General features: G+C 45.7%; 52 protein-coding genes, 2 tRNA genes, 5 pseudogenes and 1 riboswitch (1 of these 60 running past the window's edge). Of the genes and pseudogenes, 25 read left to right on the forward strand and 34 right to left on the reverse strand.

The genetic code is table 11. The annotated features are described in order from the left end of the window. Positions 1 to 146: 146 nt before the first annotated feature. The 4 genes from J2S00_RS12075 to J2S00_RS12090 form a co-directional block, all read right to left on the reverse strand. Positions 147 to 932, reverse strand: a complete 786-nt coding sequence (locus J2S00_RS12075; RefSeq protein WP_307340013.1) for an SdpI family protein — start codon at positions 930 to 932, stop codon at positions 147 to 149. Positions 933 to 1,145: 213 nt separating this feature from the next. Continuing rightward, positions 1,146 to 1,221, reverse strand: a tRNA-Arg gene (locus J2S00_RS12080). Between the two features lie 109 nt (positions 1,222 to 1,330). Then, positions 1,331 to 1,834: a hypothetical protein gene (locus tag J2S00_RS12085; RefSeq protein ID WP_307340016.1), complete on the reverse strand. Its 504-nt coding sequence runs from the start codon at positions 1,832 to 1,834 to the stop codon at positions 1,331 to 1,333. A 165-nt stretch (positions 1,835 to 1,999) separates the two neighbouring features. Next, complete coding sequence (locus tag J2S00_RS12090) at positions 2,000 to 2,716, reverse strand: alanyl-tRNA editing protein (protein WP_307340019.1); 717 nt, start codon at positions 2,714 to 2,716, stop codon at positions 2,000 to 2,002. A gap of 181 nt (positions 2,717 to 2,897) precedes the next feature. On the opposite strand from J2S00_RS12090, the gene J2S00_RS12095 reads away from it, so the two are divergent. The 4 genes from J2S00_RS12095 to pdxA all read left to right on the forward strand — a co-directional run bounded on the left by J2S00_RS12095 (position 2,898) and on the right by pdxA (position 8,188). Then, positions 2,898 to 4,694, forward strand: a complete 1,797-nt coding sequence (locus J2S00_RS12095; RefSeq protein ID WP_307340022.1) for a sigma-54-dependent Fis family transcriptional regulator — start codon at positions 2,898 to 2,900, stop codon at positions 4,692 to 4,694. A 167-nt stretch (positions 4,695 to 4,861) separates the two neighbouring features. Further along, positions 4,862 to 5,845: a 2-keto-3-deoxygluconate permease gene (locus J2S00_RS12100; RefSeq protein ID WP_307340025.1), complete on the forward strand. Its 984-nt coding sequence runs from the start codon at positions 4,862 to 4,864 to the stop codon at positions 5,843 to 5,845. Between the two features lie 58 nt (positions 5,846 to 5,903). After that, positions 5,904 to 7,196 (forward strand): four-carbon acid sugar kinase family protein, encoded by a 1,293-nt coding sequence (locus tag J2S00_RS12105; RefSeq protein WP_307340030.1) that lies wholly within the window; start codon positions 5,904 to 5,906, stop codon positions 7,194 to 7,196. Next, positions 7,193 to 8,188, forward strand: a complete 996-nt coding sequence (pdxA, locus tag J2S00_RS12110) for a 4-hydroxythreonine-4-phosphate dehydrogenase PdxA (protein ID WP_307340033.1) — start codon at positions 7,193 to 7,195, stop codon at positions 8,186 to 8,188. The genes J2S00_RS12105 and pdxA overlap by 4 nt, the downstream gene beginning before the upstream one ends. Positions 8,189 to 8,445: 257 nt before the next feature. Here the strand turns inward: pdxA and J2S00_RS12115 are convergent, their stop codons facing one another. From J2S00_RS12115 to J2S00_RS12165, 11 genes are all read right to left on the reverse strand, one after another. Beyond that, complete coding sequence (locus J2S00_RS12115) at positions 8,446 to 9,438, reverse strand: MBL fold metallo-hydrolase (RefSeq protein WP_307340036.1); 993 nt, start codon at positions 9,436 to 9,438, stop codon at positions 8,446 to 8,448. A 269-nt stretch (positions 9,439 to 9,707) separates the two neighbouring features. Then, positions 9,708 to 10,250 (reverse strand): MFS transporter, encoded by a 543-nt coding sequence (locus J2S00_RS12120; protein WP_307340039.1) that lies wholly within the window; start codon positions 10,248 to 10,250, stop codon positions 9,708 to 9,710. Beyond that, on the reverse strand, positions 10,251 to 11,696 hold the full coding sequence (locus J2S00_RS12125; protein ID WP_370875875.1) for an FAD-binding protein: 1,446 nt from the start codon (positions 11,694 to 11,696) through the stop codon (positions 10,251 to 10,253). A 134-nt stretch (positions 11,697 to 11,830) separates the two neighbouring features. After that, positions 11,831 to 12,814, reverse strand: coding sequence for a TAXI family TRAP transporter solute-binding subunit (locus J2S00_RS12130; RefSeq protein WP_307340041.1), 984 nt, complete (start codon positions 12,812 to 12,814; stop codon positions 11,831 to 11,833). A gap of 79 nt (positions 12,815 to 12,893) precedes the next feature. Further along, a complete protein-coding gene (locus J2S00_RS12135; protein WP_307340044.1) occupies positions 12,894 to 14,858 on the reverse strand; it encodes a TRAP transporter permease in 1,965 nt (654 codons plus the stop codon). A gap of 292 nt (positions 14,859 to 15,150) precedes the next feature. Further along, the gene (locus tag J2S00_RS12140) at positions 15,151 to 18,588 is read right to left on the reverse strand and encodes an AAA family ATPase (protein WP_307340047.1); all 3,438 of its coding nucleotides are present in this window, start codon (positions 18,586 to 18,588) and stop codon (positions 15,151 to 15,153) included. Then, positions 18,585 to 19,760: an exonuclease SbcCD subunit D gene (locus tag J2S00_RS12145; protein ID WP_307340050.1), complete on the reverse strand. Its 1,176-nt coding sequence runs from the start codon at positions 19,758 to 19,760 to the stop codon at positions 18,585 to 18,587. The genes J2S00_RS12140 and J2S00_RS12145 overlap by 4 nt, the downstream gene beginning before the upstream one ends. Positions 19,761 to 19,807: 47 nt before the next feature. Beyond that, the gene (addA, locus tag J2S00_RS12150; protein WP_307340052.1) at positions 19,808 to 23,575 is read right to left on the reverse strand and encodes a helicase-exonuclease AddAB subunit AddA; all 3,768 of its coding nucleotides are present in this window, start codon (positions 23,573 to 23,575) and stop codon (positions 19,808 to 19,810) included. Further along, entirely contained in the window at positions 23,559 to 27,059 is a 3,501-nt protein-coding gene (addB, locus tag J2S00_RS12155; RefSeq protein ID WP_307340054.1) for a helicase-exonuclease AddAB subunit AddB, read from the reverse strand. Before addB ends, addA begins: the two co-directional genes overlap by 17 nt. A gap of 229 nt (positions 27,060 to 27,288) precedes the next feature. After that, positions 27,289 to 28,101, reverse strand: a complete 813-nt coding sequence (locus J2S00_RS12160) for a YihY/virulence factor BrkB family protein (protein ID WP_307340055.1) — start codon at positions 28,099 to 28,101, stop codon at positions 27,289 to 27,291. A gap of 109 nt (positions 28,102 to 28,210) precedes the next feature. Then, positions 28,211 to 29,950 carry a putative bifunctional diguanylate cyclase/phosphodiesterase gene (locus J2S00_RS12165; RefSeq protein WP_307340058.1) on the reverse strand — a complete coding sequence of 580 codons (1,740 nt, stop codon included), beginning with the start codon at positions 29,948 to 29,950 and terminating at the stop codon, positions 28,211 to 28,213. Positions 29,951 to 30,462: 512 nt separating this feature from the next. On the opposite strand from J2S00_RS12165, the gene codB reads away from it, so the two are divergent. The 3 genes from codB to J2S00_RS12180 all read left to right on the forward strand — a co-directional run bounded on the left by codB (position 30,463) and on the right by J2S00_RS12180 (position 33,526). Continuing rightward, positions 30,463 to 31,731: a cytosine permease gene (gene codB / locus J2S00_RS12170; RefSeq protein WP_307340061.1), complete on the forward strand. Its 1,269-nt coding sequence runs from the start codon at positions 30,463 to 30,465 to the stop codon at positions 31,729 to 31,731. Next, the gene (locus J2S00_RS12175; RefSeq protein ID WP_307340064.1) at positions 31,732 to 32,991 is read left to right on the forward strand and encodes a cytosine deaminase; all 1,260 of its coding nucleotides are present in this window, start codon (positions 31,732 to 31,734) and stop codon (positions 32,989 to 32,991) included. An 85-nt stretch (positions 32,992 to 33,076) separates the two neighbouring features. Next, positions 33,077 to 33,526: a GNAT family N-acetyltransferase gene (locus J2S00_RS12180; RefSeq protein ID WP_307340067.1), complete on the forward strand. Its 450-nt coding sequence runs from the start codon at positions 33,077 to 33,079 to the stop codon at positions 33,524 to 33,526. A 74-nt stretch (positions 33,527 to 33,600) separates the two neighbouring features. Here the strand turns inward: J2S00_RS12180 and J2S00_RS12185 are convergent, their stop codons facing one another. Then, a complete protein-coding gene (locus J2S00_RS12185; protein ID WP_307340510.1) occupies positions 33,601 to 34,011 on the reverse strand; it encodes a VOC family protein in 411 nt (136 codons plus the stop codon). 617 nt (positions 34,012 to 34,628) lie between these two features. Here J2S00_RS12185 and erm point away from each other — a divergent pair. From erm to J2S00_RS12210, 5 genes are all read left to right on the forward strand, one after another. Next, on the forward strand, positions 34,629 to 35,474 hold the full coding sequence (gene erm, locus J2S00_RS12190) for a 23S ribosomal RNA methyltransferase Erm (protein WP_307340070.1): 846 nt from the start codon (positions 34,629 to 34,631) through the stop codon (positions 35,472 to 35,474). Between the two features lie 48 nt (positions 35,475 to 35,522). Beyond that, positions 35,523 to 36,002: a class I SAM-dependent methyltransferase gene (locus J2S00_RS12195; protein ID WP_307340073.1), complete on the forward strand. Its 480-nt coding sequence runs from the start codon at positions 35,523 to 35,525 to the stop codon at positions 36,000 to 36,002. A gap of 104 nt (positions 36,003 to 36,106) precedes the next feature. Then, positions 36,107 to 36,541 carry an SRPBCC family protein gene (locus J2S00_RS12200; protein ID WP_307340076.1) on the forward strand — a complete coding sequence of 145 codons (435 nt, stop codon included), beginning with the start codon at positions 36,107 to 36,109 and terminating at the stop codon, positions 36,539 to 36,541. After that, positions 36,542 to 36,868, forward strand: coding sequence for an ArsR/SmtB family transcription factor (locus tag J2S00_RS12205; RefSeq protein WP_307340077.1), 327 nt, complete (start codon positions 36,542 to 36,544; stop codon positions 36,866 to 36,868). It abuts the gene before it with no gap. A gap of 56 nt (positions 36,869 to 36,924) precedes the next feature. Further along, entirely contained in the window at positions 36,925 to 37,017 is a 93-nt protein-coding gene (locus J2S00_RS12210) for an ATP-binding cassette domain-containing protein (RefSeq protein ID WP_370875876.1), read from the forward strand. Positions 37,018 to 37,067: 50 nt separating this feature from the next. Here the strand turns inward: J2S00_RS12210 and J2S00_RS12215 are convergent. The 4 genes and pseudogenes from J2S00_RS12215 to J2S00_RS12230 all read right to left on the reverse strand — a co-directional run. Beyond that, positions 37,068 to 37,253 (reverse strand): annotated as a pseudogene (locus J2S00_RS12215) (hypothetical protein); the annotation flags it as partial. Positions 37,254 to 37,403: 150 nt separating this feature from the next. Beyond that, on the reverse strand, positions 37,404 to 37,637 hold the full coding sequence (locus J2S00_RS12220) for a hypothetical protein (RefSeq protein WP_307340080.1): 234 nt from the start codon (positions 37,635 to 37,637) through the stop codon (positions 37,404 to 37,406). A gap of 210 nt (positions 37,638 to 37,847) precedes the next feature. After that, positions 37,848 to 38,288 (reverse strand): AAA family ATPase, encoded by a 441-nt coding sequence (locus J2S00_RS12225; protein WP_307340082.1) that lies wholly within the window; start codon positions 38,286 to 38,288, stop codon positions 37,848 to 37,850. A gap of 74 nt (positions 38,289 to 38,362) precedes the next feature. Continuing rightward, positions 38,363 to 39,043 (reverse strand): zinc metallopeptidase, encoded by a 681-nt coding sequence (locus J2S00_RS12230; RefSeq protein WP_307340084.1) that lies wholly within the window; start codon positions 39,041 to 39,043, stop codon positions 38,363 to 38,365. Between the two features lie 169 nt (positions 39,044 to 39,212). Between J2S00_RS12230 and J2S00_RS12235 the strand changes: the two genes are divergently transcribed. After that, positions 39,213 to 39,288, forward strand: a tRNA-Val gene (locus J2S00_RS12235). A 105-nt stretch (positions 39,289 to 39,393) separates the two neighbouring features. Here the strand turns inward: J2S00_RS12235 and J2S00_RS12240 are convergent. After that, a complete protein-coding gene (locus J2S00_RS12240; protein WP_307340087.1) occupies positions 39,394 to 40,512 on the reverse strand; it encodes a tyrosine-type recombinase/integrase in 1,119 nt (372 codons plus the stop codon). Positions 40,513 to 40,626: 114 nt separating this feature from the next. Further along, a complete protein-coding gene (locus tag J2S00_RS12245; protein WP_307340090.1) occupies positions 40,627 to 41,667 on the reverse strand; it encodes a hypothetical protein in 1,041 nt (346 codons plus the stop codon). Positions 41,668 to 41,814: 147 nt separating this feature from the next. Here J2S00_RS12245 and J2S00_RS12250 point away from each other — a divergent pair, with 147 nt between their 5' ends. The 8 genes from J2S00_RS12250 (at position 41,815) to J2S00_RS12285 (ending at position 45,802) form a co-directional block, all read left to right on the forward strand. Next, complete coding sequence (locus J2S00_RS12250; protein ID WP_307340093.1) at positions 41,815 to 42,000, forward strand: hypothetical protein; 186 nt, start codon at positions 41,815 to 41,817, stop codon at positions 41,998 to 42,000. 1 nt (position 42,001) lies between these two features. Continuing rightward, positions 42,002 to 42,235, forward strand: coding sequence for a helix-turn-helix domain-containing protein (locus J2S00_RS12255; RefSeq protein ID WP_307340095.1), 234 nt, complete (start codon positions 42,002 to 42,004; stop codon positions 42,233 to 42,235). Next, entirely contained in the window at positions 42,232 to 42,858 is a 627-nt protein-coding gene (locus tag J2S00_RS12260) for a CHC2 zinc finger domain-containing protein (protein ID WP_307340098.1), read from the forward strand. The genes J2S00_RS12255 and J2S00_RS12260 overlap by 4 nt, the downstream gene beginning before the upstream one ends. Then, positions 42,824 to 44,185, forward strand: a complete 1,362-nt coding sequence (locus J2S00_RS12265; RefSeq protein WP_307340101.1) for a DUF3987 domain-containing protein — start codon at positions 42,824 to 42,826, stop codon at positions 44,183 to 44,185. Before J2S00_RS12260 ends, J2S00_RS12265 begins: the two co-directional genes overlap by 35 nt. A gap of 274 nt (positions 44,186 to 44,459) precedes the next feature. After that, a complete protein-coding gene (locus J2S00_RS12270; RefSeq protein WP_307340104.1) occupies positions 44,460 to 44,822 on the forward strand; it encodes a hypothetical protein in 363 nt (120 codons plus the stop codon). Between the two features lie 5 nt (positions 44,823 to 44,827). Then, complete coding sequence (locus tag J2S00_RS12275) at positions 44,828 to 44,998, forward strand: hypothetical protein (protein ID WP_307340107.1); 171 nt, start codon at positions 44,828 to 44,830, stop codon at positions 44,996 to 44,998. Between the two features lie 230 nt (positions 44,999 to 45,228). Next, positions 45,229 to 45,525, forward strand: a complete 297-nt coding sequence (locus tag J2S00_RS12280; RefSeq protein ID WP_307340110.1) for a hypothetical protein — start codon at positions 45,229 to 45,231, stop codon at positions 45,523 to 45,525. Positions 45,526 to 45,634: 109 nt separating this feature from the next. After that, positions 45,635 to 45,802: a hypothetical protein gene (locus J2S00_RS12285; protein ID WP_307340115.1), complete on the forward strand. Its 168-nt coding sequence runs from the start codon at positions 45,635 to 45,637 to the stop codon at positions 45,800 to 45,802. A 451-nt stretch (positions 45,803 to 46,253) separates the two neighbouring features. On the opposite strand, the gene J2S00_RS12290 is transcribed toward J2S00_RS12285, so the two are convergent. The 3 genes from J2S00_RS12290 to J2S00_RS12300 form a co-directional block, all read right to left on the reverse strand. Beyond that, a complete protein-coding gene (locus tag J2S00_RS12290; protein ID WP_307340117.1) occupies positions 46,254 to 46,415 on the reverse strand; it encodes a hypothetical protein in 162 nt (53 codons plus the stop codon). Between the two features lie 63 nt (positions 46,416 to 46,478). Beyond that, positions 46,479 to 46,790, reverse strand: coding sequence for a hypothetical protein (locus tag J2S00_RS12295; protein ID WP_307340119.1), 312 nt, complete (start codon positions 46,788 to 46,790; stop codon positions 46,479 to 46,481). 90 nt (positions 46,791 to 46,880) lie between these two features. Then, positions 46,881 to 47,042, reverse strand: coding sequence for a hypothetical protein (locus J2S00_RS12300; RefSeq protein ID WP_307340122.1), 162 nt, complete (start codon positions 47,040 to 47,042; stop codon positions 46,881 to 46,883). 68 nt (positions 47,043 to 47,110) lie between these two features. Between J2S00_RS12300 and J2S00_RS12305 the strand changes: the two genes are divergently transcribed. The 4 genes and pseudogenes from J2S00_RS12305 to J2S00_RS12320 all read left to right on the forward strand — a co-directional run bounded on the left by J2S00_RS12305 (position 47,111) and on the right by J2S00_RS12320 (position 48,937). Continuing rightward, a complete protein-coding gene (locus J2S00_RS12305) occupies positions 47,111 to 47,308 on the forward strand; it encodes a hypothetical protein (RefSeq protein WP_307340125.1) in 198 nt (65 codons plus the stop codon). A gap of 230 nt (positions 47,309 to 47,538) precedes the next feature. Continuing rightward, a pseudogene (locus tag J2S00_RS12310) lies at positions 47,539 to 47,616 on the forward strand (ABC transporter ATP-binding protein); the annotation flags it as partial. Positions 47,617 to 47,726: 110 nt separating this feature from the next. Further along, positions 47,727 to 48,293: a ferritin family protein gene (locus J2S00_RS12315; RefSeq protein WP_307340127.1), complete on the forward strand. Its 567-nt coding sequence runs from the start codon at positions 47,727 to 47,729 to the stop codon at positions 48,291 to 48,293. 101 nt (positions 48,294 to 48,394) lie between these two features. Further along, positions 48,395 to 48,937, forward strand: a complete 543-nt coding sequence (locus J2S00_RS12320; RefSeq protein ID WP_307340513.1) for a peroxiredoxin — start codon at positions 48,395 to 48,397, stop codon at positions 48,935 to 48,937. A 63-nt stretch (positions 48,938 to 49,000) separates the two neighbouring features. Here the strand turns inward: J2S00_RS12320 and J2S00_RS12325 are convergent. From J2S00_RS12325 to J2S00_RS12365, 9 genes and pseudogenes are all read right to left on the reverse strand, one after another. Continuing rightward, positions 49,001 to 49,252, reverse strand: a pseudogene (locus tag J2S00_RS12325) (amidase family protein); the annotation flags it as partial. 54 nt (positions 49,253 to 49,306) lie between these two features. Continuing rightward, the gene (locus tag J2S00_RS12330; protein WP_307340130.1) at positions 49,307 to 50,650 is read right to left on the reverse strand and encodes a TrkH family potassium uptake protein; all 1,344 of its coding nucleotides are present in this window, start codon (positions 50,648 to 50,650) and stop codon (positions 49,307 to 49,309) included. Between the two features lie 41 nt (positions 50,651 to 50,691). Continuing rightward, entirely contained in the window at positions 50,692 to 51,366 is a 675-nt protein-coding gene (locus J2S00_RS12335; protein ID WP_307340132.1) for a potassium channel family protein, read from the reverse strand. A 78-nt stretch (positions 51,367 to 51,444) separates the two neighbouring features. Beyond that, positions 51,445 to 51,576, reverse strand: a riboswitch (cyclic di-AMP (ydaO/yuaA leader). Positions 51,577 to 51,657: 81 nt separating this feature from the next. Further along, positions 51,658 to 51,966: pseudogene (locus J2S00_RS12340) on the reverse strand (nitroreductase family protein); the annotation flags it as partial. Between the two features lie 446 nt (positions 51,967 to 52,412). After that, positions 52,413 to 52,532, reverse strand: coding sequence for a YjcZ family sporulation protein (locus tag J2S00_RS12345; RefSeq protein ID WP_370875872.1), 120 nt, complete (start codon positions 52,530 to 52,532; stop codon positions 52,413 to 52,415). A gap of 212 nt (positions 52,533 to 52,744) precedes the next feature. Beyond that, a pseudogene (locus tag J2S00_RS12350) lies at positions 52,745 to 52,903 on the reverse strand (IS5/IS1182 family transposase); the annotation flags it as partial. Positions 52,904 to 53,618: 715 nt separating this feature from the next. Beyond that, complete coding sequence (locus tag J2S00_RS12355; protein WP_307340135.1) at positions 53,619 to 55,199, reverse strand: SagB family peptide dehydrogenase; 1,581 nt, start codon at positions 55,197 to 55,199, stop codon at positions 53,619 to 53,621. 22 nt (positions 55,200 to 55,221) lie between these two features. Continuing rightward, complete coding sequence (locus tag J2S00_RS12360) at positions 55,222 to 57,165, reverse strand: TOMM precursor leader peptide-binding protein (RefSeq protein WP_307340137.1); 1,944 nt, start codon at positions 57,163 to 57,165, stop codon at positions 55,222 to 55,224. Then, positions 57,162 to 57,671, reverse strand: partial view of a putative thiazole-containing bacteriocin maturation protein gene (locus J2S00_RS12365; protein WP_307340139.1) — the 3' portion only. The gene runs 1,458 nt beyond the window's last position; 510 of the gene's 1,968 nt are visible here — the last part of the coding sequence; its start codon lies off the right edge, out of view — the gene reads right to left on this strand; the stop codon is at positions 57,162 to 57,164. Before J2S00_RS12365 ends, J2S00_RS12360 begins: the two co-directional genes overlap by 4 nt.

Here is a 57,671-nt window from a genome sequence, read left to right on the forward strand (position 1 = left end):
TTTCATCCATTTTGTTAATTCCCTACCGCGCTTCCGCTTGGGGGCCTTTTCATCCAGTTAACGGCTTTGCCATTACCTGTATGAAAAGGGAAATAAATCTCCAACAAATATTTTACTCATACCAAAGGTGTCTAAGCGGGACTCGTTCACATATGCCCTTCCTTCAATTGTTTCCAAATCCTTTGGGCAGCGATAATTCCCCAAACGATACCGGCCAAAGGAATCACAAGGGTAACGATAAGCACTGAACCAATGTTTAACTCATCTAAGACAATACTTAACACGATCAGTAACAGACCCGCCAAGACCATAGCCAAGCTCATTCTTTTATTAAACACCTGGTTTACTTCCTGGGAACGATGACCCGGCCACCAGGGGATATTGACAGGCAAGTGGCTGCGGTAAAAAAGTAATCCTAACAATACAAAAAACAAACCTATTAATAGATCAACACCGATCCGGAGCCACCATGTGTGTGAATCAGTGCCAGGCATATTCCAATATATGACGTAAGCCTGTATGCTAATAAACATGACTGTTAAAAACACTTTAAGAAAGGCAAATAGGCGGGCCATTTCCTGTTTTTGTTTCCCGGTTAGTCCCCCGCTCTCTCCGCCATTCTGCTGAGCGTCTTCTTCAGAGTCAGTCTGAAAATAATACATCCAAGAAAGCGCCAGCCAGTGCATGAGATTATTAAACAGGACAAGCCCCATGCCCAATACTGGGATAAACCACAGGGTAAAGGATGAGGATTCATAACGAGTAGGCTCACCGGAAGGATTGAAATGAACGGCAATCTTCTCAGGTAACATAGGCCGAAAAAGAACTCCTGTCACCAGTGCAGCCAAAAGAAGCAGATATAACACCACATCCAATGCAGAGATGAGCGGCGGCCGCTCAGGAGCTTGCGTCCTATAATGATTTGTACCCATAACTTGCACTCCTTCTTTAAGGATAAAGGTATACTTTAAACATTTTCCTGACCAGACTTCCTAACCATTCTGCATATCCCTATTATCTGACCAAACTTTATCCGGTAAAATAAAAAAGCAACTGACGCTTGAGGATAAGCCGTTACTTTGATGACTTACTATGTTACTTTTCATGCGATCTTGATCAAGCAATAGAAATTATTTACATAATCCTGGTGAGCCCGGCAGGACTCGAACCTGCATCGACGGCTTAGGAGGCCGCTGCTCTATCCCGTTGAGCTACGGGCTCAATAATTGACCATTAAAATAGCTAACACGAGGTTATTATACCATGCTTAGAGCCTTTTGTCAGCTGGACTTATTGTTCACATTTAAATAAGATGCCAAGGCCTTACAGATTACTTATTCTTTAGATTAAAAATTTCATGCTCAAGCTGGGCAATTTTATAGTCATAAAACTTCAAATCTTCTTTTCTGACCATGTTTTCTTCTATTTGCTTCAGCCTCACTTCCATCCTTGCTGTACGTTCACCAATTTCGAGTACTGCCCGGCGAACATAAGGAAAGTCTTTGACTTTTTCCTCTATATTGGCTACTCTGTTTTCAATTTTGGCAATGTCATCCTTCGTTGCCATGTTGGCGATGTCATCCTTTGTCGCCATGTTGGCGATGTCATCCTTCGTTGCCATGTTGGCAATGTCATCCTTTGTCGCCATGTTGGCGATGTCATCCTTCGTTGCCATATTGGCAATGTCATCCTTCGTTGCCATGTTGGCGATGTCATCCTTTGTCGCCATGTTGGCGATGTCATCCTTCGTTGCCATATTGGCAATGTCATCCTTCGTTGCCATCGCCTTTTTTATGGATTCAATTTCTTGTAAAACCATATCCAATTTATCCATGAGACCAGTCTCCTCATTTCAAAAAGATTAGATTAAGAACAAATGTTCTACATATGTTTAATATAGCAAATAAATAAGAATAATTCAACGAAAATATTAAAAAAATTGCGGTCTACAACTTGTTACTAAACGGGGCTTGAATACACCTAAGGGTATTAAGTGACGTTAAGAAGTTAACACCTTCACTTCTATACGTTTATTGTTCTTGCCTTTGCTTTTCACTTTTGTGATTTGCAGAATGCCTATTTCACCTGTCTCCTTTACGTGTGTTCCTCCGCAGGCCTGCTCATCAATATCACCAATTTTTACTAAGCGAATATCCTGTACTGCTGGAGGCAAGAGACTGACCAGTGTTTTAATTACACCCGGCATTTGTTCAGCTTCTTCCCGGCTGACAACGCGGAATGACACTGGATGATTGGCCTTGATTTGCCGGTTGGTTTCAGCTTCGATCTCCTTGATTTCCTCCTCAGACAGGTCTGACAAGTTGTTGAAGTCAATACGTGCCCGGCGTTCATAAATTTGGTTACCTGTACACAACGATCCATATTTGTTGTACACTACAGCGCCCAGCACATGCAATAAAGTGTGGTGCCGCATCAGGTTGTAACGTCTTTCCCAGTCCAAAACGAGTTGCACTTGATCCTTGGCTAATCGGTTTGCATTTTTAGTATAGTGAACAATTTGCCCATTTTGCTTTTTCACCTTGTACACTTCAAACTCCTGTCCGTTCTGTACAAGAAAACCGGTATCATGCTCTTGACCCCCTCCCCCCGGGTAAAAGATAGTTTGGTCAAGGATCACTTCCTCTCCATTAATTTGAACTACTTGTGCATTACACGATTTCAGATAACTGTTTTCCAGAAACAACGCTATGGTCATGTCATTTCCCTCCTGGCCCAACAATGACTTTTTTAAAAAGATATCTTGTATAATCCAATGTTATCTTTATTTTAAACTTATCATTACCGTATATAAAGAGCGCTCCAATTGATAACTTAGCTTACAGCGAAAAGTAAGCTATAATAAGTGTAGCATAATGCAACAAAAGGTGGTGTAAAAGGTGAAGAAAATAAAAGCATTAGTGATCGCTCCCTATCCGGGATTAAAACAGCTGGCTAACACACTGGCCAAAGAACAAACATTATTTGATATAACAGTAAGGCAAGGAGATTTAGAAGAAGCAATCCCCATTGCCAAACAATTTGAAAAAGAAGGTTATGACCTGATTATCAGCCGCGGCGGAACAGCCCGGTTGTTAAGGGAACATACATCATTGCCGGTCATTGAGATACAGGTATCAGGGTATGATATTCTGCGTACGTTAACCTTGGTTAAGGATTATAATACTGGCTTTCATCTCATAGGATTCCCTAACATTTGCCAGGGATTTGTCTCAGTATCTAATTTGTTACAGATTAACATCCCCCATACCATTATCCATTCCCAGGAAGAGGTAAGACAAGCTGTTCAAACAGCCAAAGCTGGTGGGGCCCGGATCATTATAGGAGACACAATTACGTATAAAACGGCAGAGGAATACGGCCTGCAAGGAATACTGATTACGTCAGGCAAAGAGTCGCTATTAGAGGCATTTGAACAAGCAAGACAAACCTATGATATTATTGAAAACATGACTAAAAAGGTGCAAGCCTATGCACAATTACTGCAAAGGACAAAAGAACCCATTATCATTTATGATCAACAAGGAATCATTCAATTGGCCAACCCATCGTTTAAGAAAATGTTGCCTGCAATTGATGAAGAAGACATGAAAGGTTCTTCTGTTTATACCTATTTGCCGTTTTTAAAGCATATTGATACACATTCAAATCAAAAAACAGAAGCTCAAGAAACTTCACATATGATAACGATTAATGGGCAAATGATTGAAGTTAACAAAGGAAGCTTAGAGTTGGCCCAGGGTAGCAAACAGTACTATTTAAGATTTTCTACTCAGTTAAATCATTCAAATGGGAAGCATGCTATATCCATCATGACAACCACACCCGCCATTAGCTCTTTTTCCCAAATTCTCGGTACCAGCCAAGCCATAAAAAATGTGATTGAACAAGGGCAAAGCCTGGCACAACAAACCGGCCCAATTGCATTGTACGGTGAAAACGGAACAGGAAAGAAAACATTAGCTGGTATTATCCATAGTTCCGGCCTGCAACAAGAGGGAGACTTTTTACTGATCCGCATCAATCATGATTCTCAGGAGGCTATGGAACGTTTAATACAGCTATTAGGCAATATTGACTTGGGAACACTTGCAATACAAGGAATTGAGTGTTTGGCAATCAACAAGCAAGAGAAAATTACAGCGGCGATTGAGACGAAAAAGTGCCAGGTTATTTTTATATTCACCGAAAGTCCACTTGATTTACTTCAAAAGAAAAAATTGTCTCCTGAACTGGCTAAGCAAGTTAAGAAGAGGCAGATCAGATTGCCTTCGCTCAAAGAACACTTGGAAGATTTGAACGAATATATTAGGATGTTTATCGCCCAATATAATGTGAAATTTGGGAAGCAAATTGTAGGTATTCGTGATCAGGCATTAAACCTGCTTTATGAACATTCTTGGCCAGGAAATTTGAGTGAATTAAGCGATGTGATCGCCAAGGCGGTCCATTCAGCCACTGGAGAGTATATCGATCAAAATGACCTTGTCCCTCATCTACAAGCGATTGATCATTGTGGTGATTTAGAAAAAGTGCCCATTGATTTGAATAAGCCATTGGCAGAAATCGAAAAAGATATTATTACGAGAGTATTACAGGAAGAAAATATGAACCAAACCCGAGCCGCTCAGAGACTGGGGATCAATCGAAGCACTTTATGGCGAAAACTAAAATAACGTTGCATATTGCAACGTTATTTTAGTTCTTTTAATTTTTTCATAAAAAACTATTGTTTTATATAACAATTTTTATTAAAATCAAAGTGAAAGCGCTTAGAAAAATAGATATGAGCATAAAATGTTTTATTTTGCAACAAAGCAATTAGTTTAAAGGGGGTAGTCACATGAAGATCAAGGCAACACTTGATCGGATTCCTGGCGGGATGATGGTTGTACCGTTGTTGTTAGCGGCAACCATTAATACCTTTGCACCGGATCTGCTTAGAATTGGAGGCTTTACAGAAGCGCTATTTGTTAATGGTGCAAGCGCTTTAATCGCCCTGTTTTTGCTTTGTGCAGGGGCTCAAATTAACTTAAGAAATATAGGCGTCGCTATTGGAAAAGGCACCACCCTGCTGGTTGTTAAGTGGGTTGTCGGTGCTGCTGTAGGATTACTTGCTTATATCATGGCTGGACCAAATGGTTTGTTTTTGGGCTTGGCGCCTATTGCCATCATTGCCGCTATGACTAACAGCAACGGCGGTCTGTACATGGCCATTGTCGGACAGTACGGTAAAGAAGATGATAAGGCAGCTTACTCTATCTTAGCCCTAAACGACGGACCTTTCCTAACCATGGTGGCGCTGGCCATCTTTGGGGCGATGGGCTTTGTTGACGGCATGTTCCCTGTAACCGCGTTTATCTCTGTCTTACTCCCGGTTGTTGTTGGAATGATCTTAGGTAACTTCGACTCTGAAATGAGGGATTTCTTGGCAAAAGGAAGCGATATGCTGATTCCGTTCTTTGCCTTTGCTTTGGGAATGGGCATTAACTTTGAAGCCATCATCCAGGGTGGTTTGAGCGGTGTCATGTTAGGTGTAGCCACCGTGCTGCTAACTGGAACTGCAGGCTATCTGGTCTTTAAAGCTTTTGGGTGGAATCCTATCGTCGGAGCAGCAGAAGGTTCTACGGCAGGTAATGCAGTGGCCACTCCAGCTGCTATAGCTGCGGCCAATGCATCTTTTGCCAGTGTGGCTGATCTGGCTACGGTCCAGGTGGCAGCCAGCACCGTAACCACAGCCATTTTATTACCCATTTACATTGCCTTCCTGGTTAAACGCTTAGAAAAGAAAAACAAGCTGCAGCAATACTATCAATCAGCAAATTAGTCTGTAAGGCCCAGGTCCATGGCTTGGGCTTTACCCCATTTAATGAGGTGATCCATGCATGAAAATCGCAATCATTGCTGACGATTTAACAGGAGCCAATGATAGCGGGGTTCAACTGGCCCGCTATGGTTTAAAAACATCTGTATTGCTTGATCCCCAGCCGGGGCACTGGGTGAGCAGTGATGCCGTCGTAATAGATACAGACAGCCGTTCAGTTTGTGCAGAAGAAGCTTATCGACGAGTAAAAGCTGCAGCCCAGATGGTTAAAGCATATCATCCGATTATCTATAAAAAAATAGATTCTACGCTGAGAGGGAATATTGGAGCTGAGATAGACGCCGTCTATGATGCCATTCAACCCGCTTTTGTCGTGATCGCTCCCGGCTATCCCCAAAACGGGAGAACCGTGAGCAATGGATATCATTATTTACATGGCACATTATTGCATGAAACTGAGATTTCAAGAGATCCCAAGAGTCCTGTACGGGAATCTTATATCCCCGCCTTACTTGCCAGCCAGACCAAAAGGCCAGTGGGACTGATTACTCGTAAGACCTTGCAACTTGGGTTTGAGGAGTTTAAAAACAAGCTGGATGAATGGCGCTTAAAGGAAACACCTTATATTGTTTTTGACTCTGAAACAGAAGAAGATCTGCAAAATCTGGCACAATATGTGCATGATATAGATGAAGCAGTGGTATGGGTTGGTTCTGCGGGTTTGGCCAATCACTTGCCAGAAATCTATCACTGGCAGAGGCCAAAAAAAGAGATCATGATCCCGGAAAATCAAGATCCCGTGTTATTTGTCGTGGGAAGTGTCAGCCAAGTTTCAAGAAAACAGTTAGACCGCGCTTTAGCCTTGTCTGACGTCAAGGGAATACAACTTCATTCTTTACAACTGGTGAGAGGAAATAAATGCCGTTCGGAGGAAACCGAAAGAGCCCTGCAGCAAGCCAAGCAGTGGGCTGAACAGGGATATCATATCGCCCTCTATTCCTCTGCCTCTCCCCATGAGGTGAAACAAGCACAAGAAGAAGGTAAAACAAGAGGATTAACCCCTGCGGACGTCGGCAATCTGATCAGTGAAAGCCTGGGAATGGTTGCCTCTAAGCTGATCCAATTAGGTTACTTTAAGGGCATGTTGCTGACAGGTGGAGATACGGCCAGACAAGTATGTAACAATCTTGGCGTCAAGGGATTCGAATTGCTGGATGAACTGGAAACCGGAGTGCCAATAGGTACATTAATCAATGGTCTAAACCAGTATGTGATCACAAAAGCGGGGGCCTTTGGTTCTGAACATACTTTTATTCGTGCAATCAAACGATTACAAGGAGTAGATGCAAAATGAAACCTGTGATAGGCATTACCATGGGGGACGCTGCCGGCATAGGACCGGAAATTATTGTTAAAGCGCTGAAAGATGTATCAATCTATGAGCAATGTCAACCTGTTGTGATTGGGGATGCCAAAATTTTAGAAAGGGCCAATCAAATCACAAACTCGGGATTAACGATTAGACCGATCTCAAACCTCCAGGAAGCAGCCTGCCGTTATGGTACCATTGATTGCATTGATTTGGATTTACTTCCACCCGACTTACCTTTTGGCAAGGTATCTGCAGCAGCTGGCGACGCAGCTTTTCAATATGTCAGTCATGCCATCGAGCTGGCCAAAAAAGGTGAGATTCAGGCGATCTGCACCGCTCCCCTCAATAAAGAGGCACTGCATAAAGGAGGGCACATGTACCCGGGCCATACAGAAATATTGGCTGATTTAACAGGCACCGAAGATTATGCCATGATGCTCTCATCACCAAAGCTTAAAGTGATTCACATCACCACGCATGTGGGCTTAATTAAAGCCATTGAAATGATCAATCCAGAGCGGACATATAAGGTCATTAAATTGGCACATGAAACCCTGACAAAGGCAGGAAAAGAATATCCAAGCATTGCTGTCTGCGGAATCAATCCTCATGCCGGTGAAAATGGCTTGTTTGGTAATGGTGAGGAAGAAGAAAAACTACTGCCTGGTATCCGCAAGGCCCAATCAGAAGGAATCAATGTATCTGGCCCGCATCCGGCGGATACACTCTTCTTCCGTGCAGGACGTGGTGATTTTGATATTGTGGTTGCCTGTTATCACGATCAAGGACACGGGCCTATAAAAGTACTTGGTCTGGAAGCAGGTGTTAATATTACTGTTGGATTAAAAGGGGGCATTATCCGTACATCTGTTGATCATGGGACTGCTTTTGATATTGCAGGGAAAAATATAGCTGATGAACGCAGTATGATTGAAGCTATTCGGGTGGCTGTAGAATTAGCTCCGAAAAGTTAGTTCAAATATGAGACAGAATATGTACGTAACGCCTTAAGGAAATTGATCGTCCAGGATCTCATGGATATTGTTCTAGACCGATGCCATTTGGTCGGGCGGCATGCCGCAAAATTGGTATCTTGGCATCGGTCTTTGGAAAAGTTCGCATTCCCCATTTTCACAAGTTGAACTTTGTTCACTTACCAGAATGGCCAGGCGGTCAAACTCTCTGGCTAACCTACCAGTTCTTGGTACAATTGCTCTTATCCAACGTTAAATTAGCCCTCAAGGCAAGTCCGATAGGTTAGAATACCATTGTCTTCTTCCTCTAAAATGTCTCCCCGTTCGACTAGGAGATCTAAATGACCTGCCGTCTCAGAAACTGTTAACATGGGCTCCGATTGATATTTAGTCGGAAACAGGGCCTGCACAATTTCAAAACCGCTTTTCGGACCGTCTTGAATAATCTCCTTGATATCCTGGGCCCGTTTTTGTGCATGATTCAGCCGTTCACTGACCAATTGCGGTACATTTTCCACCGGCTCACCATGGCCGGACAGGACGATGTCAATCGGCATATGTGCACATTTTATCAGGTTTTCATGATATTGCATCAGGGGCTTCACTCGTGGTTGATCAGGATCAGCCGGAGGTTCAATCAGGGCGTTAGACGAGATGTGTTTGATGATATGGTCACCACCGATCAACACTTTATCGGAGGCCCGGTAGAAGGAAATGTGGCTTTGGGCATGACCTTTCGTTTCGATCACACGCCACCCCGGTAATCCGGGCACACGATCACCTTCAAGCAGCTCCCCATCCAGATCCGTATGGCAGGAATACTTATCCATCATTTTGAGAGCTAGATAGACCCCACCTCTCAATTCAGCTGGTACGCCGAAACGCTCTAAAAAGGTGGTGTAAAAGCGAAGGTACCAGTCCGCAAACTTCTTATCTTGACGCAGCCAGACACGGCAGTTGGGGTGGCCATAGACAGGCACCGGATTGTCCAGCAAAATGCGGTCTAATAAACCGACATGATCCACATGATGGTGGGTTAAGACAATTTGTTCAAGATCATGGATGCTGTACCCTCTTGTGGACAGCTCCTGCTTTAACAGATCAAAATTTTCGGCAGTATTGGGTCCGGTATCAATCAAAGTCAGCTTTTCGCCTTGAACCAGATATACATTGACCGGTCCAACAGGAAAAGGCGTTGGCAGCTCAATTCTCTCCACCCCATCCACTTTCTTTTTTGTTACAGGTTTCATGTTATAACCTCCTAGATATGAATGACTACTCACTCAGAATTAATTCGAAATATTTTTTAAAAAATCCTGCCCAAAAATATACATCATCACTCGTATACATTCACCGGCGGCTGACAACTTGCACTTGTTTCCTACTATTGTTCGTAATTTGAAAGCGGAGTTGAAAAACTGCCCGGGGTTTATCTCCAAAAGTTGGAATAACCGTCGTTCGAACATCAAACCTGCTTTGGCTCTCAATATGCCCCCGTCGTCTCCTTGCTTTATTTTTTCTACATACTCTTACATGCGAGAAGCAATCCACTGATAAAAAAGATGATTGAACTAATATAAAAAATAATATAAACGGTGAAATAATCTGATAAAAATCCACCGAGTATGATGGCAAAAGCAGAGAAGATAGATGTCCAAAAATGATAATGGCCTATTTTCATTCCTCTTTCCAGGCCGTCCGTCAATTCTGCTAAGAGTATTTTTTCTCCATGTTTTTGCAGCGCCCCAAACAATCCAAGAATAACTTGGATGAAGTATACTTGGAAGACACTATTGATATGTGGAAAAAATAATAGGACAGCTGCTATTCCCCAAGCATTGATGATTAACAAGTAATAATGATTGACTCTCCTGGACAAGCGGCCTATTACTGGATGAATCAGAGCCGCGCTTAAGCCAAATATGCCATAGGCTAACCCAAATTGAGCATAGCTTGTGCCAACATTTTTGATAAACAGGATGTAAAAGGGGAAAATGAGGCTGCTGGCAAAGAAAACACTGCTTTGAGTAATGATTAACCATTTGAGTTTAATTGTTTCCATCTATTTATACCCTTCGTAAAAAAAGTTAGTAAACAGCTCATCTGGATCATATCTGAGTTTCTTTTGAAAAAATTCATCTGTTCTAGGGTACGCTTTAAGCATTTGTTCCTTTGTAGGGTAAGGCATGTAAGGAAGATAATAGCTGCCATGATGATCAAGCGTGATATCTATCATTTTCTGTATTACCCTAGTGGCTTCCTCCTGTTCCTTACCCGATAAACCATGATTAATCAGCAGCACAAGGGCAAACATATCATCCTTAGCGTAGGACAACACAGCCTCTTCATTTTTTTGGACATAGCGTATGGTGATGTTAACTACATTTAAATCTTCTTCACTAAGAAGCTCCCTTAAAGCATCTATATAAGCTGGAAATTGATTAATGGGAATGAAATATTCTTGCAGGACATCGGTCTTGCTTTGATGTTCATATTCTAAAAACTTTGATTCTGAACGCATCACATTATTTCGAGTCACCAAAGAACCATTGGTACTCATAAAATAGCTTTTTTGCATATCCCAGAATATATTTTTTCCCCAATCAAACTTCCGGGATAAACCCAGCATCAATTTAGTGATCCAGGTATGTTGATCCTCTTTAAGCTGATTATATTCACCTAGCTTTTTTTGGATTTCTTCAGAGGCTAAAACATAATCCGTTACATACATCTCCGTTAAGAACGAATCAGGGGCTGTAGAAATTCTCGCCAGGTGCATGCGCACATCAGGATTATCTTTGACTTCTTCTTTAAAGTATTGGGCATACTCCTTATAATCCATGACTTTTGTTTGCATCTCATAAAGTTCATCATTGGTCAGTTCTATATCTACATCTAAAATCACCCCAAACAGCCCGTATCCGCCTATCACAAGAGGGAATAACTCTTTATTCTCTTCACGACTTACCTGAATAATTTCTCCTTCAGCATTGATCAGCCTAAAGGATGTAATGGTATCAATAAGAGAGCCATAACGAATGTCTCGTCCATGGGCATTAGCACTCATCGACCCGCCAATGGTAAATATATTTTGTGATTGCATGACTTTTACGGCTAAACCGTAGGGATTAATGACCTGTTGAATATCATCCCAGGTCGCACCGCTCTGAACTCTAATCGTCTTCTTCTCCTGATTAAAATCCAGTATTCTATTATACTCCGTCATATCTAGCACAACTGCATCCTTATAGTAGGTATGCCCACCCATACTATGTCGTTGTCCTGCTATTGATATTTTCAAACCTTTTTGTTTAGCTTCTTGAATGACTTGAAGTATAGCTTCTTCTTCCTTCTCCTTCACGATCTTCATCACTTTAACTGGCATTAATCTGCTTACATCTGTCATGATTAGCTCGTCCTGTTCTCTATGTCCATTAATGGAAAGTATAAAAAATAATATGTAGACACTCGTACATAATAAAAGGACCAGCTTCAATTTCTTGGATATCACTATTTTCGAACTCCTTATGACATCGACTGATGCACACACTTATCAGCCACAGTATCAATTACTTGTTCACCATGTACAGAGTGTGTGGTTTATATATTGGTCTTGAAAACATTATAATATACTTATTTATCTTATTCTGTTAACACCCCTGTTTCTTTATAGTATTTTTCAGCTCCTGGATGAAGCGGAATGCCAGCTAAGTCTGTTGTTGCTTGGTTAATATCAAACTGTTCTACAATTGGATGGGCTGATTCTAGTTTTTCTACGTTTTCCCACATCGTTTTCACTAAATTGTATATCACTTCCTCATCAACTGAGGCATCGGCAATCAGCATCATTTTAATGGCCAAGGTTTCTACATCTTCATCTTGGTTGTCATAGGTTCCAGCCGGAATCACGAAATCTGAGTACCAGGGGTATTTTTCCATTAATGAGGCCCGTATCTCAGGATCAATACCAATTAATTTTCCTCCGGCGGTGGACGTCATTTCGGTCACGGCTGCTGTAGGGAGACCAGCCTGAATTAATGCCCCATCAATCTGATTATTTCTCATCAGATCAATTGCTTCCGTAAAACCTACAAAATTGGCCTGGATGTCATCCGGGTAGTTTAATCCATATTCAGTGAGAATAATGCTGGATTCGACTTCAGGCGTGCTTCCGCTGGCACCTGGCGCAAAGCGTTTCCCTTTAATGTCAGCTATTGATCCGATCCCCGCCTCTGCACGGACAACAAATTGGTTCGGGTTATAATATAATCCAGCTATGATTCTCACGTCATCATATTGTCTTCCTTCAAATGAACGTTCACCATGGTAGGCTTCCCAAATAATCCCCACTGTGGCAAACGAGATATCTGCTTCCCCATCTTTCAGCAGGTTTAGATTATGTACCCCACCATTAGATGCTTGGGCACTCACTTGATAGCCCAATTCTTCATGCCATAAATTGGCCATGGCTGAACCTAGAGGGTAAATGGTACCCGTTGTGGAAGCTGTCGGAAATTGCAAACTCACTGATGAACCATCGCTTCCGGTTTCCGAATCTCCACATCCGGTTAGCATGATCATTAAAACGATCACACTTGCCATTAAGATTAATAACTTCTTGTTCATTTTGATCCCCCTCAATCTATATTATTTTTATTTTATTTCTCAAATAGGACCTGTTCCAAGCCCTATTTAAGTCACCACTTCATGGTACTTGGTCAAACTGTTCATCTTTCAACTGAAAATTATTTTTTTGATATATTTGCAGTGCTAAAACGACAACAAATAATACAACACCCGCTATATCAAATAGAAATGATGGTTCGATTAAGCAAAATGCTGCTAATAATAATACCAACCTTTGAGCATGAGTTGTTTGCTTTAATAGCCATCCTTGACTTGCCCCAGCAAGAGAAAGGACCCCGATTGTAGCAGTAATAATAGGGATCATACTTTCAGTTATATGCTCTGAACGAAGCAGTATTTCAGGATGATAGATAAACATAAAAGGCATAATAAAGCCCGTTAATCCCAGTCTTAGTGCAACGAGTGAGGTTTGAGTTTGATCAGCATTTGCTATTCCTGCAGCGATATACGATGAGAGGGCTACAGGCGGTGTAATGTTTGATAAACAGGCATAAATCAGCACAAACATATGAGCAGCTATGGCCGGAACCTCCAACTCAATTAAGACTGGTGCCGCAACAGCAGCGACAATAACATATGCTGCAACGCCAGGAACACCCATACCTAAGATGATGCTGAGGATCATCACAAACAGTGCGGCTAAAAATAACTGATCTCCGGCAAATTTTAGAATGCCGTAGCCAAAGCTTAATCCCAGTCCTGTTAAAGAAACGGTTCCCACGATCACGCCAATAATCACACAAGCGACTCCGACACTGACAGCACTTTTAGCTCCTTCTTCAAATGCTTGAATGATCTCTTTGAGCCCCATTCTGGTCTTTCTTCTTAACCAGCTGGCTAGCACAGTAGCTATGATAGAAAAAACAGCTGCATATAAAGGTGTGTAGCCTAAAAGTAATAAAACAATCAGCGTCACTAAGGGGATGCTAAGATGGCCCTCCTCTTTCAAAACCTGTTTGACTTTGGGTATATTTTCCTTCGAGATTCCTTTTAGGCCCGTCTTCCTGGCTTCAAAATGTACGGCCATAATGAGCGTCAGAAAATAGAGGAAAGCCGGTACTACAGCGGCCAGCATCACAGTTGTATACGGAACACCCAAAAACTCGGCCATGATAAATCCTGCTGCTCCCATGATCGGCGGTGCAAACTGGCCCCCGGTTGAAGCGGCTGCTTCAACAGCGGCTGCAAATTTACGCTTGTATCCATTTTTAATCATCATGGGAATTGTAATAGAACCTGTTGTGGCTACATTGGCTAGTGCACTTCCATTAACCATCCCCATCAGACTGCTGGCAATAACGGACACTTTAGCTGGTCCTCCAGGGCTACGTCCAGCTATGGTTAAAGCAAGATTATTAATGAACCGGCTAAACCCACTTATCTTTAAGAATGATCCGAATAGGATGAACATAAAAACGAAAGTAGCCGAAACACCTGCTCCTATTCCTAATAAACCTTGGCCGCCCCAAAATAAATGTTCAACAATCCGCTTCCAGCTAAATCCGACATGACCAAGGATACCTGGCAAGTAACTTCCGGCAAAATTATAGAGAAGAAAAACGGCCGCAAGGATAGCCAAACTCCTGACCGTTCTCCTGGCTGCTTCAAATACGATCAAAATACCCAATACGGCAAAGAGATAATCAAGTGGCAGCAGGTATCCTCCCCTAAGGGCTATTTCACTATAATTGAGAATAAGATAACCAAAAGATGCAGCACCCGCCAGCAGACAGATACAATCCCACCATGTGGGTCTATGTAAGGAATAGGCGGGTTTTTTTCCCGCAGGGAATAATAAAAAAACCATCACAAGTAAGAAAATAATATGCCAAGACCGAAGGATAATTGCATCTAAAACGCCAAAACTTGAAACATACAATTGAAATAGTCCCCATATCACAGATAGAGCTGTTATGATAACAGCCATTATTCCCATATATTGACGCATACGCGTATCTCCTTCATATTTATAAGGGAGTTCTTCCGAAATTTCACCTGAGTTAATCGTTTTTGGTGTGTTCATAGATGCCTTCCTTTCTGTTGCTTTATATACCCAGTACTCATACTGTTTTACTGTGATGTGATAAATTATTATTAAGTAGAAATGATATCCTTTTCCCTTTAGTATGTCAACAATATTTCGAAATATATATGGTGTTGTATATCTGAATTCCCTGGAGAAGGTAGCAAGGGTTGCTTCTAAAGTTTCAAGTGGAAACAAGATAATAACCCGGTCTTTTTTAAACTTTGATAGACCGGGCCACAACACACATCTCTATAAGTTATTTCCATGATGAAAAGAATATAAATTATACTTAAAACGTCTCCAAGCGCACGCGGCTGCCCCGGCCGCTGGGTTCGGCCGGCTCAACAATCAGTTTGCGGGGCAAACGGGCCCTTAGTTCAGGCACATGGCTGATCACTCCGACGGACATTTGGGCAGAATGCAGTTTTTCCAAGGCAGACACCACGGTATCCAACAGCTCCTGGTCCAGGGTGCCAAATCCTTCATCCAGGAAGAAAAACTGCAAGGGGTACTGTCCGCGCAATTGAATGGATGCTGACAGGGACAAAGCAAGGGCCAGAGAAGTAAGGAACGTCTCTCCCCCGGATAAACTGGACACAGGCCGCTTCACGCCTCCGTTGGCATCATCCCGAATAACGAATCCGCCTGCGGAATCGACTTCAATGGCATACCGTCCCCGCGTCAAGTTCTTCAGCCGTTCCGAGGCATCCCGGCTGACCTGTATCAGCTGTTCTTCGGCCAGGTATTCCACGAAGGCATTGCCCCGCAGCACCGACTGCAGCTTGTCGTATTGTTCACCAAGGACAGTCAGTTCTTGTTCTCTCTTCTGAAGCTCTTTATAGCGCGCATGTTTTTTCTGTAACTCGTTCAGCATCTCCAGGGCCGCTCCTCTGGCTTCACGGGCCTCATCGACCTTCTGTTTAGCCTCATTTAACCTGCGAATGGCAGCTTGCCATTCTTCTTCACTCAAGCTCCGTCCGTCCAGTTGCTGTTCCAGTTTTTGAATTGAAGCAACGAGCTGCTTTTTGGTATCATAATGGTCCTCAATCGTTTGCTTATAAGCACTTAGCTCTTGCTCTGGCAAAACCGCTTCCTGCACAGCAGCAAGATTTTCAAAGCAAGATTGGGCTTGTTTTTCCTGCCATACAGCTTCGGCCTTGTGCCACCTTTCTTGGGCCGTTTCCAAAGCCTGATTAGCAGTGGCCAGTTGCTTCTCAGCTTCCTGCCACGCTTGCTGGGCTTGTTCATATACCGATCGAGTCTGTTGTTCCTCGTGGACCAAGCGTAGTAGTTGCTGATCCACTTCGTCCATCAATGGCTGGACATCACGTCCGTTGGTGATCCACTTCAGCTGAGCTTGAAGATCTTGTATAGTTTCGCTTTTACTTGTCAGCTTTGACTGAAGCTCTGCCAGCTTGACATCCAGCCGGTTGAGATTTTGGGACAGCAAGTTAATATTTTGCTCTTTTTCTTCCAAGAACGGCACACTTTTCTCCAGACGTTGGCGCAAGTCCTCTGCCTCTTTCTCCAATTGGCTGACTCGCTGTTGTTCAGCTTCGATGGTCTCTAATGAAAATCCTGGATAACGCTCTTGCCAGCGGCGGGTTGCTTCTGTCAGACGATCCGTCATCTGTTTTAACTTCTGAGCAAGATGCTTGTGTTCCTCTTCTTTGGCTTGCAGGGACTGACGCTGTTTGTCACATGCCTGTTTGCTCTCCCTCCATGCTTTGACCACCTGTTTGACGAGCTGCTCATGTTGTTCCACTTGAACTCCTAAGGCAGAAACGTGTTCCTGCATTTGCCGGTAAACCTGCTCCAAATCATTCATTGAAGCAGCTGATGGAGTGGAAGCAGCCGCAATCTCGTTTTGCCCTTCCTGCCCTGCATGAAGCTGGTCGTGTGCCCTGCCTAATAACCTTTCGTTATCCGGCATGAGTTCCACTATCTGTTCGGCCATTTGCTCCAGTCTCCATTGCAGAGGGTGGAGCTGGCTTCGGGCTGCGCTGGCCTCGTGCTGCCATTCGGTCAGGCGTTTCAGCTCCCTGGCCAGATCTTCTTCTCCATCTTCCTGCTTCTCCAGAGGGGCTGGATGGTGGGTTGATCCACAAACAGGACAAGGTTTTCCTTCCTCCAGATCTTGAGCCAGCTGCCGGGCCAGATGGGCCACTTTTTCCCTTTCTAGCGCTTCTTGTTTGGTCTCTATGTTCCGCTCTAGGATACCAGACAGCTGCTCTATCCGTTTTTCTTGTTCACACACTTCATCGCATAACTGCTGCGTGGCCTGAAACAGTTGCCCCAGCCGCTTGGCCTCTTGCTGCACTTGTTGATCCAGATCGCTGGCCTGTTGACGTGCTTGGCTTAAGCTTTTCTCCTTTTCCTCCTGTTCACTGAGCAGTTCACGAGCGGCCTGCTGCAGATGGCTAATCTCCCGCATCCCTTGATAGGCCTGATACACTCTTTCTTTGAGCTCAGCCGAAACTTGGCATTTAGCCAGCTGTGCTCTCAGCTCTTGCTGCCGCTCTTCTCCCCGCTTCTTCAGTTCTTTTTCCTTTTCCAACTGAGCAGCGGTTTGCTTCCGCTCTTTATCAAGCTGGTTCAGCTCCTCTTTCAGCTGCTGCTCTTCCTTGTTCAAGGCAGACAAGCGCTGTTCCATTTCTTTGGCCTGCTTCAATTGCTCCAGACGCACCGTTAATTGTGGTTCTTCCGCTCTTCTTTTGTGCTGTGCTTGTTCATAAGCGTATTTAGACTGCCCGTAAGCCGCTTTGGCCTTGTTCAGTGCCTGTTCAGCTTGCTGGTGCTTCTGTTGCCATTCCTGTACCGCTTGCCTGCTTGTTTCATATTCTGCCACATAGGGGAGCAGGGCTTGGGCTTGTTCAGCCCGTTTCAGTTCTTCCTCCAGCCGCTGGATGGTGGCGTGTTGCTCATTCAGCTTGTACAGTTCTTGCTCCAGCTCCTTTTTTTGCTGCTGCCTCTCCCAAATTTTTTGCTTGGTCCCATGGTCTTGTTCCGCCCTAGCCCGTTCTTCTTCAGCCTGCTGCAACATCTGTTCACAGGACTTTACCTTTTGCCCAGCAGCTTGCAAAGCCTCCTGGGAGGCATCTCCCAGTCCCGCCTGCTCAGCCTGCACTTCGTTCAGTTCATGTTTGACCTCCTGCAAGCGCTGATTCAGAGTGTGCCGCAGCTGGTCCCCATATTTCTCCAGGTTAAACAAGCGTTGCAACATTTGCCGCCGCTCCGCCCCTTTGAGGGAGAGGAATTCGGCAAATTTCCCCTGGGGCAACACCACAGCCCGGGTAAAGTCTTCGCTGGACAACCCTAACAGTTCATCGATTCTGCGGTTGACCTCACTCGTTTTATCAGCCAGGACGACCGGTTCATGACTGACGTCGAGCAGCCGGCAAGTCACTGTCTTGACCGTAACCTCCCCGCTGCGCTTAAAACTGCGCTCCACCCTGTAGCGCTTGGACCCCTGGGCGTTGTTGAGCTCAAAGGTAAAGGAAACAGCCAGTTGATCTTCAGCATGGTTGATGATCCCCTGTGTATTGTTCGCTGCCCGCTCTACTTTGCCGTATAAAGCCAGCGTCATGGCATCCAACAGGGACGACTTGCCGCTCCCTGTCGGACCAAAAATGCCAAACACGCCGCCTTCACACAGCCGGGAGAAATCCACTTCCTGTGCTTCCCGAAAGCTGTGTAACCCCTGCACTGTTAAGGACACGGGTCTCATGTTTCTGTCTCCTCCTTCTGTTCATTGACCAGCTCCAGAAATAAACGCACCAAGGCCTCTTCCGGTTCGGCCCCGCCGGTTTGCCGCTTATAGAAACGTTTAAACTGTTCTTCAATAGGCAGCTGGGTTTCACGTTTATATCCACTGTCTTGCTCCTGTTCCGGAAAGACGGGGCGGATATGGATAAAACCGGGATGGAGCTTCCTTAAACGGTGAATCTCTTCCAGCGACAGGGCATGCTGCACATGAACTTCCAGGTCAATCCAGGCATGCTGGTCCCGCCCTTCATCAATCCAGCGGTACACCTCATCCAACCCGTCTTCCGCCTTCCAGCGCACCAGGGGTTTGCCGCTGGAAAGGTGTATTTCACTGATCCGTGCTTCTTCTCCCGGACGTACATCCACCACCGTCACGGATTTGGCGTACCCTGCTTCGGAAAAACTGAAGGCCAAGGGAGATCCGGAATAACGGGCCGGAGCCTCAGCTTTCTTCACATCTTGAGGCCGGTGCAAATGACCCAGGGCAATGTATTGCGCGCTAGCAGGTAAGCTGGTGGTCCTTACTGTATAGGCCCCACCCACTTCGATCGGCCGTTCCGATTCCGTGGAGCTGCCTCCAGCCACATACAAATGGCTCATGGCTATGTTCACTGTACCGGCTGTAAAGTGGCGGGCCATGGTTTCAAACACCCGGCGGATACGCAGGTCATACTCATCCCGCAACAGGGTTTCACCCAACTTATCAGCCAGCAATTCATTGAGGCGGGATTCAGAGGGATAAGCCAAAGCTGCCAGGCGCAGCACTTCTCCTGCCTGCGGGACGGAAATATGCAGTACGTCTTCCGTTGGATAGCCGACAATGGTTATCCCATGCTCCCTGGCTAAGGATACCGCCGCAGATAACCGGTCAGGGTGATCATGGTTGCCAGCGATCACCACCACAGGACGGCGCCCTTTATCTGCCAGGCGCGCTATACTTTCGTAAAACAATTGCTCTGCCGCAGCAGGCGGGTTAACGGTATCAAACACATCCCCGGCCATCAGGATCACATCAATTTTTTCATCAAGCACAATCTCATACAATTCGTCTAAAAACTGTGCCTGTTCCTCCAACCGGCTGCGCCCCTCCAATGTGCGTCCCAGATGCCAGTCGGCCGTATGCAAGATGCGCACCAACATCCCCCCTCTTGGTTGTTGCTTATCATCACTTGGTCAAGCGGTTACGGCACAGCCAGCCACTGGCCGCCATCAAAGAAATACAAATATTTTTCGGTCACGTGCTCCTGCCAGATCTCTTCCACAGCACGGGTATACAACTCAAGCTGGACTTGGTACCGCTCCAACAGCACCGGCTTGGCCTCCTCAAATCCTCCTGGGAAGCGTCCGCTAATCGCATCGGTTTTGTAATCCAAGAGAACCAGTCCCTGTTCATCACGGAACAAACAGTCAATCACCCCTTGGATGAGCACCACTTCTTCTTCATCCGTATCCCGGGGCCCCTCCCAGTCCCGGTAAGCCTGGTGGGCGGGCAAACCATAGCTGAAAGGGACTTCCCGGCGCACAAAGGGGGCGGACAACAGCCGCTGGCCGACTTCACTTTCAAAAAAGCGGACTATAGCGGGAATGTCAATCGCCTCTGCCTGTTCCTCGGTTAATAGCTCCTGTTCCACCATGCGTACCACTAAATCTTGCACACACTCCTCCGTCACAGGAGCTGACAGGGGCACATGTTGCATGACCAGATGCATGGCCGTTCCTTTCTCCGCTGCTGACAGTTTCTGTTCCTGCACAAAGCGGGGCCGCTCGGCGAGAGAGGAACGGAAGGTGCGGATATATTGGGTATCGGTGTAAGCATCAGGTGCCATCCACTCCCGCTTGATTTCCGTCACCGACTGTTTGGAGCGATGGGTCGAGGCCGCCTGGTGAGGGTACCGCCAGGTGAGCTGCTGCTTTACCTTCTCCTGGAAAGGACTGCTGCTTGGGACCGGCAGGCCCTGCTCCAAGGCCTGCCAATAGGCTTCTTCCCTGATCTCCCGCTCCTGATCTACCTCGTTAAAATGGGCACGTTCCACAAAGGTCACTTTCCATCTGGAGGGGTCCTGAGCCACCTCTGTTGATCTGGGAGGTTGTCCGGAGTGATGCCAATCCTTTGCTTCCCGGTGCCGGATGACGGCCGGTCCGATCCAGTCCAGGTAACATGTGGCCCGGGCCCGGTCATGATCTGGCAGCAGCCACTCCCTGTGCGCTAAGGCAGTCTGCCAGCGCTCCAGGGCCTTTTCACCGTCCCTTACAGTTCCGATCAAATACAGTTTCTCTTTCGCCCGTGTTAAGGCCACATAGAGGACACGCATTTCTTCGGCGATCGCTTCCAGATGCAACCGCTGTTTCAAGGCCAACTGGGGCAAGGTGGGATAAGTGATCCGCTGCTCGGGATCAATAAACCGGGAGCCGAAGCCTAATTCCTTGTGCAACAGGACGTTCCCCCGCAAGTCCTGCATATTGAATGCTTTGCCCAGACCGGCTACAAACACCACCGGAAATTCAAGTCCTTTACTTTTGTGGATGGTCATCAGGCGCACCACATCTTCCTGTTCACCCAAGGCGCGGGCCGTACCCAGATCGTCTCCCCGGTCCTGAATCCGTTCAATAAAACGCAGAAAACGGAACAACCCCCGAAACGAAGTGCTTTCATAGATTCGGGCCCGGTCATACAACGCCCTTAAATTGGCCTGCCGCTGTTTGCCGCCGGGCATGCCCCCTACAAAGTCGTAGTATCCTGTTTCTCTGTACAGCTGCCAGATTAACTCGGACAGGGCACCTTGCCTGGCCCGGATACGCCACTTTTGCAACTGGTCATAGAACTGCTTCACTTTCTTGCCCAATGGTTCAGCGGCAAGTGTCCGGCAGGCTGTTTTCAGTGCGGTAAAGTAACTGCCCTGTTTAACTTGTAAGCGGATCTTGGCCAGTTCATTTTCTGAAAGCCCGACAATGGGAGAACGGAGTACGGCTGCCAAGGGGATATCTTGGTCAGGGTTATCGATCACTTTGAGCAAGGAGAGCATGGTGGAGACTTCCACTGCTTCAAAATAACCGCTGGACAGCTCGGCATAGACCGGAATGCCTTGCTGTTTCAACTCTTCCATGATGGTGGGCGCCCAAGGCATGGAGCGCATCAGAATGACGATATCACGGTAGGTGATGTTGCGCAAAACGCCTGTCTCCTTATCCAACACCTGGTGGAGCTTCCCAATTAAATCCTTAATTTTGCGTGCTATGAGCCGGGCTTCCAGCTGGGCACTCTCCAGTTCCTCTTCCGCTTCTCTCTCCCGATTCCCTTCTTCCTCCTCATCCGCCCCTGTGGCAGGATGCACGTTAACAGGTTCTCCCCGGTTAATGACCAATAATTCAGCGGCCGTGTCCTCATAGTCCGGATAGGCGGCCCCCAGCTTCAGCTCTGCCTGATGGTCGTAGGCTATCTCACCGATGCTTTCATCCATGATTTGGCGGAAAATATAATTGGTCGCATCCAGTACCTCTCTCCGGCTGCGAAAATTGCGCGCCAGGTCAATGCACAGACCAGGCCCCTCCCCTGTGCGGGTAAAGCATTGATATTTGTGTAAAAACAAGCCAGGCTCCGCCAGCCGGAAACGGTAAATACTCTGCTTCACATCGCCCACCATAAACAAATTGTTTTCTCTACTCACCAGTTGCAAAATGGTTTCTTGTACCAGATTGGTATCCTGGTATTCATCCACCAGCACTTCAACAAACTGCTGCTGAAAATCCAGCGCTACCTCCGAGGGGGATACTTGACCGGATGGAAGCCCGCTGGGCTGGCCCCCTTTGTCGCTTAAAATGTGCAAAGCAAGATGCTCCAGGTCATTAAAATCGACCAGCCCACGGGCTTTTTTCACTTCCCAGTAACGCTCTCCGAAAGCGCGGACAAGACGCACCAGTGTGCGCACCAGGGGAGCCATCTCCCGCACATCATGCACCAGCGCTTGGGGTGGGCGGCTGAACAGCTCTTGCAGCTTCTCAACCTGCTTTTTCACCTCATCCCTTGCTGCTTTCACCTTGTCCTGGATACTTTTATCCACATCTTTCCCCCGCACCGGTTTCAGCTTGCCGAAGCTGAACTGTACAAAAGCGCTATACATCTCCTCCCAGGACTGTTTGTGCAGCAGCGCCTGAATTCTCATCAAATCATCAGCCAGTGTTTCTCCATAAGGGGCCGGGCCTCCCGGGGCGTTCGCCCAATCCAAGGCTTGTTCCAGCACAGACCGGCAGCCATTCAGCTGCAACTTCACGGCTTGCAGCAAAACACTGGTCCAAGGCAAGTCATCTATCGGTGTATCCGGATCTACCTCGTAGCTGGCAGCCATCTGTTCCAGCCAGTCGTCAGGATCAGGATGGGAACGTGAAAAATCATACACCTTGCTGATCAGAGCCGAGAGTTCTGTATCCCCCCGGTCGGACGTATAACGGTCTACCAAGGCGTAAAAGTCGGCGTTATCCTGCTTGCCGTATTCCTCTTCCAACAGTTCCTCCAACACTTCTTCCCGCAAAAGCTCCGCCTCCGTCTCATCGGCGATGCGAAACTGAGGATCGATTTCCAGCTTGTAATAATGTTTGCGCACCACATTGAGACAGAAGGAGTGCAAGGTGGAAATCATAGCCCTGTTCAACAGGGACAGCTGTCGGCGGAGATGCAGAGAGGCGGGCCGTTTGCTTAATTCTTTCTCTATTGCTTCGCCAATTCGTTTGCGCATCTCACTGGCTGCCGCATTGGTGAAGGTGACGATCAACAGCCGGTCCACATCAATGGGATCATCAGGATCGGTTATTTTTTGAATGATACGCTCCACAAGAACAGCTGTTTTACCGCTTCCCGCAGCAGCGGCCACCAGCATGTTGTTGCCGCCTCCGGCTATTGCCTGCCACTGTTCATCCGTCCACTGGCTGCCTTCTGGTTTAGCCTTTACTTTCATCCTGCTCACCACCTTCACTGCGCATTTTGTGCAGTATGTCGTCCCCTCTTTCCGCTGTCAATACCCGGTATGCATTGGTTTCCAAGGAGGGATCAAACTGGCACACTGGCCGGTACTCACACCAGGTGCAAGGGGTATTTTGCTTCAGTTTATAGGGGTGAATGGCAATCTCCCCTTCCGTTAAACGTTCACCGATCTCGGTCATCTTGCGCCGGACAAAGGTGCGTACATGCTCAAAATCTTCCTGGGAAATGACAGACGAGTTGCTGTAAAAGCCGCCATCCTTTTTCAAACCGACAGGGATCATCTGTGAATATCCGCTCTCAAGGGAGGTATCCATGAGCTGCACCGCTTCCGTATCAGCCAATAGCAAACCTTTCATCTTAAACTTCTTAAATAACTCCCTTTCAATTTCGTCCTGCGGCAGCATGCCCTTGGCTTGAATCAGAGGATTGTGCACGTGGAAATAGAGGACACCGGCCGGTAACGCCTCAGTGCCCAGCCATGTTTTGGCGTGAGTAAGGACGACGTCTAAGTAAGTGAGCATCTGCAAAGCAAGTCCGAAATAGACATCGGCCAGGTTGAGCCCTTTTTGACTAGATTTGTAGTCAATAATCCTCAATAGTACGCCCCCCGAGCCTTCAGCCCTGTCGACCCGGTCAATGCGGCCGATCACTTCCATGGTGATCCCGTTTTTCAAGGTAAAAGTGAGTGGAGGCAATGTTTCACGAGGTCCAAAGCCGATCTCCAGCCCCACAGGAGAAAAGCCGCTTCGTTTGGCATGCTCGCTTAAAATCACCGATGCCCGCCCAACCACTTTCTGCAACTTGTTTTTCATATATTGGTAACGGTTGGTACTGAACAGAATCTCCCGCTGGATCGTAGGTGCCAAGCGCTCCACCATCTCCCTGGCCAATTGTTCGCATTCTTCCCTGCTTAAGTCAGCCCAGTCCTTGCCTTGCTGCCGCAGCTCATCCGCCATCATTTTGAGGGCAGCATGAAACAGCTGGCCAATATCCGGTGCTTCCAGCCGGTATATTTGCCGCTCACCCAGTTTAAGACCATAGGCGACAAATTGACTAAACGGACAGGACTGAAATTTTTCCATGCGTGACACACTGAGCTTAAGACGCGTGCCATACAAGGAACGGCTGATCTCTTTGTCGAGCGCCTTGGCCTCATTACGGTAGAACAGACTGGCCAGTATCCGCCGGGCCTGCTCCCGCCATTCAGTATTTTCTATAAACCAGTTGTACACATCCCACCACAGAGGGTGTAGCGGATAGCCGCGTTTGGCCGCTTGCAGCTGATAGGCCAAATAGGAGAGCGCTTTGGACGGATTGGTAATAAACAAGCGCTGCTGCTCTACACCTTCCTCATTGGGTTCGCCTGTGATCAGCCGTTCTTCAATGTCTGGGAGCAAGTCTTGGATCCGCTTGATCAGCACAGATGGTAACAGCGCCTGGCCTTCTTCATCGGCCAACGGATAACTGAGATATAACCGCTCAGAGGGACTGGCTAAGGCCAGGTAAATCAAAAACTGCTCATCCAGCAATTGCTGACGGCTGCCAGGGGCCAACTCCATGCCCCGATCTAGAAGCCGGGCCCGCTCCTCTTCAGAAATGATGCCCCTTTCTTGAGGTTTAGCCGGAATGATGCCATCATTAACACCCAAGATGAAGGTGCATTTCACATCTGAATAACGGGAACGCTCCATGTTGGCCACCAGTACCTGATCCATGGCTGGAGGGACAAGGGAAAAGCGCATGCTTTCCAGACCGGTTTCCATCATTTTGCGGAACAGATCGAAAGATACCCTTTCCTCCCCGGTCATTTCCACAATTTGATCCAAGAGATCGACCACTGCCCCCCACACCTGTTCATGCTCCCGGGCCTTTTCCAGATCTCCCTGTTCCAGAACTTCATCCCGCAGGATTTCTATTTTGCGGGGGACGTCCAAATCCTCTAAAAATCGGTACAGTGCCGTACACCTCTCCCGTATTGTCACCGCCTGGTCCATCTCCTGCTGTAAACAGCGCAGGTGCTGCACAAGCTGAAGACGCAGGGCGTTCACTTCCTCTTCAATGCGTCGTTCCTCTTCCGTTGGAGGCTGCTGTCTTCCGTCCAGCGTGGCCTGCCTGCGATACCGCCACGGTTCAGCACGGTACCAGCGCTCCCCTTGAATTCCGTAGGCCAAGGCCACATTCTCCAGCCGGTCCACGGCCTCCCGCATGGTTTTACGGTCAGCATGCACTGGGAATAACAGTTCCGTCTTCAAACAGCGAAACACCGCTTCATAACGCCAGTTGCCGCAGATCACATCCAGGCTGGAGCGAATCAATTCGACCAGAGGGTGGTTAAGCATGGAGCGTTTCTGATCCAGGAAAACGGGAATCTCGTAATCTTCAAAGATAGTTTCAATCAGGGGCTGATAATCTTCTGAGTTACGAAGCAGGATGGCAAAATCCCGCCAGCGGTAGTGCTCATCCCTGACTAGACGCACGATTTCCCTGGCCACTCCTTCCACTTCAGCCCGGCGGTTGACGGCCGCCAGCAAGTGGACCTTGTCACTTCCGTGATAGGGGACAGCGGGGCGGCTGTCGTAATAGGCTTCCACATGAGCCAGTGCCGTATTGGCAAAACGGGAACCGGCTGAGAGCAACACCGGGGTTTCCACTTCGCACCCGACCTCTCTGGCTGCCTGCAGCAATTGATGGCAGGTGGTGCCTGTCAAATGGAATAAATCCAGTTCATGGGGGGGTTGTTCATACACTTGATCCAAGGTGAGGGCCACTGTCACCCGCCGGGAAGTGGACATCAGCGCCTGGAGTACCAACCGCTCCTGAGGTGTGAAGCTGTGAAAACCATCCACATAAATTTCCGTTTCCCGCAACTGGTGAGCATAGGGCACCTTTTCCGCCAAGAGACGCAAATAATCTTCTGAATCTACATACCGTCCAGCTAACTCTGTTTCCAAACGACCAAGAACGAGATACAGATCATGCAGTTTATCTGCCAGTAAAACCTCTTGAGGGACCAGTTCCCCTTTGGCCAAAAGCGCTTCACGCTGGGCCTTAAGCAATTCAGGGGTGATTGTATAACGCTTAAACTCAGTCAGCATCTCTTCCAGTTGCTGGATAAACCCGCTCGCCTCTGCCGATTTGGCAAATACTTTCAGATGCTCTTTCTCATGCTCCACAATTTTGGTCAAGAGCACATGTATCCCTGTTTGCTTCAGATGATACCGGGCCATTCCGCCTGTCTCCTGCAACACCCGCCAGGCCAGCCGGGTAAAGCTGTACACCTGAGCCCGCATCATCCCTTTTACCCCTTTGGAACGGATTAACTTATACTCCGATTGGAAGGTCATCTGTTCCGGCACAAGATAGATAACAGGTGTGCCTGATGGATCTTCGGCCAACTTTCCTCTGATTTCTTCCAGGCAAAACGTGGTTTTACCACTGCCTGCCCGGCCAAGTATCAACCGCAGAGAAATGGCTGCTCCCTCCCTCTTCGTTCTGCCTGTTTCTGTCTTTCTGTAAGTATTGCGCTTAGCAGATACTGATCATTGTTTTAAAGATACGGTGATATCTATATTTAAACATACCATGTTGACAACAATTTGTCAGGGAACATATTTTCGCTGCAAAAAATTCCCCTTGCTGAGAAAGGGAAATCAAGAAATCACGGCCACGACTTGTGCAATTTGCTCATCATCCGCTTTTTCTCATCAGTTTGAGCGTTGAATTAATTTCACCGCCCAACAGCAAGATTATGCCAGCCAGGTACAGCCACAACATAAACACCACCACACCACCGATTCCGCCATACATGGCGGTGAAGTTGGCAAAATTATTCACATAATAAGAAAAACCCAGTGAAACCAAATGCCAGCCCATGGCGGCAATCACCGCCCCATGCCACACCTCCCGCAAGCGAATAGTTGTGTTGGGAGCCAGTACATACAAATATATAAACACAACCACAATGACAAAAAAGCTGATCCACCAGCGGATCACATTCCACATCCTTAAAAATTGGTCTGATAAACCAACCAGCTCGAACAAGGCCAGTCCCAGGGCACGGCCAAAGACGGGGAGGATCAGGGCGACAAGAAAGGCAACAAACATCCCTAAAATAAGTAAAACGGCCACCACCCTGGCTCTGATAAACGAACGTTCCTCTTCCACATCATAGGCCCTGTTTAAGGCACGCATAATGGCATAACTGCCGTGTGAGGCAGACCATAAGGCAAACAGCAAGCTGAAAGAGAGCAGTTCGGGACGCTGTACATCCAGGACACGCCGGATATTCTCTTCCACCACATCTATGGACTCCAGTGGCAGATACTGACCGATCATGAACAGCACATACTCTGTTGAGAGGGGCAGGTAGGCCAGCAAGGTAATGGTAAACAACAAGAACGGAAACAAGGACAATAAGAAATAGAAGGAAAGCTGGGCAGCCAGATCAGGAATTTCATGGCGCATAAAGCGCGCAAACAGGTTTTTGATAAACAGCCACATCCCAATCGCCCCTCTCAAACGAAGCTAACATTTAACATACATCTTAACATACTTCTAATCTACTTATATCATTACCCTTTTTCCCTCTCCGCATATCCAGATAACCGGATCAGCCGGTAGGACAACCATCCTTGCTCATCCCCATATCTAAAGGAGGAGATAGGTAAAAACTTTGTCCTAACATGCAGCCAAAATCAAGGAGGATATGGATTTGTTGCTCATTTTCCACCCCTTCGGCTAAGGTTTGAATGTCCAATTTGCGGCACAAGGCAGTCACTGCTTCCACAATGACCTGTTTTTTAGCAGAACGATCCATCCCAGCGACCAAAGAGCGGTCTATCTTGACGTAATCTGGAGATAACTGATGCAAATAGGATAAAGAACTGTAACCGGTACCAAAATCATCAAGGGCAATGGAAATTCCCAGTTCTTTTAACCACCGAATATTACTCAGTGCTTGATCCATCTCACGCACCAATACCTGTTCAGTAATCTCCACCTGCAACCGGCCCGGATCAAACTGGGTGTCTTTAAGCACCTTGAGGATCAGTTCAGGCAGATTAACCAGTTCCAAGGAGGCCATGGAAAGGTTTACAGCCAGCTTCATATTTGCATCATCAGCCAGATGACATTGTTTATATAGTAGACAACTGTGGCGCAATACCCACATGTCTACATCTACCATAAGCCCCAGCTCAGCAGCCACCGGCAAAAATTGCCCCGGGCTGAGTCGGCCATAGTGGGGATGATGCCAACGAATCAAAGCCTCCACACCTTGTATACGCCTGGATTTTAAATGATATTGGGGTTGAAGGCTGATCGAAAACTGATCAGTGCGCAGCGCTTCTGCTAACTGATGCTCCAGTACAGCATCTAGGTAAATTTTGGTATACATGGATTCTTCGTACCAGACATACATCTTTTTCTCCTTCTTGGCCTGGTACATGGCCAAATCGGCTTTTTTCAACAAGCTGTCCATATCCTGGCCATGGTCAGGATACCAACTGATACCAATATTAGCGCTCAAAACATACTCCCTATTATTAATTTGGACTGGCCTGCTTAATGATTCTTCTAAGGTGTTCAGGCAATCTTCAATCTGGCTTCGCCCCTCTCCAGCTAGTACAACAAGAAACTCATCTCCCCCCATACGGGCCACCAGTTTTGCATCATGTAGAGCGGTTTGCAGCCGATGTGCTACTTCCTTCAGAACCATATCCCCTGCATTGTGGCCAATCGTATCGTTTATATTTTTAAAGCGGGCAATATCCACAAACATAATCGCCAAACCATGACCATACTCCCTTGCTTCATCGATCAGCCCCCCAAAATTTTCATTTACATAGCGCCTATTGGTTAAGGCAGTCAATTCATCATGATAAGCAAGATATTGAATTTTCTGCTCCTGTTGTTTTAGGTCTGTAATGTCAGTACGGATGGATACATATTGATAGGGCGTTCCTTGTTCATCTAAGAAAGGGACAATAGTAGAGAACACCCAATAATAAGAACCGTCTTTGGCTTTATTTTTAATTTCTCCCCGCCATACTTTTCCACTGGCAATCGTTTGCCACATCTCCTTAAAAAAAGATTTGGGGTGGTACCCTGAGTTAATAATCCGATGAGTCTGGCCAATTAATTCCTCCCGACTGTATTGAGAGATCTCGCAAAAAGCTTCATTCACATAGGTGATTTTTCCTTGGCGGTCCGTTATAGCAACAATAGTGGATGCATCCAGTGCCCGTTGAATTGCTTGCAGTTCCCGTACGGCATCCTTCAATTGGGCTTGAAGCATTTCATTCTTATTTTCATCAACTTTCTGTCCATCTTGCTTTTGAGGACGAGTCATGTCTTTCACGCTCCTTGCAAGACAATTTATCCTCTGCAGGAAAAATACAAACTGCGAATCACAATCACAAGTGTCCAAGGCATACGCATGTGGATTGTATTATAGGTTATTTGAATACAACTGTGATATCAGTCACTTGCAACGTGATTAAATGTGTCGGTATGGTAAAGGAATGGATTGCAAAACAAGGGCTGAGGTGACATGAAATACTGTTGACGATGGAAAATGATATCTCTATAATAGAGTCTAGCTGAATACTGGTACCTTTAAAAGCAGTCCTGTGAGGCTGACAAGGTAGTCGTGATGTAGAAACCATAAGGAAAACCTCGTGTTGAGGCGTGGCCTGTCCAGGCTTAACATGCCATAGGTATATTTTAGCGCATCTTTAGTGATCTGGTTTCTTGATATGAAGCTTCTTGTCAGCACTTTGCTGATAAGAAGCTTTTTTTCATGGTACCAGGTTCGGTCTATCAATGTCCTACATGAACAAAATCACGTGAAGGAGTGGTACCATGATCAAAAAAGCAGTACACGACCATGACTTTGCTCTTCAGGCAGTCCCTCAAGCTAATCGCAGGGGATTCTGGCAGATGTTCGTCGTCATGATGGGCTTTACCTTCTTCTCGGCCAGCATGTGGTCTGGCGGAACATTGGGGACCGGATTAACGTTCAACCAATTTATTCTGGTTGTCTTGGCAGGCAATCTGGTCCTGGGTCTTTATACAGGGCTGTTAAGCTATATTGCTTCCCAAACGGGATTGTCTACACATTTACTTGCCCGCTATGCCTTTGGTGAAAAAGGATCCTATCTTGTATCTTTTATGCTTGGCGCCACTCAAGTGGGCTGGTTCGGAGTGGGCGTCGCCATGTTTGCCTTGCCTGTTCAAAAAGTGACTGGCATCAACGAATACCTGCTGATTGCCATCGCCGGTCTGTTGATGACCATCACCGCTTATTTTGGGTTTAAAGCATTGACTATCCTGAGCTTTATTGCTGTTCCATCCATCGCCATATTAGGCAGTTTTTCCGTTTTAAAAGCCACTGAAAGCAGCGGGGGACTTTCAGGACTGATGCAATATCAGCCGGTGGAAACACTGGCGCTGGCTACAGCCTTAACGATTTGTATCGGCTCCTTTATCAGCGGGGGAACGCTGACACCCGATTTTGCCCGCTTTGCCCGAAGCAAACGCATCGCTGTCAGCACGACTGTTATGGCCTTCTTTATCGGTAACTCGCTCATGTTTATCTTCGGTGCCATCGGTGCGATGTCCTTGGGTGAAGCGGATGTATCAGAAGTGATGTTCTTGCAAGGGTTAATCATCCCGGCTATTATCATTCTGGGGCTCAATATCTGGACGACCAATGACAATGCCCTGTACGCCTCGGGCTTGGGCTTTTCCAATATCACCAAGCTTCCAAAGCACAAGCTGGTTCTGTTTAACGGCGTTATTGGGACTATTCTGGCCCTGTGGCTGTACAACAACTTTGTCGGCTGGCTCACTTTTCTGGGCTCTACCCTGCCGCCTGTCGGTGCCATTATTTTAGCCGATTACTTCATTCTGAAGCGTAAACAATATGCGTTACTTGAACAGGCAAGCTTGAGACCGCTCCATTGGACGGCCATTCTGGCTTGGGGAATTGGGATTGTTGCTGCCCATACCTTACCCGGCATTCCGCCGCTTAATGCCATCGTGGCTTCAGCCTTAAGCTATTTGATCTTATCCATTGTGATGAATAAAGTTGATCTGCCACTACCAAATAAGGCAAAGAAGGTGAGTTAAATGTTTATTAAAAACGCAAAGCTAAAAGGGAAACAAGGCCTGTGGGATATCCTGATTGAGGAGGGGAGAATCGCCAAAATTGAGCAGGGGCTTCAAGTGAAAAACAAAAAATTACTGGATGCGGAAGGGAGCCTAGTCCTTCCTCCTTTTGTTGAACCCCATATTCACCTGGATACGACCTTGACCGCAGGGGAACCCGAGTGGAATCAAAGTGGCACGTTGTTTGAAGGGATCCAACGCTGGGCGGAACGGAAAGCTTTTTTAACCCATGAGGATGTGAAAACAAGAGCCAAAACAGCTTTAAAATGGCAAATCGCTCAAGGCATTCAATTCGTGAGGACACATGTGGATGTGACAGATCCTAACTTGACTGCTCTGAAAGCGATGCTGGAAGTGAAGGAAGAAATGGCACCTTGGGTGGATCTGCAAATTGTAGCTTTTCCCCAGGAAGGGATTCTCTCTTATCCCAATGGGGCTGAATTGTTGGAAGAAGCATTGCGGATGGGGGCAGATGTGGTTGGCGGCATTCCCCACTATGAATTTACCCGTGAGTATGGGGTTGAATCCCTAAAAGTCGTGTTTGAATTGGCGGAAAAATATGATAAGATGATTGATATTCACTGTGATGAAATAGACGATGAACAATCCCGCTTTATAGAAGTAGTTGCCGCTCTAGCCTACCAGCGCGGGATGGGAGAAAAGGTGACGGCCAGTCATACCACGGCCATGCACTCCTATAACGACGCTTATGCTTACAAGCTGTTTCGCTTGTTGAAGCTGGCCAATATGAACTTTGTGGCCAATCCTCTGGTAAACATCCACTTGCAGGGCCGCTTCGATAACTATCCCAAACGGCGGGGACTGACCCGGGTCAAAGAACTGCTGGAAGCAGGCCTTAATGTCTGCTTTGGACATGATGATATTGTGGATCCATGGTATCCTTTAGGTACGGGCAATATGTTGCAAGTTTTGCATATGGGTATCCACGTCTGTCAGTTAATGGGCTATGAGCAAATGAGAGACTCACTGGCCTTGATTACCACTAATAGTGCCAAAACACTTGGTATAGAGCACTATGGTGTTGAAGAAGGAAAACCAGGCAATTTCATCATTTTGGATGCACATGATGAGTATGATGCCATTCGCCGGCAAGCGGTGATTCGCTATTCCGTTCGCGAAGGACGCGTGATTGCTTCTACCACACCGCCCCGTGCCACACTGCCGGGGTTTGATGAGGAGACAATCACATTTCATAAATAATTACACATAAATAAAGGAGGCTTCATTGGCCTCCTCTTCATTTAAACTCGCTTTTTCAATATTTTTAAAAAAAGGGGGAACCTGCATGAGTTGGACACTCAAACGGTTTGAGGAACTGTCAACCTATGAACTATATCGTATCTTACAAGAGCGAGTCAAAATTTTCGTCGTAGAACAAGAATGTCCCTACCCCGAAATCGATGGTCACGACCTTAAAGCCTATCACCTGTATAAAGAGGACAATGAAGAGATTGCCGCCTATTTAAGAATCCTGCCCCCACACACTGTCTATCCAGAAGCTTCTATTGGCCGTGTGATCGTTAAAAAAGAACACCGGGGCAAAGGCTATGCCAAAGAGATGCTGGTGCAGGCGATCAACTTCATCCACCGCGAACTGGGTGAGTCAACCATTAAAATCCAAGCCCAACATTACCTGGAACAATTTTACGGTTCCTTTGGCTTTAAAACCATTTCCGACGTGTACTTAGAGGATGGTATTCCCCATGTAGATATGTTGCTTAAAATGCACACATAACCATTTATCGTAACGAATGTTCTCCACATGACATACAGTTTATTCAATAACGATGTCACCATGTAAAGGCTGCATTAACTTTTGACCAGGTTCAATTGCCAGGAAACACCAAACTTATCCTGAACCCAACCATACTTTGCACTGAAGGGGTAGGTGGAAAGTGGCATGAGAACTGTACCATTCTCGGACAAATGCTCGAAAAGGCGGTCAATCTCTTCTTCTGTTTGACAAGTCACATAAAGCGAAATGGAAGGTGTAAAGGTAAAATCATGTTTGACGCTACTGTCTATGCACATAAAAACTTGCCCATTCAGTGAGAAAGTGGCTTGTAATACCGATCCCTCTTTACCTGCTTCATTTGGCCCATACCGCGTAATATCGATGATTTCCGAGTCCTCAAATAATGATACATAAAAATTCATTGCTTCTTCTGCTTGACCATCAAACATCAGAAACGTAGTGATTTTATGAGGGGTAGGTTTCATTTCACATCTCTCCTTGATTTTCAAACTAGTAAAGTTTAGAACAACAAAGCTATCCCTTTCCGCTTCATCAGATTCATTCCTCTGCAAATGATTAGAATTTTAATTAAAGAGAGCATACATGATAAGGAACGCTCAGTCAAGATCACTTATAGTATTATAGTTGCTTATTGAAAACCAATATGTTATGATTAATTTCAGTTCATTTATCATCATGTGGAGGGTTGTATTGTGCATTCTTGCAGACTAAGATTCCAACCTTTGAACAACTAATTAAATATGTGTTCAAGGGTTCTGCCTGTGGCAGGTAACGGGATTAGTCTGCCTTTTTATAGAAAAACGAATTGTTTGGAATGGTATGTTTAATCCATATGAGAGATTGCTGTTAACAGGGGTAGAGCCAATCTACCCCTGTTGTGCATGTGACAAGATTGAACAGGATGACCAGTACGGCATCGCGCTCTTGCCTAATCGATAGGGGCTTGTTTGACTCATCCTGCATCTCATATGGTCCTGAAACAGCCATGCTGACGCAGTATCAATATGCCCATTAATTACCACACAGGCCATTAAGCCTGTGTTTTTTTATTTTATACATCACATTAACGGAGGTATGGAGCATGAATAAACAGAATAAGCGTCATCGGAGGGTGAGAAAATGTATTCACGGCCCCAACTTTCTGGGACAACATTTTCTCCATAATAAAAAGGTGATTGAGCATTTGATCAATATGGCCCACATCAATGCTAAAGATACGGTGATTGAGATCGGGGCAGGTAAAGGAGCGATTACGTTTTCTTTGGCGGAAAAGGCAGGGAAAGTGATTGCTATTGAATATGATACTGCCTTAGTTGAAACATTGCGCACAAAAGGGGAACAGTACGCCAACCTTCAGATCATCAATATGGATTTTTTAAATTATAAATTACCTCGTGAACCTTTTTCTGTTGTGGCTAACATTCCGTTTAGCATTACGACACCTATTTTAAACAAGCTGTTAAATGACCCTGCCACACGCTTGCAACGTGCAGCACTCATAGTGGAAAAAAGAGCGGCTAAACGCTTTAGCACTTATCCCATAACGCGGCCCAACATCCTAATATGGAGGATGTGGTTTGACTTTTGCGTGACCAGAGAGATCAAACGCACCTGTTTTTCCCCTCCCCCCGGGGTAGATACAGTTGTATTGGTAGTTAAAAAAAAGAAAAAGACCCATCTTTCTCCCAGCCGTTCTTCCCTATTTAGAAGACTGGCTGAGTATGGCTTGAGGTACCCTCAGCTGCCTTTGAAATATGTTTTCAAAGATATTTTTACTGCCGAACAATTGAAGAGAATATGTCAAAACCTTTCCCTAAACCGGGAGTCACCTGTCTGTATGCTCAAAGAGCATGAATGGGGAATCATCTTTCACACCATGATGCAATTTGTGAACTCAAGCCGCTGGCCCAAACACCTTCGGCGGTGATAATGTAAACAAAAGCTGTCTGTTACCCCTTTAAGCACCGTGCGATGCATGGGATTTGCCAAGGATGCCATTCAGGTCGCAGCGAGAGATTACGAAGGGATCATATGGGCAGTGGCTAATTTGGCTGATATGCCTCTGTCAGACCACACCTGTAATATCATATTAAACATTCTCTCCCCTGCTAATGCTTCTGAATTTACACGTGTCTTATCAAACAACGGACTATTGATCAAAGTGGTTCCAGGAAAAAGTTATTTACAAGAGTTGAGATATGCGCTGTATGGTCAGACACAATCAAGAACCGATACAGAGCGAAAGTTATCTGCTCATATGCCGGACAACTTCATGTTGGCAGACGTGCACAACATCAATTATCAAGTGACCGTAAAAAAAGATGCCCTGGACTCTCTGGTTTCCATGCCCCCATTGTCTTGGGGGAGCAGTGAAGCCCATAAGCAAAAAGTGTTAAGCCTTGATCAACTTGAAATAACGGTGGACCTGAACATCTTAGCAGGAAAAAAGCAGTAAATTAATATTTGTGGATCAAACACTTCTAACATAGCTAACTTGTTAGATTAACACTTGACACGAAACCAATTGGTTTCATATTAATTAACAGGAGGTCTTGTATGATGAAGGATCAGACACAGAACAGCTTACCGGATATATGCAAAACAACAGCGTTTAATGCTCCCATTGACAAAGTGTGGCAGACTGTTTCCACTTCAGAAGGTATAGCTGCTTGGTTTATGCCTAACGATTTTGTGGCAGAAGTAGGGCAAACATTTACTCTACAGACGCCGTTTGGCCCCACCCCTTGCAAAGTGCTTGAACTGGAACCGCCTCACCTCCTATCTTTTGCCTGGGGGGAATCTGGTTGGCAGGTCACGTTTGAATTACAGGCGCTGGGAGACAAAACCCAGTTTACCCTTACCCATTCTGGCTGGGGGGCCGCTGATGAAGTGATCCCCACCACAGGTGAAAAACAATCCGTTGTACGTGACAGAATGGATAATGGGTGGGAAGGCATTGTTAATAACAATTTGGCCAAGGTGGTTGAAGGATAAATGGGCACCCCTAAACATGATGTTTTTCAGGCCATTGCTGATCCGACGCGCCGCCGACTGATCAGACTTTTGGCAGAGCAGGAGTTGCCTGTGACAGAGATCAGCAAGCATTTTCCCATGAGTCGAACGGCCGTCTCCAAACATCTGCGCATTTTGAACGAAGCTGGACTTGTTCAGAAGAAAAAAGCGGGGCGTGAAATACGCTACAAAACGCAACCTGATCCTCTGCTTGAAGTGAAGCGCTGGCTCGCTTATTATGATCGTTTCTGGGATAACAAACTGGCCTCACTCAAATACCACCTTGAACAGGAGCAGAAGGAGGATTAACAGCTAAAAGATCCGTCTTGAGACCGATACAAAAACCATCTGAGGACTGTTACGCAGTGTACCGGGGGAAGGTGCTTGGGTTGCTAGGACCGAACGGGGCAGGAAAAACGTCCACAATTAAGATGATTTGCGAACTATTGATGCACTAAAGCCCTTTAACCAGTTTGTGGCTAAAGGGCTTTAGCTTTCATTAACAGGACTATACCAATTTATACACGTGCTCTTTTCCGGCTTCGATACGGATATTTTTAGGGATAGATTTTATAACAGGCAATGTTTTAAATCCCTCTTTCAACCTGTCCATCACAGCCGAATCGCCGACAACATAAAAACTTTTCCAGTTCCTCTTTTGCGCCTCATGTTTCAAGATGGGCACCAGCTTTTTATATTCCCTATCTGCAACAAGTTCTCATTTTTATCAATGTAATCCTTTCCGTAAGCTGATCTTCGGTTTTGGTTTCCGGTGGGCGTGGGTATTTGTTGGATACGCCAATTGGTGTCATCCAAATCCCAGACTTGACCCTTCGTTTTGCGCCTAGGTCCGATCCTCGTCCGTTTCCTCTCCGCCTATACTGCCTTCCCCGTCCGCAAACAGACCATCGTTTAACACCGTGATCAAACCGGCCTTATTCAATTCTGTCATGACTTCAAACAGGCTGTCTTTTTTGCCTTCAGGTAATTCCCGTACAAAACGGTTTATCTCTTCCGCAGGGACATTATTGATAAAGTGAACGCCGCCAAATTGAGCAAAATGTTCATTGGGTCGCATGACCAATCACCTCTGTTTAGAATCTCCATAAATAGTATGCGCACTCCCAATTGTTCTAATCACTTGCGTGGCAATTTGCCCTACTGGTACTGTGCCTTCTCCGACCTCCTGTTCAGGGACATATCAATATTCCCCTGTGCCAGTAATACCCCCAAGGCAACCATCCACATGAAAAGGTAAAGTGACTGTCCATGTACCGAAGGTTAAGCATTAATCAACACGTATGACCTGAACAAATCCTTCCTCTTCTGTAACAGCTTCGTAACGCTGGGCCATTTCCTCAATCACAGGAAGCAGATCTTCCTGGTTGGATTGTATGGCCCGTTGTTTACAGATCTCTACTGGGGTGTTGATCACGATGGCTACGGCGTTATAGCCGTACGTCCGGGCTAGCTTCAGCATAGGTCTGCGGTTTTTGCGGGTCACATTAGTTTCATCGATGACCACATCCAGTTGCTGCTCCATCAATGCTTTCAACATAATATCTCTTACCCGCCACACCTCATGCTCTTTTTCAGCCCAAAACCGCCGACCATGGATAAGTAACCTCAGTTGGTCGGCGGAAACCTTGGGCAAGGCACCAAAATGTTGAGCCACATAAGTTGACTTACCTGAACGTGGCAAGGCCACCATAATATAAATTGTTGGCATCCGTATCCCTTCCATTTCATTAAACGCTTCAGTCAACGGGTATACATGTACTTGAACAGTGTTAAGCTATATCCTTAACGTCGACCTCGAAATATTAACAGAAATTTAAGGAGCTGCAATACGGCGATCAAGGTGCTGGCCACATAAGTTAGCGCCGCTGCTCTTAACACTTTCTTAACGCCCCGCTCTTCATCGTTACGAATCAAACCCAGTTCCACCAGTTTGTTCTCCGCCCTGGCACTGGCATTAAACTCGACCGGTAAGGTCACCACTTGAAACAGGACTGCTCCGGAAAAGAAAATAATACCTAGTCCGATCAACTCGGTAATGTACAGTAGAAAGCCGGCAATGAGTAAAAATGGGGCCACTCTGGATCCCAAGTTGGCGATGGGAAATAACCGGTGCCGCAAGACCAGCATGGGATAGTGAACCTGATGTTGAATAGCATGTCCGACTTCATGGGCCGCCACCGACACAGAGGCAATGGAGCGGCCATAATAAACAGGTTCAGACAACCGCACTTTGCGCACTGTGGGATCGTAATGATCTGAAAGCGGACCGTGCGGAGATTGTTCCACAGCGACATCATGAAGGCCTTCCTTGTCCAAAATATAACGGGCCACTTGTGCGCCTGTTAACCCGGAAGAAACCTGTATTTTGGCATAATGTTGAAACTTGCCCTGTACCTGTGTTTGCGCCCACATGGCCAAACCAAAGGCGGCAAAGATTAAAAAGTCCAATGGGTGAAAAATCACGTTCATTCTCCTTTGCCAATCATCCTCTTTACTAGTATGGCACCACAACCGGCAAGTTATTTTCATAAATTAACATAAAAACACCTTCATCAAGGTGTTGACAACCTCATTTTTGCTGTGCTAATATATTCAATGTCGCCGCAAGACAGGATCAAAATAACACTGATGTGACTCGGTAGCTCAGTCGGGAGAGCACCATCTTGACAGGGTGGGGGTCGGCGGTTCGAGCCCGCCCCGAGTCACCATAAAAACCGCTTGATATCAAGGATTTTTTGTTATAATACAGTTACATAAATCTTGTGAAACAGGCTGATTGGTGGCAGATTGGTGGCAAATTTTTTGCCACCAGGTTAATTAAGCCTGTTCTTTTTTGTTTGAAACAGCGTGTCAAACTTTTCCGCTGCTGCCCTGTCGGCTTCCTCTAAGGCATGGCCATAGATGTTCATGGTCGTTAGGATATTGGCATGTCCCAACCTGGCACTAATGGTTTTCATGTGTACGCCTTGGTTGATCAATAATGTAGCCGAAGTATGACGCAGGTCATGAAAACGAATATAAGGCAAGTTGTGTCTGTCGGTAAATCTTTGCCACCAGGTTTTCACACTACTTGGATTGATCGGCTTACCATTCCAGGATGAGAACACAAAGAAATGTTCCCCTCCTTCCCATAGGTCATCCGCTTTCATCCGTTCCTCCATTTTTTGCAGCTTTAGCTTTCTAAGCATCTTGATCACATGCTGTGGCACAGTTACCTTGCGAATGGAGTTTTTGGTCTTAGGCTCTTTGATCACAAATCCCTGCCCGCTGACATAGGTCAAATTCTGTTTAATGTGTATAGTTCCAGCCTCCAGGTCAATGTGTTCCCATTCCAGGCCCAGTAATTCCCCCCTTCTAAGCCCGCAGGTGACTGCCAGGGTAATCATCACTTTCCAGGTTAGAGGTTCCTTTTCGAGTGCTTCAAACAGTGCTTCTACCTGCTTCTGATCATAAACCTGTGCTTCTTTATAGGCTGTTTTTGGATTTTTCACACTGGCAGCGGGACTTTCTTTGATCAGCTTCCATTCTTCTGCCCGTTTAAACACATTCCTTAAAATCTTGTGGTAATACTCAATGGTTCCTTGAGACAACTTCCCTTGTTTTCCATCTTGGCGCAGCCCCTCTTCCTCTAGGTTCTCCAAAAAGCTGATGAGGTGTATAGGTTTAATCTGATCTAAGCGAAGATGACCCATAGCTGGAATTATTCTGTTTCTCAGATGCAAGACATATGTTTCATACGTTTTAGGCCCCAGATGCTTTTTGGCATACTTCTCTTTCCATTCCTCCACAAAGTCAGCAAACGTCATTTTTTCAGGCGCTATATACTCCCCCGCTTCCACTTCTGCCTGGAATTTTGCCAACTCTTTTTCCGCTTCTCGCTTTGTCAAACCTTTAACCGTTTTGGTACGTCTGATACGCTTGCCCGTTAGCATCATACCCTGCATTAACCACCAAACGCCAGGAGTTTTTCCCCCTCTTTTCAAGATATGCCATCAGATTTTACCCTCCTTTTTATGTTTTGTGTCAATCTAGACTTATCTTGGTTTTTAAAATATGACATCTGGTTTATCCTTCTTTTTCTGCTTTTTCTGTTTCCTTTTCCTGTACGCCATCTGCTTACAAGAGTTATTGCAATACATCTTTTTTCCTTTTTTAGGCAACGCTCTTCCACAGTACCCACAAAAAATAACGTCTTGATCTTCTGCCATCATCCTCCAAAGGTCGTAATAGATAGCTGCTAATAGGTAGTGGGTAGTGTATGTTTCTTTGATTTTGAAACCAAGACGGTTGTACTTGGAGGGTATCACATCAGAAAAGGAAACGTTAATAGCTGAATATAAGCCCCCTTGAAGGGAGTTACCCAATAATTTAATAGCTTTCTGTTTGTCTACTTCTTCATCTTGATTAAAACCAGGTATCAAAAAATTGCTTACATGTATGCTGTCCCCGTTGTGGTCATATGCAATAAACTTGGCCACACTATCATAACTTTCATGTTTACTCAAAACCCCTATAACATCCGTCTCTTTTAAATCGGGGTCGGACAATATTTGATAAAGCTTAGTTAAGCCTCTAATGTGCTGTATATAATATTTCCAGACGCTTAAAGGTTCAAAGACACCATAATAGTAATTCGGAGATGTTATCCCTCTATATAAAACGTTAAGCAATCCTGTGCTTTTGTATGGCACAAGCACACCAAGCAAGCCATATTCTTTGGCGAAGCTCTTTATATCCTCAATTGTTTTTAATGAGGCAAACTTCATTGCAATGCCTTCTGTCTTTTTTACTCTAGGTTCAAGAACTTTCGTTTTAATCGAAGTAAAGCGTAAGCCTACTAAACAATAAACATTAGAGTCAATAATATTCATTATGTCTTTTCTGTAACCCCTTATTTTTTCCTCCCCTGCTTTAATCTGATCTTCAAAGAGTCGTTTAAAGAAGTTAATATATTCCTTTTTATCAAACCCATCTCCACAGTGTTTATCTATAAAAGTGCTAAAATGCTCATCACTCAGCGCTTTTGACTTAACCAAAATGATGTCATCAGGATGATGATAAGTCACATATTCCAATTCATGTGGCAAATATTTATCCTCCCTTCAAATTTTGTTTACGGTATGTTGACGATTAAAGCTCACACATATATTGCCTTAGTAAACATTTAAGGTTTACGATTATATTAACACCACAACTAACATCAGTCAACAACTTTTTAAGCAGGAGGTGTAAAAATGTTAGAACGTAACCAAGACATCCGCCAACTAAAGAAAGGTATACCCAATTGGCTTATTGCAGAGCGTTTGGGCATCCATGAAAATACATTCATCCGCAAACTACGCAAGGAGTTGCCTAAAGAAGAAAAACTAAAAATCCTGGCTGTCATAGATGAACTTAAACAAGAGTTAGGGAGGGATTAAATTGCAACGGCGCACCATAAAGGTTGCCGAAGCTGCCGAGTATATAGGAGTATCCAAAGACACGATTTATGAACTGGTTAGAAAGCGGGAAATCCCACACATCCGCTTGGGTAAAAGAATTCTGTTTAGGGTAGAGAGCTTGGAAGCTTGGTTACAGGAGCGGGAGGCTGGCCCAGAAGATACACAACCGGAGGACAAGCCTGAATATGGCCAACTCAGGATGATTAAGCCATGATTGAACTTATCAAGGCATCTGTGCCTATTACAGAGGCATTGGAGCATTATACCAACGTTGATTTAAGCAGGATAAACACCACTAGGGAGCGGTTCAATATCCGCTGCTCTTTCCATGACGACAGACAGCCCAGCTTTACAATTTACACAGACACAAACCGCTGGAAGTGCTGGGCCGGTTGTGGCCAGGGGGATGTGATCGACTTAGTGGCCAAGGCCCAAGGCATCCCCCTGGGGCAAGCGGTTAGGCTGTTGACTGAACAGATGGGGCTACATAAAGGCCCACAAAAGAAAAAGGTCACAAAGCTGGTTAAAAAACAGCTAAGTGACAAAAAAGTAATATCCGAGTATAAAAATCTTCTCCAGGAAACGTTTCAAATCCTGCTAAAGGTTGAAAAACAAATCAATCAGCGTATAAAGAAGGTCAAAAACATAACTGAGGCAGAAAATTCGGCCGAGCTATACCACAAAAAAGCCTATATATCACACTTGTTAAACTGCATTGCCTATGGAGATGAACAGGAACAGGCATACGCTGTTTATATGGCCCAGCAGTGGCTAGACAATGAAATAAAGGAGGCCGGAAAAGATGAGCGAGCTAGCACAGATCATATTGCAGGCTAAAAGAGATGTCAGCCAGCAATTTAAACAGATAGACGACGAGCAAGATGGCGGGTTTAGCTTAATGCCTACCTTTAAGGCCAAAATAAAAGAGGATGCTTTTTATGGCTTGGCTGGTGAAGTGATAGAAACCATTGACCCCCATACAGAGGCAGATAAAGCAGCTGTGTTGCTTAACTTCTTAACCGCTTTTGGTAATGTGATCGGCCCGCATGCTCATTTTATGACAGATGGAGCCAGGCAGACCGCCAGGCTGTTTGTTGTCTTAGTGGGAGAAAGTGCAAAAGCAAGGAAATCATCTTCCTGGAAACACGTAGCTCATTTATTTGAGTCCATAGATAGCCAGTGGTTAAAAAACGTTAACTCTGGTTTGTCCAGTGGCGAAGGATTGATTTATGCGGTTCGTGACCGAGTAGAAAAGGAAGAGCCAGAATATAGAGGTCAAGGCAAAGAAAAAGAGATAGTAGGTTATAAAACGGTTGTCGTAGACGAGGGAGTGACAGACAAGCGTTTGCTAATCGTAGAAGATGAGTTTGCGCACACTTTAAAGGTGATCAATAGGGAAGGGAACACTCTTTCGCCAATCATCAGAAAAGCATGGGATGACGGCAACCTGGTCACTTTGACTAAAAACCCCATGCGAGCCACAGGGGCCCATATCAGTATATTAGCATTTATCACAAAGCAGGAGCTATTAAAAGCCATTAGAGACACAGAACTGTTTAATGGCTTTGCTAACCGCTTCTTATGGGCTTATGTCAAAAGGTCAAAGCTTCTTCCCGAAGGCGGAAGTTTAGACAAGATGGATTTAAGACCATTGATTAACCGCATTGCCCAGGCTGTTGACTTTGCTACGAGAACAGGAGAAATGGAGCGGGACGAGCGGGCCAGGGAGTTTTGGGCTCGTATATACCGTGAGTTTGCTGATCCCATAGGAACAGGGACAGTGGCACAGATCGCTAACAGAGTGGAGGCCCAATTTGTCAGGCTTTCCTGTATCTATGCCCTACTGGATATGTCCCCTGTGGTCAGGGTGGAGCATCTTAAGGCGGCTTTGGCTGTGTTTGAATATTGCCTTGAGTCTACCAAATTCATTTTTGGTCAACCGGAAAGGTTTAAAGATGATGAACGTGCTAAACGTTTGCTTATTGAATTGAAACGCAACCCCCAGGGAATGACCAGGACAGAGGTAAGCGATCTGTTTAACCGTAACTTATCAAAACAAGAGATTGATAACCTGGTCAAGAAGTTATCTGATGCCGGTTATGTCACCATAAAGGAGATCAAAAGGCCGACAGGCAGGCCGGTACAGGTCGTTAAACTTGTCTAGTTGTTTATATATTAAAAATGCACGAATTTAAGAATAAAGTCGAATAAACCGCATAACCATGCATGTTTGTAAGCTTCGTAAGCATTTCGTACCCCTACGCATTTACGAAACTAAGGTTTCAATCAGGTCTGATGACCAATAACCCCTTTTGTTCGTACTTTCTTAGGCTTACGAAAAAGAAGCGAAGCTTATAAATGGCTTAACCACAAGGAAAATGAGGGTCTATTCTTAATTTCGTAGCTTCTTAATATATAAAAACAGGATGTGATGTTTAATGGCATTGTTTGATGAGATATGGGCACTGGCAAATAAATATCCATTCAAGACAACCAAAACAGAGCCAAAACCTGAAGAAAACAGCAACGTGGTCTATCTGCCTTTGTCCCAACAGGATAAGCAGGCCAAACAGGCTGGCTTTGTTATCGGCATCCCTGGCGAAATCTACTTTGCTACTGTCAGACGTGCCATTGGCTATGAAATGACAGTGTATATGGAACGACAAGACACATCATGGCTGGTGTGGCGGGAAACATACACCAAGGGTAAACCAACAGCGTCAAAGGATATCTATAAAGGGACAAGTTTTACAACCGCATTGCAGAAAGCCACAAGGTACATTCAGGCCGTCAGGAGGTAAAAAGGATGCTACAGATTGAACTGGATGACAAAACAACTCAAACGTTACTAAAAACAGCCAAACTCAGGAACTGTACCCCTGAGGAAGTGGCCCGGGACATCCTAACGGCTTATGCCAGTTTGGAATATGACATGGAGCGGCTCAAAAGACAGGCAGACGTTCTATTGGGGCTATAAGGCTCATAGACAGGCTTTTGTATAGGGTTAGTATCCCTTTTTACCCAATAGTAAAAACGGCATATAAAGGCTGTCAGCGGGCATATAGAGGATGCTAAGTTTTGTTGAGAGTTTGCGAGAGTATAAAAAAGGCACTTTGAACAACTTAGGACACTAAAAAAGAGCATCGAAAAACTACGAAAGCTAAAAAAAGGTGGAAAAAGTATGAGACTAAAAAAGAGGTGGTCAACATGAACAGAGCGGAGCAACTGGTTCGCAAGTATGCTGAACGTTATAAGGTTAATAAATCAGAGATTAGGGAAGTGATAGAGTCTGGCATCCGTTACGGCATGACTATGGGGCAGATTGAAGTGGGCATTAAAATAGCGTTTGGCCGAGGAAGGGAGTTGTTCAGTGCTGACGATATAGCCAAAGCCTTATGTATCAGCAGGGACGAAGCGCAGGAGATGCTGGATAACTATGTTTCCAGCTTAAAGGCCAAGGGATTAAATCCTGCTGACTATGGTGTGATAGAGCTTGAAAACTAACTTTGGTGCTGTAACACCAATCCTGTTTTATGTTTCGTCCGAACTTAGGACGCATCTGCCAACAAAAAACTAATCGGACCAATCATAGTCCTAAAAAAGAGGTGGTCATATGTGGAGTGAATTGTTACTCTTTCTGTTGCTGGTAACTTATGTGATAGCGTTAAAACTTATACTGAAACTGCATAAGCGCACATCCCAGGTAGCCCACAAGATGGATAGCACAATCAAGGCACTGGAGGATGAGCCGGAAGCTTCCAAAACAAACCCCATGCACTAGTAAAGCGGGACATCCTTTGTTTATTTTCCTCAGTTTAACTTAGGGTACCAGTGTGGACACAGGCCGGTTAGAACAAAAACGAACACTAAAAAAGGATTGTGTTTGTTTTGTAAACGCAACTTTTTAACCCCCCTTCACGTAAACATATCCCATGTTGAAAACGAAGGCCCTGCCCCGCTCCCCAGGTCTATCATGTGACAGTTTAGCGGGTAGGGGGGAGTAAAAAACTAGTACCTTTAGGCACTAAACCGACGGGGCAACTTTCTGCACACAAAATTCCCTTTATGTCTTTAAGGGGGCCGGTTCCCTTTTTATACCAAAAAACGAATTTTATTAGCAGAAGGCTGGCCCGTCGGTTACCGGCTGAAAGATGCCCAAAAATCAGTATCCCCCTGGCACTGAAAAAGGAGCAGGTTTGCCCCGCTCCCTGTAACTTCACGAGTTACTGACATTATCCATTGACCAATCTGTCTATCTCTTCCAAATCCTCACGTTTTAGATACCCCTGCTTAACGCACTCATGTAACACAACTTCTACCCCACATTTCGGGTCAAGCTCTAAATGTTCACAAAGATTTAGATACATTCTAACCAATTCATCATATTTGGTCATTTTCTTGTCCTCCTTGTTTATCGTTTATTGTTTAACAACCGCTCCCGCTCCAGGTGCAGTTGCTCAATCCGTTGAATGATGTGCTGTTTTTTCATCTGCTGGGCATTTTCTGTCCATAGCCCTTAAGGCCAGCCTGGTGTGTTCCTTGGCAATCATTAAAAGACGGTTAAGTGTGTCATTAGGCAGGTGGTGCAAATTGCTCATTTTCCCTTTCCTCCCTTGATTTTTGCCCCTTAAATTTGGTGGCAAATTGGTGGCAGACATAATCACTTTGCCACCAAAATCAGCCTGTATGATCACACTTAACCGTATTAGAAATCCTATAATATCAAGCTTTTTCAGATGTAAACTGTTATAATCCAATGAGCTTGACATGCTTGACAGGGTGGGGGTCGGCGGTTCGAGCCCGCCCCGAGTCACCATACATAAGCAATCACAATCCCTTGTTAGACAAGGGATTTTTCTTTATGGCGACCAACTATGAAACACATATTCTTTGTTGACACCTTCCCATTTGGAACCTGTGGCCATTTTTTGTTCCAACCACTCCAGACAAAATTTTCGAAGTTCATCCATGTACCAGGCAGGGATATTCGACTTCTCCATTTTCAGCATCTGCTGAAACATTTCAGGTATATAACCAAAATTGCCCGGCTCTGCCCCTAACGCATTTTCTATAATATAGGAAAAGGCTTTTGCTTTTTGTATCAGTTCATGGGGCTGCCAATGAAAAATTCCTTCATCAAACAAAAATTGGCGTAAATATCAATGATTGTAAAAAAGTTTTAGATGCTTTTGAAGAAGTATTAAACGATGAATTATCTCATTCAAAAGATGTAAGTAGTGCTTTTGATAAGGTTTATAAAGTATTACATAAGAACAAAAAAAGGTGACTGATTGAATACTTCAATAGCAAAATATAACTGCCGGTTGCTAATAAAATAATCAAATCTAGAGCTTAGTAGATAGAACCCCTAATCCAGGTAATAAAAAATGCAGTTGAAATAGGGTGATTCTATCCTTTTTTTATGATGCGATTTTGGTCGAGCGACACGGATCATATAGTGCTTTATATATAAATATGGACTTAATCTTAGAGTCAAAGGAATTAAGTAAGTTGTCAAGATTACGGACGACGATTCTATTAGTCACACATGATGTCAAAGTTGCAGCAAAAACAGAGCGTGTTCTTTATATGATGAAGTGGAGCAAAACTTTGCCTCAAACTCGTGTCCCTATAATTGGGCGGACATAATAGAAAATAGACGAATATACTGGCATTGAAATGTTTAAGTCAGGGGAGGAATACTGATGTACCACCAACATGCGTATCCACACACTAACCATTGGCTTGCTTCAAGTCCTGCAAACGCACCCCATTACCCCTCTCAACCGTTACATCCCCAAATGACCTATTCAACGCCACAACCCATGTCTATGTCACACCCCACGCCAGACTACAGGATACAAGGCGAGTTTCAAACCTTATTAGCATCCATCATGAATGGCATTGTAGGAGAAGCACAAGCGATTGATTTTTACTCAAGATTATTACAGATGGCGCCAAACGAAAGGCACAGACAGGCAATTCAGCATGCATTAGATGATGAAAAAGTGCATTTAGAACTGTTTTCTCAGCTTTATACTGACTTAAGCGGGCAACGTCCCCAATATACGTTTAACCCGGTTCAATTTCAGACATATCAAGAAGGGTTGTACAAGGCCTATGAGGGGGAATTGGAGGCTTATGAAGAATACCGGGATGTGTACTTATTCACAATGGATAAGCGGGTAAGAGATGTTTTTTTACGAGCCTTTACAGACGAGATTGAACATGCGACCCGTTTTAGCTTTTTGTTTTTTGACCAGAAGTTATGATTTTGGGGTGAATTGAATTGGAAAAAGATAATCGTAGTGAAGCTCTCACAGTGGAACAACTGGACCATGGTCCCCTCCCTTTTTGTGCTTCAAGAGACGATATGGCTCCCTTATTTACCGCTGAAGCATATGTAAATGAACAGATTCAAACAGTACGCCTGGAAGACTTGCGGGGATCGTGGACGGTTCTTTTTTTCTATGCGAGTGATTTTACTTTCGTTTGACCGACCGAATTGGCAGCAGTTGCTGCTGTTTATCCGCAATTAAGAGCCTTAGGAGCCGAGGTATGGGGCATTAGCACAGATAGTGTGTACGCACATAAAGTGTTTAAAGAAATATCTCCTTCAGCCAGACAAGTACAATTTCCGCTGCTAAGCGACCGGAATCATCTTATTAGCCGTGCCTACCGTGTATTGGATGAAAAAGCTGGCGCTGCATTTCGGGCAACTGTCATTGTGGATCCTGACGGCATGATTGTTGCCAAACTTATTTATCCACGCGAAGTAGGCCGAAACACCCATGAGATTGTTCGCCTCATCCAAGGCCTGCAATTCAGCCGTCAAACAGGCCTGGGTGTTCCAGCCAACTGGGTTCCAGGAATGTCCGGCATTCAAAGACAAACGGAAGACATTGGGAGAATTTGAACACTCCCGCCACTTAGATTCTAACGAATCTTGAAGTGGGGGATTCTCGGTCAACCGCAACCGGCCGGGAGTCCTCTTCGTCTCTTGCAAATAAGGACGCGTAACAGGCGGAGCCCAATAAGGGTCACCAGGCGCCGGACCAGCGGTGGCATCCAACAAGGCGGCGCTGTCCCGGACTGAACGGGTCACCGCATGGTGGCTGACCAAGCCGTTCATTACATCTCCAACAGCCGGGCCCAAGGGGGTGCGGCCCCGGGTAGGCTTGAAACCGAATACACCACATGCTTTCCCCCCTATACCTGTTGCAGTGCTCATTGTCAATCTTTTGGGCTCATTTGGTTTGGGGTCTTTTTTGGACAGAGTTGGGCCTTAGCCAATGAGGATCTTGTCTTCCGGGTATCTGATCTTAGATTTTGTTGGTCTTAAGGCCAGGGCAAAAGCAAAGGTCAGCGGACCTAAACGTCCAATAAACATCGTGGCAATCACAATTAATTTTCCTAGCGGCGACAATTCACCTGTCACACCCATGGATAGGCCTACGGTTCCAAAAGCGGATGTCGCTTCAAATAAAATCTCCAAAAAGTCGTATTGAGCCGTATGTTCGGTAATGGTTAACAGTAAGCTAACCAACAATACAATGCCAAAGGAGAGAATAATAACCGCCAGCGCCTGGAAGACAAGATTGTCACTAATCCTTCTTTTAAGGACTGTAACCTCCTCTTCCCCTTTGACAACACTCCTAAGTGTCATGATGAGCACAGCGAAGGTGTTGGTTTTAATCCCTCCCCCTGTAGAGCCTGTCGAAGCCCCAACAAACATGAGAAAAATAGTAAACAATAGACTTGTACTCATCATGGCACCCGTATCAATGGTGTTGAACCCGGCTGTACGAGGTGTGACGGCCTGAAAGAACGATGCCCATAGACGTTCTGCCAAGGATAAGTGCCCGAACGTCTGCGGGTTAAATGATTCCATGATAAAGATAACGATAAAGCCGCTTAGCGTTAAAATGGACGATGTTAAGATCACAACTTTGGAATGGAGCGTCAGTTGTCGCCACTTTCTCTTTTCATAAATGTCCACCAGCACCGTAAAGCCAAGACCGCCAATAATAAATAAAGCGGAAATGGTCAAGTTGACAACCGGATCCCCTACATATTGACTCAGACTATCGGGCCACAAAGAAAATCCAGCGTTATTAAACGCTGAAACGGAATGAAAAGCAGCTTGGTATACCGCCTCTTGCCAGCCGAATTCTCCTGCCCAGCGCAGGGTTAGAATGGTAGCGGCAATCAGTTCCAAGCCGAAGGCAATGATCATTATCCCGACAGCCAGCCGGACAACGCTGATTGAACTGATTGACTTGGTTGATTCCCGAATTAATAACCGGTTTTTTAAGGATATTTTTTTCCCCAACATGATGGCAAAAATCACGCCAAATGTCATAAAACCAAGTCCGCCAACTTGGATTAAGAGCATAATGACCAGCTGTCCAAAGACAGAAAAGTCGGAGCCGGTATCCAAAACAACCAGACCCGTGACACATACCGCTGATGTGGATGTAAATAACGCATCCAGCCATCCGATGCTCTGAGAAGTAGCAGAAGATATCGGCAAAACAAGAAGAACGGCACCAATGAAGATGACGACAGCAAAACCTAATATCATCGTTTGATGTGGACTTAAATCATAGTTAAATATTCGCAAGCGCACGTTTAGACCTCCAGCTTCCTACCTTAAGTCGTGATGGATATTTATTCCAAAAGTTCTTGTTCCAATTTGTTAAGATCCCGATTGGTGCCGACAAGAACCAATACATCCCCTGTTTTGACCACATCGCTGGCATTGGGAGATATATTGATCTTTCCTTCATCTTTTGGTTTGATGGCCATCACCGTACACCCATATTTTGCTCTCAAATTCAATTCCTTCAGTGATCTTCCATTCATCTTTTCAGAAGCTGAAACTTCGAACAAGCTGTAATCAGGAGAAAGCTCTATAAAATCAATGATGTTTCCGGACAAAATACTGTGGGCAACCCGGACGCCCATATCTTTTTCAGGATGAACAATCATGTCAGCGCCAATTTTTTCTAAAACTTTGCTGTGATAGTCATTCTTTGCTTTGACAACGATTCGATTAAATCCCATATCCTTTAAAATCAGGGTTGTTAAGATACTTGCTTGAATATCGTCTCCGATGGCCACAATGGCCTCGTCCAGGTTGGATACGCCCAGTTCTCGTAATACACCTTCATCTGTTCCATCAGCTTGTACAGCTTGGGTAACCAAGTCGGCCACTTTGTTCACTTTGCCTTCATCTTTGTCAATAGCCATGACCTCGTGGCCAAGTGAGGACAATGTTTTAGTGATACTCTCTCCAAAGCGGCCTAAACCAATGACCAAAAATGAACGTTTTAATTGTTTCATGTGATATCCCCTTTTCTAAGCTGTCTTTCCAAAATAAAAAAGCACAGAAGGGTTGGGATTTCTGTGCACCACTAAAAAACCACCCCTCTTTAACGCTTACGAGGTTAGCTGACGGGTTAGGAAGAAAGAGTCTCCCTCCTCATGGTATATGAGGTTCACCCCAAAAAAGTGGGTCCCCCGCTTCCAGATGGAACTCAGCGCTTGTAGGTATCACTTTTAACCTATTTCAGTTTCTCAAAATTATACTCCTAATTCATTAAGCTTGCAACAGAGAACAGCCTCCCACAATAATTAGCTATGTAAACTTCCCTTCAACCAAGGGCGAGGTTGATAGGGACCGATCGGGATTTGGATGAGGCTGGTGTGTCCTTGTCGATCCATCTTGTAAATCTTATCACACAAGTTGGCATCAAACCCGAGAAGCGGGTGTCCCCCCATTCCGAGAGCTGACGCCGCTAACAGTAAGCGTTGCACGAGCATACCCGCTTCCATTTGTTGGATGCGATATCCTCTGTATCCCAGTTCCGTTTTGAAATGATCCTTATCACCTGCCACATGCAGGCAGAGCGGCACTTGGAACAAATTTACATTATCATGGACGCTTGATTCATCTTGATTAACATCGGATACTCCAGAACTTTCTTTGAGCGGACATAATGATCATGCCGAACCGTTTCCAGCTCCCGGGACAATATTATCGTTTATTCTTCAGGTTAATATAGGGCTTCCTCGCTAATTTTTTTGTTGATCACCAGCTTTTATCTACTCAATCGTTCTATTTGTATAAAAGGTTGAAAAGGAAAAAGGTGGGTTAATATCTACATTTCCCACCTCTTAAGTCCGAGATTCTAATCCTGAAAATCCCTTCTGTAACCTCTTCTATACCTTATTTCCTTTCTCAGCAGCCAAGAAGGACACATATTTGCTTCAGAAATTCTCAGTTTCCTCTAAGATCACCCTATAGCATCGCACCCATGCCGGGCGTACCAAAAATGTCCCACCCGAAAGGTGGGAGACAGTTGGTACTTTTTTCAATTTTCAAATCATTAATAGACCCCACGGCCAAGGAAACATCCACATCCTACGATAATAAGCAGGACGAACAACACTACGATTAACGTAAAGTCATCGAAAGGCCGGAAAGGCATGACTCTTCCGTCAGACATTGGCTCCCCTCCTTTCATTGCGTTTAACATTAATATACGTTCATCGTGAATGGTTGTAAGGGCGTGTTACACAGGTTAGAAGTGGATTTTTATAACGATACATGGTGTTTCATACCACTGCTGTGATTACTGCCGGAACCAGCAAATTTGGGATCGTCCTCATAATCTAATGACTAAAATCCACAGCTGCAACGCAGCGAAGAAAGAAGTACTTATGAATGAGGGGTACCCCGATCCCTCTTCCAGAGGGTCAGGGCAATTTTTTTCATGTTTTGACAAGGAGCTGTTAGCAAACAGTGCATAGTGACTTTGGTCAATCTCCGGAAACGGGCATAGCGAAGCCCATGCAGTTCTTTTGAATCTGCGAAGCTTCATTCGATGGTTTCCAAACTTCCTTTGCATAGGTGGGGAGAAAACGCCGAATATAGTTTTGACTAAAGGTGGAGAAATGAGGCACTACATAGGTTTTCAACACAGCTTATGTTTAGTTTTTATTTTTGTGCGTGTCACAACTACCTAATTTAACAAGTCCCAAGATATACACCCTGCTTTTTATAAGCGTCCGGCATAGGATAAATTGAATTTTTAAAATTAAGATTTTCTAAAGGAGGATTGACACCCATGTACAGATATTATGCTCTTTGCCGGGCAAACATAGGACGAGTGGCCAGAATTGGCACCCGAGATGGAAGAATTTTCGATGGAAGAATATCCGGAGTAACCCCAACACATGTTTATCTTACAATTGATTTTACACAATCCGAAAGACATCATCAAAAGAGGGGAGCAAGTTTTTTGAAATACTAATGCCTTTAGCGTGATCTCCTTGTATTTTTTAAAAGTGACAATCTGCTCTGTATATGCCGAAAATATTGTGACACAAAAAACCCCTTTGAAGTTAAGGAGTCCCGTTAAAGCCCATGACATGGAAAATTTAAGCTTTATGGATTTTAAGGTGTCATGGGGTCTATCTTCCCCTTAGCTATCCATTTTTGGAACTTATAAGCTCACTCTTCTGACAGAGAGATTTTATACACAGCATTTTTGGACTTGATCCACTTATGCTTCTGTTTACCCTAAACTTTATTAGCTATGTAAACTTCCCCTCAACCAGGGTCGATGCCGGTAGGGACCGATCGGGATTTGGATGAGGCTGGTTTTCCCTTGTCGATCCATCTTGTAAATCTCATCACACAAGTTGGCATCAAACCCGAGAAGCGGGTGTCCCCCCATTCCGAGAGCTGACGCCGCTAACAGTAAGTGTTGCACGAGCATACCCGCTTCCATTTGTTGGATGCGATATCCTCTGTATCCCAGTTCCGTTTTGAAATGATCCTTATCACCTGCCACATGCAGGCAGAGCGGCACTTGGAACAAATTTACATTATCTAGAGACATGCCGTATTGCAACCGGAGCCGATGATCTCCGGGATGTACCTTCCGCAACACATGGGCAGCGCTGTCATATTGATAAGCACCATCCGGAATGCCTTCAACATTATACAAACAGCCATACAGCGAGACACGGGACTCATGCTTCTTATGTGCTCCATCCAAATCATTCCGATACGAAAAAGCAGCCGTCGCCTCCTGCATCAGAGTGGCCAGTTGCAGTTGGCTTACCTTTTCCAAAACGAAATCCATGCCTGGTGAATATCGCTTTCGGCAGACCGACGCCAGATCATACGCTAACCGTTTCACATGAGGCAGCGCTACCGCTTGACCCTCACCATTTATCCTCTCCTTCGCCCCGATCTGCCGAAATGATCGTGTTGATTCCAGCATGGACGCTTCATTCATCTTGATTAACAACGGATACTCCAGAACTTTCTTGGAGCGGACATAATGATCATGCCGGACCGCTGCCAACTCCCGGCACAATTCAGTGGCAGAGACAGTCCCGTATCCGGTATTCCCGTCAGCAAACCAAGTGATTTCAGGTTCCACCGACAGGGGAATCACTGCATACACGCTTTCCTCCTGTTCGTATAACCCTAGGAGATGGTTGATGGCCCGGTCAAGAAATTGGAAATACACCCCCGTTGCGATGCCAAACCGTTTCGCCACTTCCAGCAACTGTCCAATCAGCACACCGGCATCCAATCCTTGCAAACGGTAGGCAAAGTTATTGTATTTAAAGAAGTTTTTCCAAAACATTGTTGACACAAAAACAGTACCAAAACAAGCGGACACGTCACAACGATGACCAAGAGCCCGGGCGATATATGCATCGAAATGGCCTTCCCGCAACAACACCAGGCGGTGGTGTGCCACATCATAATGGTATACCCCGACAGGCAACTCCTCCATCTTCAGATACACGTACAATTCGTTTGGATACAACGCCCCGCCAGAAGGAACAAACCGCCGGTACGACTGCATCAGCTCTGCCGTTTGTTCTGTGGAATCCAAGGAAAAGTCGGATTCATAAAATTGCGTCAGGCCGAATACATACCAGAGGAAATGACCGATTGTGCGCAGGTCAGGCTTTACAGGGGCTTCCCCTCCTTCAAGCGTCAGCGGTACTTCCGGAGAAAGCGGAAAAACAGGCAAGCCGCGGTAAAGCTTATACGCAAGCGGTGCATCATTCCAATCTATTTCCCAGTCCGGTGGACTTGCCTTGTCAATGTCAAAATGCAGATTGTACAGAAATGCCTCCAGATTCATCCTCCTGCCTCCCAGTCGCCGCTTATGGAAACGGATGCGGATATGGATTAAGCTGTTCCAGTGTCAGCGGTTGTTTTGCATAGCCGAGTTCCATTGGCACCCTCAACACCCTTTCCAGCCCCGTTACACGGGTAAGATGATGCCCGAACGTCATCGGCAACATCCCCGGAATCAGCGCCTTTACACAATGGAGTCCGTTTCGGCTTATTTCCGGTGTTGTCTGGTTCACCACTATCACGTCGAGGTTCAACCGGCGAAACACCTGAAGAATGTCCCGCAGGTCATCGGTCAGATCCTTATGCCTTACTCCCCGCTTGAATTCCTCATCAAACGTTCTCAATGGACGATTTTCATCCAGCAAAAATTGCAGACGCTCCTCCGCTTGCGGCAAACCGTACACCATGCCATGATCATCCATCTTTCGCACCAGGGTAGAATCTTGCAACATGCGCTCATACTCCTCTTGGTTCGCCTCAAATTTCTCATCAAGCGTCAGCATCATACCAGCCAGCTCGTGAACCGCACTTTTCACTGCCCGGACAGGGTCCGGATGAGCTCCGGCCCCACAGATGATATTCAATCCCCTTGTCTTCCTGTTTTTTGCCAACGCCCAGACGCTTGGAATCCCATTCTCCATCGTCGAGTTAAACAAATACAGATCATACCCCGCCACCGCACGGACACGTTCGACCATCAACTGAAATTCCTGATCATCAACGGAATAAGGGTCAATACGCGGGATAGGCAATTGGGCGTACCAGGTCATCAGAAATGAATCTCGTTCCACCACTTCCAAAATGCCGTAGAAAATGGCTTCCTCCAAACTTCCGCCCAACGCGCATCCGTTGGAAGTTTCATAGACAAATCCTTGCCCGCAGCCCAAGCTGTAATAGGCAAGCAACTGTGGAACCAGAATCGGACGCTCTTCTAAAAAAGAATAACCCCATACCCAATCCATTGGGCGGTCAGGATCAAACGGTTTAAATGGAAAATCAGGCCGTGCATACTGTTCTTTCGCGTGCAATCCTACCTTGACGGGATTCAGCGCTTGATCTGACAAATTGCGGTAACTGTCGTGGATGACCGTCCGTTTACCGCGGGGAGCCAGACCACAGTACCGTTCCAAGCCCTCCAAAATAGCCGTTATTTCGCTTACCGCATAGGAATGAGTCCGGCCTGCTGCTCCCTCGTCGCCCGTGAACAACGGCAGGTTTACACTCGCATCGGCAAACGGCGAGATGAGGTTATACATTTTCCCATTCAATAAACCAGTCCGGTCATCTAGATAGTCATCGACCAGCACTTCCTTCAGGTCATCTATTGAACGGCAGCGGTAACTGTCGGCATGAATCTTCGGACTTGGTTGAAGTGAGATGTGGGCTGCTGCCAGCGAATCATCGGGTAATTGACCACAAACCGAACACAGCGGATCGGGCAGAAAGAAGTGACGTGAGCTCTTCAACGTTTTCAGGTTGATCAACAATACCCGGCCTTCCAAGTGGGGCCGTTTGCCCTCTAGCACCCTTTGCGCCTCCGCTTTAAGCAGGTAAGCCATCTGCAAAAGGCCCGTACGCGATGCCCAGGCGTCACGTGTGATTTCTTCTTGAGCCCCCAGTCTCTGTTGCAGTTCAAACATCTCCCTGCGGTCACGTCCTGCTATGAGGCGCCGCCAGTCAGCACACTGGGAACATCCCGGCGTACCCGGGCGAACCAGCGGTCCGATGACGCCATCGCCAAATGAAATGAAACCTCGCAGCCAAGGGATGTTGGTTGGTCGCAAAACCTCTTCCGCCTGTTGATGAACGGAGGGATGCCAGGCATCGTGCACCACCAGAACCAAATCAGCCGCTTCCGGTACTCCAGCCTCGAAACCGGTGTGACGAATGACCTGGTATTGTCCGGACAGTTCTCCGCATACGAAGTCCGCCAACAATCCTTCTCCGATGACCACCACCACAGGATTCACTGAGATTCCTCCTCTCGCAGCAACACACCAAACACTCCTGCCAATCCCTCTTTCACAAATGGTTCCAACGCCAGTTCGAAGACCAAAAGACGCTTGCGATTCCGTTTCAATCGCTGCATGGCGGACAGTAAGAGCTCGGATTGTGCCGTCTCTTCACACGCAGGGATGTCAAGGCTTAGCGGCGCCTTTTCTTCCCACAACACGGACGAAACCTCCAACGGTGGTGTCGGGAGGTCAGTCGCTTGGTTTTGTGCCTTCGTAACCGCCTGTTGCAACGCCTGCCGCAACGCCAGTGTTACATTCAATCCTACACTTCCATACCAGCGGTCTTTCGTACCGACCCATACCACAGGGAAGCCGCACACTTCCTCTCCCAAGCCGATTAGTGGTGCTCCCTGCATCGTGGTCAGTGCCTGCAAATAAAACCGGCAACGTTCATCTTCTATGGCACTCAATTGCACCCGAGAGACAGAATAAGTCTGATCCTCCTTTTGCTTGACCAGCTC

It is taken from the genome of Caldalkalibacillus uzonensis (assembly GCF_030814135.1).
Taxonomy (GTDB): domain Bacteria; phylum Bacillota; class Bacilli; order Caldalkalibacillales; family Caldalkalibacillaceae; genus Caldalkalibacillus; species Caldalkalibacillus uzonensis.

Bases quoted from the DNA above. Each gene is read 5' to 3' on its own strand.
- J2S00_RS12295 (WP_307340119.1), bottom strand. From the start codon at position 46,790: ATGTCAAGCTCATTGGATTATAACAGTTTACATCTGAAAAAGCTTGAT.
- J2S00_RS12185 (WP_307340510.1), bottom strand. From the start codon at position 34,011: ATGAAACCTACCCCTCATAAAATCACTACGTTTCTGATGTTTGATGGT.
- J2S00_RS12225 (WP_307340082.1), bottom strand. From the start codon at position 38,288: ATGCCAACAATTTATATTATGGTGGCCTTGCCACGTTCAGGTAAGTCA.
- J2S00_RS12090 (WP_307340019.1), bottom strand. From the start codon at position 2,716: ATGACCATAGCGTTGTTTCTGGAAAACAGTTATCTGAAATCGTGTAAT.
- J2S00_RS12220 (WP_307340080.1), bottom strand. From the start codon at position 37,637: ATGCGACCCAATGAACATTTTGCTCAATTTGGCGGCGTTCACTTTATC.
- J2S00_RS12290 (WP_307340117.1), bottom strand. From the start codon at position 46,415: ATGACCAAATATGATGAATTGGTTAGAATGTATCTAAATCTTTGTGAA.
- J2S00_RS12250 (WP_307340093.1), top strand. From the start codon at position 41,815: ATGTTAGAACGTAACCAAGACATCCGCCAACTAAAGAAAGGTATACCC.
- J2S00_RS12120 (WP_307340039.1), bottom strand. From the start codon at position 10,250: ATGGAAACAATTAAACTCAAATGGTTAATCATTACTCAAAGCAGTGTT.
- J2S00_RS12280 (WP_307340110.1), top strand. From the start codon at position 45,229: ATGAACAGAGCGGAGCAACTGGTTCGCAAGTATGCTGAACGTTATAAG.
- J2S00_RS12130 (WP_307340041.1), bottom strand. From the start codon at position 12,814: ATGAACAAGAAGTTATTAATCTTAATGGCAAGTGTGATCGTTTTAATG.
- pdxA (WP_307340033.1), top strand. From the start codon at position 7,193: ATGAAACCTGTGATAGGCATTACCATGGGGGACGCTGCCGGCATAGGA.
- J2S00_RS12315 (WP_307340127.1), top strand. From the start codon at position 47,727: ATGTACCACCAACATGCGTATCCACACACTAACCATTGGCTTGCTTCA.
- J2S00_RS12275 (WP_307340107.1), top strand. From the start codon at position 44,828: ATGCTACAGATTGAACTGGATGACAAAACAACTCAAACGTTACTAAAA.
- J2S00_RS12205 (WP_307340077.1), top strand. From the start codon at position 36,542: ATGGGCACCCCTAAACATGATGTTTTTCAGGCCATTGCTGATCCGACG.
- J2S00_RS12135 (WP_307340044.1), bottom strand. From the start codon at position 14,858: ATGAACACACCAAAAACGATTAACTCAGGTGAAATTTCGGAAGAACTC.
- J2S00_RS12270 (WP_307340104.1), top strand. From the start codon at position 44,460: ATGGCATTGTTTGATGAGATATGGGCACTGGCAAATAAATATCCATTC.
- J2S00_RS12200 (WP_307340076.1), top strand. From the start codon at position 36,107: ATGAAGGATCAGACACAGAACAGCTTACCGGATATATGCAAAACAACA.
- J2S00_RS12140 (WP_307340047.1), bottom strand. From the start codon at position 18,588: ATGAGACCCGTGTCCTTAACAGTGCAGGGGTTACACAGCTTTCGGGAA.
- J2S00_RS12355 (WP_307340135.1), bottom strand. From the start codon at position 55,199: ATGAATCTGGAGGCATTTCTGTACAATCTGCATTTTGACATTGACAAG.
- J2S00_RS12300 (WP_307340122.1), bottom strand. From the start codon at position 47,042: ATGTTTCAGCAGATGCTGAAAATGGAGAAGTCGAATATCCCTGCCTGG.
- J2S00_RS12085 (WP_307340016.1), bottom strand. From the start codon at position 1,834: ATGGATAAATTGGATATGGTTTTACAAGAAATTGAATCCATAAAAAAG.
- J2S00_RS12100 (WP_307340025.1), top strand. From the start codon at position 4,862: ATGAAGATCAAGGCAACACTTGATCGGATTCCTGGCGGGATGATGGTT.
- J2S00_RS12260 (WP_307340098.1), top strand. From the start codon at position 42,232: ATGATTGAACTTATCAAGGCATCTGTGCCTATTACAGAGGCATTGGAG.
- codB (WP_307340061.1), top strand. From the start codon at position 30,463: ATGATCAAAAAAGCAGTACACGACCATGACTTTGCTCTTCAGGCAGTC.
- J2S00_RS12285 (WP_307340115.1), top strand. From the start codon at position 45,635: ATGTGGAGTGAATTGTTACTCTTTCTGTTGCTGGTAACTTATGTGATA.
- J2S00_RS12195 (WP_307340073.1), top strand. From the start codon at position 35,523: ATGGGATTTGCCAAGGATGCCATTCAGGTCGCAGCGAGAGATTACGAA.
- J2S00_RS12105 (WP_307340030.1), top strand. From the start codon at position 5,904: ATGAAAATCGCAATCATTGCTGACGATTTAACAGGAGCCAATGATAGC.
- J2S00_RS12165 (WP_307340058.1), bottom strand. From the start codon at position 29,950: ATGACTCGTCCTCAAAAGCAAGATGGACAGAAAGTTGATGAAAATAAG.
- J2S00_RS12335 (WP_307340132.1), bottom strand. From the start codon at position 51,366: ATGAAACAATTAAAACGTTCATTTTTGGTCATTGGTTTAGGCCGCTTT.
- J2S00_RS12160 (WP_307340055.1), bottom strand. From the start codon at position 28,101: ATGTGGCTGTTTATCAAAAACCTGTTTGCGCGCTTTATGCGCCATGAA.
- J2S00_RS12265 (WP_307340101.1), top strand. From the start codon at position 42,824: ATGAGCGAGCTAGCACAGATCATATTGCAGGCTAAAAGAGATGTCAGC.
- J2S00_RS12240 (WP_307340087.1), bottom strand. From the start codon at position 40,512: ATGCTAACGGGCAAGCGTATCAGACGTACCAAAACGGTTAAAGGTTTG.
- addA (WP_307340052.1), bottom strand. From the start codon at position 23,575: ATGAAAGTAAAGGCTAAACCAGAAGGCAGCCAGTGGACGGATGAACAG.
- J2S00_RS12175 (WP_307340064.1), top strand. From the start codon at position 31,732: ATGTTTATTAAAAACGCAAAGCTAAAAGGGAAACAAGGCCTGTGGGAT.
- erm (WP_307340070.1), top strand. From the start codon at position 34,629: ATGAATAAACAGAATAAGCGTCATCGGAGGGTGAGAAAATGTATTCAC.
- J2S00_RS12180 (WP_307340067.1), top strand. From the start codon at position 33,077: ATGAGTTGGACACTCAAACGGTTTGAGGAACTGTCAACCTATGAACTA.
- J2S00_RS12075 (WP_307340013.1), bottom strand. From the start codon at position 932: ATGGGTACAAATCATTATAGGACGCAAGCTCCTGAGCGGCCGCCGCTC.
- J2S00_RS12345 (WP_370875872.1), bottom strand. From the start codon at position 52,532: ATGTCTGACGGAAGAGTCATGCCTTTCCGGCCTTTCGATGACTTTACG.
- J2S00_RS12115 (WP_307340036.1), bottom strand. From the start codon at position 9,438: ATGAAACCTGTAACAAAAAAGAAAGTGGATGGGGTGGAGAGAATTGAG.